This is a genomic window from Candidatus Symbiopectobacterium sp. NZEC135 (assembly GCF_025962695.1).
The window spans coordinates 1-46,161 of the sequence record NZ_JAGFPF010000034.1; the positions used below are offsets into that span (position 1 = coordinate 1).

The following is a 46,161-nucleotide window of genomic DNA, read 5'->3' on the forward strand; positions in this document are numbered from 1 at the left end:
AATCGGTAGACACAAGGGATTTAAAATCCCTCGGCGTACGCGCTGTGCGGGTTCAAGTCCCGCCCCGGGCACCATCACCACCTCAATGGACGTCAACAGACGTCTATTTTTTTATCCAAAATCCACGGTTTTACTGGCTTTCCTTCATTCCTTACTCTCCCGACGTCAACACAATTCAACCTACATCAACTTGCTTGTGAGTATACATCTGAGTATATATGTTGGTTCTATCTTGCTCTGTATACTCACCGTAAGCACCTATGAGGACATTGATAATGGCTCTGACCGATATCAAAGTGCGCTCGGCAAAACCAGAAGAAAAAGAGTATTCACTGACTGACGGTGATGGGATGTTTTTGCTGGTTCATCCCAACGGTTCCAAATACTGGCGGCTGCGTTTTCGTTTTGGCGGCAAGCAACATCTCATGGCGTTAGGCGTTTATCCTGAAGTCTCCCTTTCAGAAGCGCGTCAGAAAAGAGATGAGGCAAGAAAACAGGTTGCTGCGGGGATCGATCCCCGGGAACATAAAAAAGCGGTAAAAGCCAAACAGGAAGAGGATGAAAAAACCTTCGAAGTTGTGGCCCGTGCCTGGCATGCCGACAACAAGAAATGGTCTGGCTCACATGCTGAACGCATCCTGAAAAGCCTGAGCGACAATATTTTCCCCACTATTGGCAGTACACATATCGCAGATCTGAAAACACGCGACTTGCTGGCACCGATCAAAAGCGTTGAGCGATCCGGACGCTTAGAAGTAGCTAAACGCCTAAAACAACGTGTGACCGCCATCATGACCTATGCCGTACAAAACGGCCTGATTGACTATAACCCGGCGCAGGATATGGCAGGAGCGATCATGCCCGGCAAAGTTGAACACCGCCCGGCGTTGGAACTCGAACGTTTGCCTGAACTTCTTGGCCGTATAGATGGCTACAAAGGTCGTGAGTTTACCCAGTGGGTAATAAATCTTTCTCTGCTGATTTTTATCCGCTCCAGTGAATTGCGTTTTGCCCGCTGGCCGGAAATCGACTTCGAGCGTGCCTTGTGGACGATTCCCTCTGAGCGTGAACCTATTCCCGGTGTGAAATTCTCTGAGCGTGGCTCAAAAATGCACACGCCACACCTTGTTCCGCTAAGTCGCCAGGCCGTGGAGATCCTTAAAAAGATTCGAGAGGTGAGTGGACATTGCGAATTGGTTTTCATTGGCGATCATTCGTCAAGAAAACCCGTTAGTGAGGGGACAGTAAACAAAGCATTGCAAACCATGGGTTATGACACTAAAACGGAAGTGTGTGGTCACGGTTTTCGTACTATGGCCTGTAGTTCTTTGATTGAGTCAGGCTTGTGGTCTCGGGATGCGGTAGAAAGGCAGATGAGCCATCAGGAACGTAATGGCGTCCGTGCGGCGTATATCCATAAGGCGGAGCATCTGGACGAACGCAAGCTAATGCTGCAATGGTGGGCTGATTTTCTTGATGCGAACCGGGAGAGTGGGGTTAGTCCGTTTGATTTTGCAAAAAAATAGTTTTGATCATTAACTAACATTTTATAAGGTATGCAGAATTTCATACCTTATTTTTTGTATCTGTCCAAGGCTTACGGTATAAAAGGGTATTAGCCTAGGTTTGCGGCATCTATCCATGTTCCCAAACACCTCGGCTCGACAGCTCTAGTGGGGAATGTGAGATCAATCATGTTTGGAGAACACATGAATAATGAAATAGCGATCGATTTTAACGCTGGTAGAATATGTGAAGCTATTGCCAAAATTGGCTATGAACCACATACTGCAATTATGGATATAATTGATAACTCAGTAACAGCTAGCGCAAAAGATATCAGCGTTAACTTAATTCTTGCTGAGGGGAAAAATCTAAAATCAAGAAATGCGGTGTCAACTTATGTAATTACAGATAACGGTAATGGCATGGACTCGGATGGTATAAAAAACGCATTTTCACTTGGTTCGAATAATAGTAACTACGCACAAAATAGCTTGTCAAAGTATGGGCTAGGTTTGAAGTCAGCGGGGCTTTCTTTAGGGACATCAATTACCATTATCAGCAAAGTCGATGGCTGTATATATGGTCCTTTCACATTTGATAGCAATGCTATAAAAGAGCAAAATAAGCTTTTCATAAATAAAAGAAAGCTTGATGATTTTTTTGGGCTAATACCTGATTTCTTTACTGAAAGCACTTCAGGAACGGTAGTGCTGGTACAAGGGTGTGAAAGTATTAACCAGGCATCGCCTAAGTTAACGACGGAGAAGTTGAAGAAGCGTCTTGGTGTAACGTACTTTTCTTTTTTGAAGAAAGATGATCCTTTGAGAATAACATTAGATATAAAACCATATGGCCAAGTTGGTAATGTAATACCTATTCAGCCAAGGGATATGTTATTTATGGATAGTCCTGATTTTAAAGAACGGTACATTCCAGATGAATATGATTATTATAGCCCAATTCTTGCCATGAAGGATAAATGGGTTCTTCAGGATGTAAAAGGAGATGATCTTCCTGTTATAGAAATAAAAGCTGTCGTTTTTCCACAGGCTAGTATGGCTGAGTCTAAATCGCCACTTCCTCAAAGTTTAAAAGATAAAATATCGACATACGAAATATCTAAAGAAAATAGTGGGTTTTTTATATACAGGAATGGCAGATTAATACGCTGGGGAGATGATTTGGATGGAATAATAACAAAGGACGATTTTAATGTAAGAATAAGGATGGATTTAGAAACTGCTCATGATGATGTTCTGCATGTTGATATTACAAAGCAAAGATTAGAAATTGATGATGAAACCCGAAATAAATTAAAGGCTATAGTTGATAAGGCTTTAGTTACTGCAAAAAATATTCGAGTTGATTGTCAGGATAAATTAAAATCAACTAAAAATGAAGAGGGGTTAGGGTTTACTGCAACTATAGAAAACGTATCGGAGGATGATCCTGATTTAATTACAGGTCAGCTAAACTCTGAGATCATTAAGAGAAGAAATGACAGTGCTATAGATGGCGAAAATGCTAAGCAAGAATTAGACATCAAAATAGATGATGAAGCTCATCATAGTTTCAGGAAGATTGTATATTCAGAAAAAGTCGATTACGGGATGGTGTGGAAAGCGTTTTATGATGCAACGGAGGGGGTTTTTGTAGGTATTAATAAAAATCATCCTTTCTATAAGGAGTTTTTATCTAGGTACCCTGAAAACAGTACGGAACGTATTGTTTCAGAAGCATTAATTTTTTCTGTTGGTCTTGCTGAAAGAAATACACGTGATAACTTTGTAGAGGTTGATGTAGAGATTTTTAATAGAATCTTTAAGAAATTCCACAACAATGTAAATAATTGGTTGGCCGAATGGTCGGGTGAAAATATTAACTTGGCAGAATAATGATTAAGAGTAATGGTGTATTAGTTGGAGCAAGGTATTGCTCCAATATATATTTTATTATTCACAATGGTTATTTATACATTGGTGAGACTGGAGGTCATCCTTCAATCAGATGGGGAGGACACCTAAGCAAGGGAGGAACCCTTAGGGAGAATTTAAGGAGATTTGAGGAAGATGATATTAATGAATGTGAAGAAATCTTTTTCGCTAGTGTTGCAACTAATATCATTGACTATGAAGATGATTTAAATAGAAAAATAGCTAGAAAGGCTGTTGAGTACGAAGTTCAAAGGCACTTTTTTTTAAATCCATATGTTTTTGGTGAAGAACTTCGTGTTGTATCAACAGCCTCTAGCAACCCAGTAAGACATAGCTTTGGTTTTGATCCAGATTCATTTTCACAAGCCATACTAAATATGGCTGTTGAAAAATACAAAAAATGGAAATTAATGCTAGAGTGTGGAGACCTTTAAGAGGGTACTCAAGCCTCGAGATATATGCGTTTTGATAAAGTCATGGATATTCTGATCCGCCATTTCTTTTTTGCTTCTGAACAATACAATTGATTCATAAATCTTGTGCTCGCTACCTGCAAATGTTCTCCAGGTCATTTCAACATTACTATCCGAAGGAATATCTTCCTTCGGTGGTACTGTTGGATCAGCTAATGATTTACAAAGCGCCCAGCGGCACAGAACATTCCAGTTTTCTATACCAGTTTTGCGTTTAAGAGTGATAAGTTGTTGTTTTTGCTTTTCAGATAAGCGAATTATATCAATGTGTTGCATGATTAAAAATACCCTTCTTTAAAGCTGGACGTTTTGCTTTGCTCACTATGACTAATATGGAACTCACGACTTATGTATGGTTTGAGTTGTTGATAATACTCACTGATAATTTCTTCATCGGTAGATAGTAAGATTACTTGCGGACCTGCTTTGGGGAAGTAGTGATTCACCAATTTACTACGGTGCTTACCATCTAATCTACTAAGTGGTGTATCAATAACGGTTGGTAGTTCTTTACCTGAGGCTTCAGCTAAACCCCACAAAATGGCGATTGCTAATAGCTGCCGCTCACCTGCCGAAAGTTTAGCTGTTTCAAGTATATTACCTGTTGCATCATAAAGTGTGATAGCAAAGCTTTCAGGGCAAATTTTTAACTGACTGATAAGCTGTGATTTACGACCTAAAGCATCAAATTTTTGCTTAACTAATGTTTGCAACCGATCGATATTTTCACTTATTAACAGTTCAGCAAAGCTTTGCAAAGTCGTTTTTAGTTTTTTAATGTGGTTGCTTACTTGGATAGTCCGTTTTTGTTCAAAAGTATCTTTGTTTTGCTGTGCTAATAAATTGGTATAGCGCTGTGATAAAATATTATTTTTTGCAGTTGTTTGTTCAAGTAATTGCTGTTTATGCTTGCTCTGTGTCGTGAGGTTTTTAAGAGTTGCCTCACATTCAGCTAATTCAGTAATTAAATGCTGAACCGATTCATAATCAGGTACAGTATCAAGCTGTTGTTGTAGTATGGCTCGTTGCTCAAGCAGTTGTCGTTGTTCTTTTTGCAAATGCTGCCGTTGTTTATCTTCCTGTGTAATTCGTTCTTCTAAGCCATTAAAAATACCCATTTCCGTTTTCAAAAAACACTCGACATTAGCCAGGGCCTGTTGCTCCTGCGCTTGTTCGGCTATAATTTTATTAACGTGAAAGACGGTCTGTTCAGGTGCAGCTGTGGTTTTTAGTACATTGAGGATTTTTCCGTTATAAGCACTAATTGCTTCATCCAGTATTTTTGTCTGTGTTGCCTCAGTTTCTAGACGAATTTGTGCTTTAGTTTGTTCAATCAGGTCTTTCACTAATCCCAGTGGACCGACACCAGCAGCCAATTTAATTTGTTCGGCTTTATTTAGGCTTATTTTAGTTTCGATAGTACCTAGCTCAAACTTGAGTTCATCACGCTTTTCAATCAGATGGGCACCAGCATTACGTACAGCTTGACGAGCTTTGTTAACAGCAATAGTGGTGCTACTGATGTTATGTTCAATTTCAACTAGTTCTTTTTTTAAATCTGAAACTGCAGCATTACACTGACCCATTTCATTTTCGCAGGACTCTACTTTCGCAATGATACTTTGATCAACATTGGCTACAAGGCGTTTTTTATCCACTTGAGAAAGGTCAATTTGCAATTGTGACAGTAAATCCAATCCTAGTAGACTCTCAATACCAGTTCTGACTAGTTCTGATGAGCGTTGTGGATGTGCCAAGTTTTCAATTTTCTCACCATCAAAGAAGAATAAATCTGATAAACTAAGTGGGATAAATTCATTAACAACTTCATCCCAGTACTGGCTTAGATGCTCATTTAGTTCAAGATCAACATACACCTTAATTTTATCTTTTGTATCTAAGCCCTTCACATACCAGCTACGCTCAATATCGTAGCGATTAATTCTATTTTCCGTTTGATGTGTAAAGGTTAAATTTAATTTAACCTCAGCTTCTGGCGGTGAAAAACGATTTTTACAGCTGGCTAAAAATGCACTATAGGCAGTACCTGCACGGTTAGAACATCTCGCATGTTTACCGTACAATACTAACTGTATGGCATCAAGAAAAGTTGTTTTACCCCCACCATTTAATGCACCTAGTAGGATTACCGGTTTATCACGTTCCACTTCAAGGTTAATCGAGTGCTCACCCTGATAAATGCCGAAATTTATAATTTTTAATTTGTTAAATATCATCGCTGACAGCCTCTGTTTCAATCAGCAATGAGCTATATCCACGTTCCTTGACTGAACGAGTAATAATAGCAATCTGCTCATTGATAGATTCTTTTTCTCTTTCTGACAAATTTGGTGAATTGTCATATTGAATTTGTAGCTCGAGCCTTTTACGTTCAAGGGCAAATGTTTTGGCCTCATCTAAAGATGAAAATGCTCCTTTCTCTAAGCTATCTGTTAACTCTGCAGCTAAATTAGCTCGCCGTAACTGACTTTTATGTCTATTGGCAATAACCATAGCAGCTCGTATTTGTTGGTACATGAGGCCTTCGTCATCGTTATTTTCAGCGCAGAAGGTTTTGAGTTTATCTAACACTGTTTTGTTCAGAATAGGATGGTGAGCTCGGCGTGAGCCGGGGTAAGGTTTCCCCATTATTTTTTGGTAAATTGCAGGAAGATTATCTTCTACTTCTAGTTTTTCCTCCAGCCAGATACGACGAATTTCTTCCAATTCTTCTAAAGGTAATAGTTCAAGATTTTTTACTTCTACAGGTCCCATTTCCTGCACTGCTACTTGAGCTATCAATACTTTCTCAAGTAGTTCTTCACGGAAACTCTGTACATATGGCCCTGGAACAAGATCAGCCCCATTTTTTGTTATGTGTACAGTCAACGAGCCATTCATGCGGCGGAAATCACGACGAGATTTATCTCGACGTAGTTTGCTTAATTTCTTACCATGATCTGCGTCGTTCACGTCAATTTCATTGCGCAGAGCTAATAACGGATACATCCATTCTTTTTCTTCGTCATTAGCAATCATCGCTGACATGGATTTATCTTCAGACACCATAGTACAAATATAACAACCAAATCGGCTATCACCACAGCTTTGAGTACTTTTATCGACTACGAGTGGACACTCACCACCTTCAGTTGCTCCTTGGTACATGCCCATTAAATCCTGATTTGGGAAATTCCAAGGATTGGATACTGAGTTCAGATATACCCAAACATCATCATTAGTCCAGTCGGCAATAGGAGGATAGACCCAAACCCTATCTAGGGTACCATTTGCCGTTAGCCCATCAGCTCGACGTGTGTTGGTTTCAATATTTTCATAGTGCTCCATTGTTGCCGCGCGGGTTGTGCTTTCAGCTTTACGCGTACCTAGGACTAAAATCGCCTCGCCTCGTTTATCTACTAATTTATTGATAAAATTATTGGAAGGAGCAATTTTTAGACGATCAGTACACCAACGGAATTTATAGCGTGGAGCAGGGTAGCCTTTGCCAATGAGATTAACCCAAAACCGATCTTTGACATCAGGTGTCAGGCGATGTGGCTTAATAGGAAGATCTTGTTGTTGTTTTGCTTCGAGCATCCGTTCTAATGATTTTTCAACCCACATAGCAACAATAGGATTTTCTACAAGAGTATCTGTGCTAATGACATGCACATCTTTATGACACTGACCTTCTTTTCTGAGCTCTTGCAGAGCAGACCATACAAGCTGTAAAACTGCAGTGGAGTCTTTACCTCCACTATACCCGATGACCCAAGGAATTTGATCTGATAGATATAATTTCTTGATATGGGCAATAGTGGAAGCAACAGTCGCTTTTAGGCCTTGTTTGTTAAATGCGGAGTAAGAAGGACTGTTCACTGGCAAACTCATTTCTTTAATCCTAAAAATTTATCTTCGACTTTTTGTTGCTCAACATTTAATGGTAGCTGTAAATGTTGTTTTAGAGCGTTCAATGTCAGTAAAGCGGAATGTACACTATGATCCATTCGACCTTTATTAAAGCAGCGTTCCATCCATAATTTGTTTGTTCGAGCCCAATTTAAACCCTGGAATTTATTTAGTATTGCTTTCCAATTTTTATGCTCCGCAAGCAGTTCGTTGCCAAACATAGCAAAACTCTTCAGAAGAATCGCACTGAATAGCACATAGTTTGCCCTGTCCGCCGGTTTGATCTGATGATTTTTTGCTTGCTGCCAAAGGGGTAAATTACTTGCTAGCTCGTCCCAATATTCCACAGCTTTTTCTGCTTGTTGCTGCCAATTTTTTTCAGTGATATCAGGACAAAGTTCCATACAGGCCGCATGCACTGAACTATGCATAAAAAATTTAGCTGAACGCTTGCTGATACGACTTGAAAATTCAACCACACCATTAAAAAACTCGCTACCTTCTACTACATGATTAGTCAGATTTTCTTCAGGTGTAGAGCCATACAACACTGCGATGGATCTATTGGCTGGTATAGGGTAAAGGTTCAAATCACGGAAGATTTTTTGGCGTTGTTTAAGATTTTTATCAACGAAGAAAACGACAGATATAGTTTCATCTCCCAGTGCGGGGTCTTCCTCTAACGCTTGTTGAATAGCAGCACTACGGTGTTGGCCATCAGTCAGGTAGAACTCGGCATCTTCATCAACTACAAGATTACCAATCTTATTGCCATGCCCTTCAGCGGCGATAGGCTCAAAGTATGTTTGTCCTTCGATACAAGCTGTGATGGCTGAAAATGTATAATCCATCCTATTACTGTGGATATAGCGTGCAATCTGTGGGATGCGGCTATGATTTAACACTCGTTGTGCCTTGTCACTTTCTGCCAGCATAGACTCATCTAACGTAAAAATTTTTTTAAGTCTTTTGAGAGGACACATCACAATATAGTATTCGTGCCCAGCTTGAATCCCTCGAATCGCGGGGAAACTGATTCCAGATACGATATGGTTCACTATTGGTAGTTCCTCAAAATGTCACTGTACAGATTGTGTTCGAACGAAAACATTGGCTTGTACGTACGAACATGAGCTAGCATAATAGCAAAACCTTTGGATGATGTCTTTAGATTTTTAGGAACAAGCAAATGACCGTTTACCTTGATTACAGTGCAACTACTCCTGTCCTTCCTGAAGTGGCTGATCTTGTCTATAAAATGATGGTTGAAGAGTATGGTAATGCCGGAAGCCGTACACACGAGTATGGGGTTGATGCAAAAAGAGCTGTAGAGTTGGCTCGCCATCAGGTTGCTGCTGTAGTAAAGGCTGATAAAACTGAAGTTATTTTCACTAGCGGTGCGACAGAAAGCAACAATATAGCCATTTTAGGTTTGCGTGAGTTCGCGAAGAATGCTGGCAAGATGCACATTATCACCAGTAAGATCGAACATAAAGCCGTATTGGAGCCTATTTCGCACTTAGAAGCGCAAGGTTTTGAAGTGACTTATCTTGATGTTACATCAGATGGGCAGATTGATACTGCGCAGTTAAAAAGATCATTGCGAGAAGATACGGTGCTCGTATCGATTATGCATATTAATAACGAGACTGGCGTTATTCAGCCTATTGATGAAGTGTGTCAATTGTTGAGTGAGCATGATGCGTATTTACATGTCGATGCGGCACAAAGTTTTGGGAAGTACCCATTCAATCTTGAAAATACACGTATTGATTTCATTAGTGTTAGCGGACATAAGCTTTACGCACCAAAAGGTATTGGCGCATTAATTATGCGACGCCGTGGTTACCTCAAATCACCGTTAAGACCACTTTATTATGGTGGTGGGCAAGAAAAAGGGTTACGTCCAGGTACCTTAGCAACTCCATTAATAGCAGGTTTAGGATTAGCTAGTGAGTTATCAACAAAGAACGCAGATAAATGGATTAAGCATGTTTCTGTGTTAAAAAATGATTTCATTGCTACTGTTACTAAACTTGGTGCTGTGATTAATGGCATCAATACATCACCTTATGTTTTGAATTTTTCTATTCCTGGCATTAATTCAGAGGCTGCTATGGTTCAACTTAAAGAGATCATTGCTGTTTCAAATGGATCGGCTTGTACGTCTAGCAGCTACAGCCCCTCTCATGTGCTAGTGGCTATGGGGTTAGACGTGGAACGGCTCAATGGTGCTATTCGTGTTTCCTTTGGGGCCGATACACAGCAAATACCTTATAATGATATTAAAAAACAGTTAGGGGCGCTGCTCTGATATTTAGATTCTAGGTCATACCACAAAATGAGTGATATTGATGCTATTGTAAGTATCCCGGTAAAGCGAGCCATTCACTTTTAGAGATCTTCCGACATACTGAGTATGTTCCCTGAGGAGATCGTCATGCGTAAAGCCCGATTCACCGAACACCAGATTATCGCCGTCTTGAAGTCTGTCGAAGCTGGACGTACCGTCAAGGATGTCTGTCGCGAAGCGGGGATATCCGAGGCCTCGTACTACAACTGGAAAGCGAAGTTTGGCGGTTTCCCGCTTCTGGTCTGTCGTCAGAACATTCGGCCCAGAGCCATCTGAAGCGCCTCCTTATCCAGCATGGCTTCAGCGAGTAGCTTCTTGAGACGGGTGTTCTCCTCTTCAAGGGACTTGAGTTGTTTTACTTCGGGGACTTCCATACCGCCAAACTTCTTGCGCTAGGTGTAAAAGGTCGCGTCTGAAATAGCATGCTTGCGGCAGAGTTACTGGACAGAAACCCCGGCTTCGGCCTTGCGGAGGATACTGATGATCTGTTCGTCGGAAAAATGCTTCTTCATGGTGACGTCCTCATGTGACTTATGAAGACATTACTAACATCGGTGTGTATTAATCAACGGGGAGTAGGTCAAGGAAACAGCGCCTGATTGTAACCTTCTACAGCATGATTTTCTTTTTTTATTGTTATTTTTGATAATAAATATCATTTATTGCCTTTTTTTTATAGATTATAACTAACGTATTTATTTCGATTATATATTGTTGCATCCTTAAATAGGATAGACTTATTATTCTTAATATGCTAATTATTTCAAATGGTGATTTATGTTTGGTGAAATTATTCTTGATTTGAGTTTACCTGAATACCAAGATGATTTTCTTTCATCTACTAACGATGATAAAGAAAGTGGATTATGGCAGCATCAGGCTAATAGGAAATTAGCCGAGCTATTAGAGAACATGGGAGGAGAAGCTAGAAAATATAAGCTCCAAAGTGAAAAAAATTACGGTTGCTTACAGGGGCGGTTAAATAGCTATCATCATGTTATTTTCATCAGTGGGGCTAGAGGAACAGGTAAAACGGTATTTTTGCGTAATGCAAAAGCCATTTGGGAAATGCAGGGAGAGATAAATGGAAAAAAAACATTACCTAGCTTGCATTTTATGGATGTTATTGACCCAACTCTTCTCAATATAGATGATCGTTTTTCTGAGGTCATTATTGCATCGGTGTATGCTGCAGTTGAAAAGGAATTGACTAAACCGCAAGCTGATCAAGATAATAAAAATAGTTTTTTCAAAGCAATGACTGAACTGGCTGGTGCATTAGGTAAATCTTCAGAATTTGATGAATTACGTGGAATTGATCGTATTCAAAAATATCGTTCGGGTATCCACCTTGAAAAATATTTTCATCAATTTCTAATTGCTAGCGTAAAACTACTTGGTTGTGATGCTATTGTTTTACCTATTGATGATGTAGATATGAAAATAGATAATGCATTTGGTGTATTAGATGATATCCGTTGTCTTTTATCATGTCCATTAATTTTGCCATTAGTAAGTGGTGATGACGATCTTTATCGTCATATTGTCACAATGAAATTCGAGGACGCACTAGCTAAAAAAAAGGAATCTATCAGCTTTGATGAAGGACAAAAAGAAGCGAGCCGTCTATCTAATGCCTATTTGACGAAGGTGTTTCCAAATCATGACCGTTTGCCCTTACAACCTATAGAACAACTATTACCAAAGTTAAAGATTCAGTTTAGTGAAATGGTACAGACGCATGGCAATATAAAGTTTATTTCATATGGTGATTATGTAAAGAAAATTAAAAATTTTTTCTATCCTCATTGCAATGGTCAGGAGCGCAGCACAGACTGGCCGAAGCCAAACAATGCTAGAGAAGTAGTTCAACTAGTAAGGTTATTGCCACCGAGCATGCTTGAAAAAACGACTATTGTTAATAGTGAATCACTGTGGAGAACATTCAAAGTTTGGGCCGAGGGGCAGCAGGATGGCACTGCGCTCACAAATTCTGAATCTTTTTTATATATTTATTCTACACAGCAACCAGAACAATTATCTTTATCTAAAGTAGTAGCATTTAATCCTCTGTTACAAAAATATCGATATCGTTGGGCAAGAAAAGACTTTTATGGACAGCAGTTACGTCGACTTGATGAATTAAATGCATCAGAAATTAACAAAAAAATTCTGAATACTGTTTTTACTAAAGATGGCAACGATAACTATATTCTGCGTAGCATGCCTACTTTGGAATTTATAAAAGAGCCATTTTATTTGACTAAACACATTGCTGAAGAGAAAAATAAAAATCGTACACTTATTGCGTTGTATACTCATCATGATTATTACAGCCAACAATTGAATAGGCGATATCATATTTTTTTCAGTCGCGCTTTTGAACTGTTGTTCTGGTCTATGTTAGCTGTTACGGAAAATTTCCCCTCAGGAATTTCATTTGAGATTGTTTGCAAGAACATATTCCAGAGACCACCTTTCTATTCAATTTTTTCGATGAATCCTACTAAAGTAGTTGATGAGGATGAAGGCGCTCTTTCTGATGGAAAAGAAGAAAACGAACAAGAGGATGAGTATGACAGTGAGGTTTCTAAATTAATTGATGATATTAATATCTGGGTTGGTAAAAATAAGTTATCAGGTTTGAAAGGGGAAAATATGATCCCATTATTTTCCACTTCATTTAATAAGGTTTTTTCTCAGTTAAATGTTCTGAGAGATAATATTTCTTCAAATGAAGGGGATGGCTTTGATGACGAACATCTATCTGACCTTGCAAAGAGGTTTGAATATATATTCATTAACTCAATTGTCTCTTTCACTCGCGATGATAGAGTTATTAATACAAATGTTGCAACTGGAGCCAATTCCTCTTTGGTGAGAAGCCTTTCTGATTTTGTTCAAAAAGATAAAACTTTATCCCGAAATTTAACTGGGATTTTTAAGTTGCCAACTTCAAATGACGAGTCGATAATATTAACGGAGAGTTCTAAATGTATTTTTAAATTGATTGATGTTATGTGGCAGCATCCTGTTTTTACCATTAATAATGGAGTTTTTTATAAACTTAAGAAAATAAAGATAAGCAATGCTGTTTATAGTCGAGATTTTGTAAAAGAATATAAGGAATTATCAGGTAACAAAGCTTGTAATAACAAAACAAAGGGTGAAATTTCAACTTGGTGTATGTTTTCATCAGGGGCTGCAAAACGAATGTTTAAGGATATGGAAAAATCGTATGATGAAAATGAGAATTTTAAAAATATAATAGAGCGTCAAAAAAATTCAGGGCTAAGCGTTTTGTTTAGAACATTAAGAAAATCTGTGGATGGAGATCTTTAGCCATGTATAGCCAAGATCCACGCTGGTTACTTCCCTGTGTCCATTTGGCATCAGATAGACTTTTTTATTTTTATATGCAACAGCATATAGGCGGAAAAGCCTCAATTGAGGCTGGGGTACCTCAACAAAATGATTTATTACTCTTGGCCGCTAAGGATTATCAATTTTATTTTGGAGGTCGTCTTCGAAAGGAAGATATTAAAAATAATATACAATGCTGGAGTTTAATAACACAGCAAAAAAATCACTCATCCATATTGACACAACTGTCAAATGATTTTTTGTTATGGAAAGGGAATTGTTTTGAAGTCCGTAGAGAGCGTTTACAAGATTGGCTTATGCTATGTTCTATTATTGACCCTGCATGGGTGATAGCTAGAGCCTACGTACAGCTAGTAAAACACAATGTATTATCTGAGCACGAATTAATCGATTTGTTGACCGGACGACAGTGTCCATTTGCTTTCCCCGGAGATTACAGTGATACTAGCTATGCAGATAATCATGTTCATTTTAATGGACATGGCTATACTTCGCTTTCGATGCTGACTTTTCTTGATGGTGATTACTCTTTAAAATCAGATATAGCATGGCCTAATCGAGAGGAATATCATCTTTTTGAAAGTGAAATGTTAGATAAACATCTCTTGCCGGATTGGTTTTCGGCATATGTAAATTGCCTGTTCTCAGTTATTTACCCTGATGGAAATAGTGACACGAAACAAAAAAACGTTAGTGGAGTCAATTACACACTATTAGCGAAAGCTGTGGCCCTACCTCTATCTGTTACTGAACGTAGAATGTTGCGGGATTTGACACAGACATATAATATTCATACTGAGCAACAAAAATTATTGTTTGCGGCAGTTCAGAAAAAATATTCAGGACATCAGCGTTGGCTACTGTTTTGTTGCGGTATGATGTTGGATGAACACCAGTCTGATTATCAAAGTGGTTTGTCGAATTTAATACGTATTAGTACGATTTTACGCAACTATATGGTTGTTTCTTCTGTTGGATTAGGACAGTTTATTGAATTCTTTGGTGCAAAAATACGTCGCGCCAATCCTGATTATTCGATTCAACAAGTTGTGCGTTATGATCTGGCTGCTAGCGTGTCAAGAGAATATAGGGTTTCTCCCGACTTTGTTATTGGTAATATCCGCAAGCTGAATATTCATCATCATAAATTAACGGATTTTTTCACTACGCATGAAGAATGGCATGTACCAGAAAAATCTCATCTCGTAATACACTTTACTCGTGGTTTCCCTGATAAAAAACACACGCAAGATAAACGTTTAGTCACATTTAGGTCTAATTTACTTCGTCAAGTCAGGGCATTAGAAAACTTCTCTGCTTCTGTGACATTACAGCGAAAACAATATCAACCAGATATTAGAAATCCACCGTTTTCTATCGATTTACGTCGACTAATTCGTGGCTACGATGTGGCGGGTAATGAAAATGAACTACCAATTGAAGTGTTTGCACCGGTCTTGCGAGTCCTCCGAGCCGCAAGACATCCGGCCGGAACGCCGTTGTCTATACGTTTACCTCAACCATTTATTACTGTCCATGCTGGTGAGGATTATAGTCATTTGCTCAGCGGGTTGAGATCAATAGACGAAGCTGTAGATTTCTGTCAATTGCGTGAAGGCGATAGAATTGGTCATGGCCTTGCTTTGGGAATGGATGTTAATTTATGGGCATGTCGTCAGCGTCGAGCTTATCTTACAGCAGGGCAACATCTGGATAATCTTGTGTGGGCCTATCATCAGGCTGTACAGCTTTCTCAGCATTCAGCTGAGCATATCTCAGTTATGCATGGATTGAGAGACAAAATTCATCATTGGTCACAGCGCTTGTTTAATGACGTTTATACTCCTAACTTACTCCATCGTGCTTGGCTACTTCGACGAAACTGGCCAGAGTATACTGATATTTTACTTGATTCAACTAATCGTAAAGATTGGGTGCCTGATATTGAATTGTTGATGGGAGAACAGCACAGAGAAGATGAGAAGGCAATAAAGATATGGAAGCATTATTTAGATAGCGGATTACCTGAGCATGAAAACGACTGGATAAACCATGTCATTTCTGTTAATTGTTTACCAGAGCAAATCGATACTTTTTCTTCAGCGGCCAGTGATGATGAGGATATTATATCTCCCGGAGAACTGAAATTGTATGAAGCAATTCAGGATTTTTTGATGGAGAAGTATAGTCGTCTGGGTATTGTAATCGAAGCTTGCCCTACATCTAATATTTATATCGGACGTTTTGAAAAATACCAGGAACATCCTTTGTTTCGTTGGAATCCACCTCATCCTGACTGGCTAAAACCGGGGGGAAGAGCTAATCGATATGGGTTACGTTCTGGTCCGTTAGCTGCATGCATAAATACTGATGATTGTGCTTTAATGCCAACTACTATTGCTAATGAACATCGTATTATTCGTGAAACCGCTGTTCAATGTTTTGGTATCGGTACTTGGATGGCGGATTTATGGATTTCATCTATTCGTGAAAAAGGTGTGTCGATTTTTAAGTCTAACCACTTGTTGCAAGAACTGTCTAATGAGTCAAATGATGAGTTTTGTTAAGTATTAGTTTTTTATTTAGTGATGTTCGTCGTTGAATTAAATTGACGAACATTTTTTTTGATTTTTTAGTGTTGTGGCTTTAATTTATAACTTGTTATGAATGAATGTAGGTAGGCTACATAGAAAACTTAGTAACTAGTTTTTAATTGGTGGCTTTAAAAGTATACTTTCCTGTGGGCAATGTGTTGGGGATTATGTATACGTGATATTTTAGCTATCAATAAAAAAGTAAATAAGTCTTTTATTCCATATTTTCTGTAAATTGCATTTCGCATATTGTTAGCCGTTTTGTGCGTAACAGTCATGTTCTCTGCGATGACTTTGATTGATGAGCCTTGTAGCCAGCAATCAAAAAACATTTTTTCTTTTGATGATAATAATACCTCCTGGCCATTTATCTCCTTAAATATCGATATTGTAAAGATGAGTTTTTTAAAAGTCCTTATAGGTGAACGTTTCGATATTAATATTACTTTGTTGGCAATGAGCAGGGGAGAGTGGTTACGATTATTTAAGATGATAACAAATTTTATTTTTTCATCGTTAATGACTCGTTCTAACAGAATAGTATCGATGCCGTGCTCGATATCAATAACACTTATTGATTCATTACCGTAGTTCATGCCTTCAAGATACGAAAATGCTACCTTGGTGAAGAAGCATTTGCTGAATATTTCAATTCTCATGGTGGCTACAGTGGTGTATGAGATATCGGCCAGAAAATCTGGATTCATCCCCGTAATAGACTTAACACGATGTCAGATTGCTGGTTGGCCTGAGTGAGCATCGACATCGACGCCTGTTGCAGAATTTGGGCTTTCATCATTTCGGAGACTTCGAGCGCATAGTCCGCATCCAGAATACGAGAGCGAGCGACTGATGTAGCAATGGTTTCTTGCGACAGCACAGCACTTACCGATTCAAAGCGGTTCATCTGGCTTCCGTATTCACTGCGGTAGCCATTGACTGTTTCTAACGCTTTGTCAAATGTGGCTAATGCAGCGCCTGCCTCATCAGCGGTACTCAGTGTGATATCCGACAGGCCCAGCGACTCGCTATCTGCTGGCGTCGGGTTAAGGGTGACGGTTTGTAAGTCATCGTCAAAATTAGCGCCGACGACGAAGGTTGTTGCTTTACTGACAGGAACTGAAAGTGGTAGTGGCGGTGCAGGCTCTGTAGGGTTGGGAAGCTTATCCCAACGTGCACTGCCGTAAAACACACCGCTGCCCACCACAATAACAATTAAATCCTCCGTCACTTCATCAATGTGGAGCTTTTCCAATCGGTTTGCAGCCACATATCCATCGTTAAATCCCCCGGTGTTAGCATCTTCAAAACGGTCACCGTCACCGCTGTAGGTGATGGTCATGCCCTGATAATTGCTCTGCGTACCTGCGTTAATATTATATTCCCCGGCCTGAGATAGAGCGTCAGCCGAGTAGGTCGCATTGGATAAAAAACCATTGTCTTGCGTAATAACGGATGCATTCATGATGCTTTCATCGGTCACGCCATTGGCTGACCAGACAACATCGGCATCACTCCCTTCTGCGGGGGTTCCCACCAGATGCTTACCATCCCGCGTAAATAATTGGATGTCATCATCGGCACTTAATGAGTCGATGGTAATGGTTATATTTTTTGCTCCGGCAGGAATATAAGCCAGAGAAACCACCCCAGAAGGAAATTGATACTGGGTATTTTCATCTGGGAATTTTTCTGCCAGTGGGAGTGTATTTCCCAGTTTAGCGGGTTGAGGACCAGGCTCAGCAGGAGCCAACGGGTAAAGGCCAAAGATTTGTGTCGAGGAAGCAATTCGGTCTATTTCAGCGCGTATTTGCTGATATTCACCGTCCAGACTGGTGCGATCCGCATCGGACAACGTGCCGTTTGCTGCCTGAACCGCGAATTGTCTACTGCGTTGCAGCAGATTATTGATTTCATTTAGTCCTCCTTCAGCAGTTTGCATCAGGCTGAGGCCATCCTTCATCCCATCAGTGATCACGTTGTTGGCATTCAGGTTGGCGGTCATCCGGTTAGTAATGGCCTGACCGGCGGCATCGTCCTTTGCGCTATTGATACGTAAACCGGATGAAAGGCGTTCAATGGCCTGACTCAAGCGGGAAGCTGATTTACCCTGCTGATTCAATATCGTTAAAGTATGGGCGTTAATCGAGGTCATGGCACATCCATCCTGATGTGATAAAAACAGGGAAATTATCTGTAAGCCATTGTCCAGGGCTGAAAGAAGGAAAGGACAGTCCCTTCCGAACAGCAGGAATAAAAGCAGATAAAACATTAATTTATATTTGTTTTCGACAATAGCTTAGCGGTGATAGCGATCAAAAGATAATCGTTTTCATAGATCGATGCGATCGTATAGATCGGCGCTACCGATCGACGGTGCGGGAAGTTGCAGGTCATTTAACGCTGCGAAAATCAAACAGACCGGTAGTCTGTCCAGTAGCCAAAGCAGGAGATGAAAATATACTCATCAACCAGAGTTCGAGGTTCCGGTTACATGTTGAGGAATGTATTTCCACGATTGAAGAGGACTCTCTGTCTCTCAGCTAATGATAGCGACTCTGAGGTTAACAATCAGTTAACGAATTATAATCAGTGAGACAGCGTTAGTGCTTATTGAATCTATGACCTACTTTGCACCTTTTATGAGAAAGTCTCTTAGTCGTAAGGAACTCGTGATAGATGAGCGCTTGAGCGTTTACTTATTATCGGATTGCGGGAATGCTGTGGTTACTGAATGGGAGCTCTAAACGTAGTACCAAAGGAGACTTTCATAGTCAACAGCAAGTCGCGGAATTGCCTAGTTTAATGTTGTTTTCTATTATTAAGGTACAAGTTGGAATTATATTTTATTACCGCGTGAATGCTCAATGCGTTGCTGCATCCAGGTTTCTACTTCACTTCTCAACCACCTTGAACTACGTCCAAGTTTGATCGGTTGCGGAAATTCCCCATCTTTGATCATTTTGTAGAACCACTTATCCGTCATACCGGTATAAGTCGTGATGAAAACCATATCGATAAGTGGATTGTCTACGGAAAGTAAGGTGGTGGTATTAGTCATGATTTGGTTCTCCCTCTGAGTAGTAAACGACGGGGAAAAATTGGCGTTATCAAAGAGAAATAAGCGCCTATTTTCCCTCAGAGGATGGGCCTTTTCAGTTAAAAATTACTTCGACATCTTGCGTTGATGATTAACAAAAGCTGTCTTGTTATATATAAAGTCTTTAACACTGACTACAGCCGAAATTACGGTCTCCATCATCAGTGACTTTGGTATGGTATTTGGCAAGATACATGGCCCGCTCCAGTCCCTTCTGTAATTGCTCATTATCTCTTCGATCAATCCATAGTGACGGGTTATCTGGAAAATGAACCAGTGCGAAAAATCGCTGCACATTAATATGCAAGGCACTGCACCATGCCTGTTGAATCATCCCTGCTAATGAGTTCGTGTCCAAGAAGTTACCAGCCCCACACCATGCATCACGGTTCAGTAGCAATATAACGTGATAATGCTTTTTCCCATTTATTTCACCATATTCTCGTACCCAGATATAACGCAGGGTAGTGATATGTACTCGCTTTCCTTCGCGCTGCTTACGTTGTTGGCAAGCTTTAATCTTTGCTTTAAGTGATTCGATAAAACGAGATATCACCGCAGCATCAGTTGCAGCTGGAATATTTGGGATTCTTAAGTCCACTCTTAGCATCAGCACTCTACGATAAGCATCTAAAGAACTCAAAAATGTATCGATGATGCGCTGTTGCCAGAAGGGATTGTAAGTGTAATTCATTGAGTTTATCTCCGGTGGATTGTTGTTCATATCCATTACCGGAGTTGTAAAAAAATACTTATTTTTGATGGCAATGCCATGGTGACTGCTAAATGACCTGCAATCAGGATTCATTGATGTTTGACTTGAGTTTTACTCAATAGAGTTTTATCTAAAAACGCCTGTGTGATTTCACGGCCTTCATGATAGGTGTGAACCAAGTATATATTACAAATCAGACAATCAAATCCAGTTTTTTAAATAGTTAATTAGACTCATGCACTGATTGCTAGCGGTTTTTTGTGCATGAATCACTCTGTAATTGAGGTGTGGCACTACACACCATTTTGTTCATTGATTTTACAAGGAAAAAATAAATAACAATCAGTTTTAAGGAACGTTTTTTCCTCAAAAAAACATGTTTTTTTCATGATTATTCTATGAAATCTCTTCATTTTTATATCTTTTAACTATATGATTAAGCACGGCATTTCAAAATGAGTGATGAGCAATTGAATAATGATCATGAAAACGAAATAAAAAGATTAAAGGCTAGGCTTATTCAGCCTTTGATAGGAGAGGATACGATTTCGCTTAGGAAATATATTTTGACATATCCCCTGCTGACAATTCGAAAAGTGTTGTTGTCGCTTAATATTACTAATGCTAATTCTATATTCCCTGATATCGCTAACAATGCTGTTGCAATGTCTGAGTTCATTATATCGGCTATACGGTCCAGAAAAGAATCACCTCCTCTGTTGTACCTTCAGCATCTTATAAATGATTCTAAGGGAGATCTCGCTCCCATAGAGAGTATTGTCTGGCTCAAAAAAGATCCCGAGGCATGTTACTATTTTTGGTCAGTGTTAATTAGTCTTGAATGGATGTCTGTTTTAAAAGAGCTTAAAAAATATAATTTCCATGTTTATAGTCAAACTGTATACAATTATGACCCCAATAATAAATTTGTAGTTGATGTGTTAAAAATTCCAACAGCGATAGCTGGTCACAAAGAACGTTATTCTTCAATCGTTAAAATATTAAATGAATTACCGTTCAGAGGAGCCGAAATCGGACATTTAATCTCCATGGTTTTTTACTCTTATAAATCAGATAAAACAAACTGTAATAAAAAAGCAAATATTGATTTATTAATAAAAAACAAAGAAGTAATTATTTTTTCACTTTCTTATCTACAGAAAAAAGGAATCTCAGTACCATATACTGAACCATTGACAGAAGCTGATAATAAATGCTCACTAGTAACCCAACTTTATCTCTTGAGTAGAAATGATGATTTTAAAGTACTGATTAACGCTATGATTAAAGCGTGGTCACAGAAAAAAATACGTGAAAAAGAAAAGGCTATTAATAAAAAGAAAGTTATAGAGCACTTGAGAGTAAATGAGGAAAGCATGAAAATGCTTAACGAATTATCATCTAAATATAATGAAAGCCAAACAACTCTGGTTAATATGGCAGTTGCTCTGTTGTATAAAGAAATGGTGTAATTCATCTAAAAATTAAATACATATAACCATATTGAGAATGTTCTAGCGGAAACAATAGCCCTCAATACCGCTCCCAGAACGCCCTTGCTATGAATCTGAGAGGCATACAGTTAAGAGAACACTTGATTAAAATTTCACATTGTAGCGTTACCCTCGTAGGGCATGAGTACTAGCCAGTGTTGGTTTCGCTCGATTAAACGTCGAGCAGAAATGTGCTGAGTTATTTAGTATTCTTCTTTTTTGACACATCCTGCCCGTGTTTATATAAATAGAACAAAAAATAAACAAAAATAATGACACATCCTGTCCATATGCATCTTTACAGTAATCGCTCCTAAACGATTATTGAGGATAGATGATGGCAGTTTATCGGCTAGATCCTGATTTGGCTTTGCTAAGCCAATGCAGTAATGAAGACCTTCAACTGCTGGTTGAATTGTTAACCATTGATAGTAAGGACGGTGAAAAACGCTGGTCGGAGACGTTAACCAGCACAAGCGAATATCAACGTTTTTACCCGGATCACAGCAAATACTGGACGTCGATAGGCGCAGAGTTACAAACTTTTGGCGCAAACACGTTAGTCAGTTTGGTGCGCGGTGGACAGGGCGTTCTTTACCGTGAAATTTTGTGCGATGTCTGTGACAAGCTGGATGTTAATTACAATAAAAACAGTACGACGGAGTCGATTGAACTCAATCTGCTCATGAAAGTGCTGGAAAAAAGTCTGGATAAAATGACACCAGATGAACTGGCGATGTTGTCTAAAAATATGCAGCTCGATTTAACCAGCCCAACACCGCAACTCATTCTTATCGCTATACAGGCAGCCATTCGTACCTCTTCTGTTGCCGCCTTGGAACTCGCAACAACGTTGGCAGCCAGCGTTATCACCGCACTCGGAGGGATCGCCACCTGGGGAACCGTGTTCGTTGCGTCTCGCGCCCTTTCAGTTCTCGCTGGACCCGTCGGTTTGGCGCTCAGTTCAGCCTGGATGCTGTCGGATATTGCGGGCCCGGCATACAGAGTCACGATCCCTGCCTGCATCGTTATCGCCTGGCTACGTCAGAAAAACCTTACCCAATATTGATTTATTCCGTATATGCCAAAAGGGATGCACGGAATTTATACAGGAATTAACACCATGCCTGAACAGGGAAAACGTTACGACCGGCTCGCCAGTCGCCTGGCTATTCTAGTCAGCAGGCTCTTCATGGGGGAGTCTCTGTCAGTCAAACAACTGGCTTTAGAATTCAATGTCTCGGAAAGAACGATTCAGAGAGATTTACGACAGCGGTTACAGTATCTGGATACCGAATTAAAAGATGGATACTTGCGGCTTTCTGATGCCAGGGGGCCATTTCGTACCGATCACGATATCATTACGTTTGCGCGTATTACCCATGTGGCACAATTTTTCCCTGCACTGGATAAAAAGTTGCTTTCCGTTTTGCTGGATGCAGGACAGGACTCTCCCTATATCGTCTATAATGCGCCGCCACGAAATGTTCCTTCTTTGTTCGGTGGGTTTTATGCCATCACACAGGCTATAGTTAAAAACCGCTTAATCAACTTTTTACATAATGGCCGCAAACAAATCGCCATTGCCCCCTATCGCCTTATTTACTTTGATGGGGAATGGTATCTGGCGACAGAAAAGCAAAACCACATAAAAGTATTTAATTTGGTGGCAATTACCGATGTAGCTATGACCATTAGTTCATTTAGTAAAAAGGAGGAAATGAGACGAATCTTTCAGGATAAACGATTCATTACAGCGCTACCACACTTTCAATATATCTGTGAACTTATACGTGAATAAATAGGATAAATAATGAGTGTCGTTAAACTCATTCACACTTATTAAATCACCACATTACACAATGAGATACTACACGCATTTTATAAGGAGTTATTGCATGAATCATTCAAAATGGTTATTACCCGCATTATCATTATTCTTCTCCGGAATGGTCATCGGTGCGCAAACACCAGTACCAATAACAATAATGGCATATAACAATGTCCATGTGGCGGGAAATCGCTACGTTGATGTCGTTGTCACTGCTAAAACCGATACTGTTCGTATCAATAATATCAGTGTCAATAGAGGGAATTGCCGTATCGGAAATCTGAAATACTTCGGTACCAGCAATAAGGAAACGATTATCCCGGCCACACTTCGCTATGGTGAATCGGTAAAAGTCCCTTTTTACAATGATTGTGTTGCCTCAGAGGTCCAGGTGGATACAGACAAAGGCGGTTGGACATTCACTTTTGATTGAAGTAATACCTCGTTATCTCACTGAAATATAAGGATACCAAACATGAAGCACTTAAAAGGTGCCGTATTGGCGGCGCTGTTGCTACCCTTGGGTAGTGCTGTTGCGGCTGAGTGGACATACTGGTCATTGCAGGGATATGCAGGCGTTCATCTGAGTAATGACGATAAGCATTATCTTGAAATCAGCTGTGAATTATATTCCTCAAAACCGCCTGTTTTACGTGTGCAGGCCGGGTTTAGCGGTGATTATTCTCAGCTACAGGTTGATGGGCATGAAGTATCACAACCCTTTCACTCATTAGAACGGATAAAAACAGAATGGGAGGCATTACGTCAGGCGAAAGTTATTCGTGTCAGTGATGCGAATGGAAAGTCATACACATTTAATGTTACAGGCAATAAGGACTTCCCCCCCTTTGGTTCTGAGTACTATCCCTGTGATAAGGAATGACTTTCAAATATTATCGATAAAGGTCAGGCATTATGTCATTACTTAAAATGTTAATTGCTGCATTAGGTAAAGTAATTACCTGGTATTCAAGTGCTCAAGCTCAGGATTTTGTAGCTGAGCACTTACGGCAGGCAGGTTATAATGACGAAGAAGTTGAAGCAGCCCGGGAGGCTGCTTTTTTATTGGTGGGTGCAATAACCACTACAATAATGAATTTTATTCTTCGTACTGCTTTTACTGCCTGAAATATGAAATCCATTCTTTCATTAATTATCATTTCAACAAGATGTGCCAGGGTCATTCACTCTGGCACATAAGGAGTTTTTATGCCCAAGTTAGCCTCGCGCTTTGGTACGGTAAATATTATTCGCCGTGACCGTCCATTAACCCGTGACGAACTGGCGCACACGGTTCCCAGTGTATTTAGTGAAGACAAGCATGGCTCGCGTAGCGAACGGTATACTTATATTCCCACCATTACCCTGTTGGATAACTTACAGCGTGAAGGCTTTCAGCCATTTTTTGCCTGCCAAACCCGTGTACGTGATCCGGAGAAACGGGAGCATACCAAGCACATGCTACGCTTGCGCCGGGAAGGTCAAATTTCGGGCAAACAGGTGCCAGAGATTATTTTGCTTAATAGCCATGACGGCTCCAGCAGTTATCAAATGTTACCTGGTCTTTTTAGACAGGTTTGCCACAATGGTTTAATTTGTGGTGAATCCTTGGGTGAAGTCCGTGTTCCCCATAAGGGTGATGTGGTTGGTCGTGTTATTGAGGGGGCTTATGAGGTATTAGATACCTTTGAGCGCATTGATGAAAAACGTGATGCCATGCAGTCATTATTATTACCACCACCGGCACAGACTGCGTTGGCTCAGGCTGCGTTAACCTACCGATTTGGTGAAGAGTATCAGCCAGTGACAGAGGCTCAAATCCTGTCGCCTCGCCGCTGGCAGGACGAAAGCAACGATCTGTGGACCACTTACCAGCGTATTCAGGAAAATTTGATTAAAGGTGGACTATCAGGCCGTACAGTTCAAGGCAAACGAGCCAGAACCCGTGCTGTCAAAGGGATTGATGGTGACGTAAAACTTAACCGCGCCCTGTGGATACTGGCCGAAAATATGCTGGAACTGGCATCCTAATTTCCCTCATTTTGTTTCATTCTCCCTTATTACCTCACTTCAAGGACTTACCATGTCATGTAATCCATTGGCAGGCAGCGTTGCGCCCAGAGAGCAGCGCATCATCCAGATGGCGTTGTGCTTGCTGGAAAAACGGGTACGAAAAAATGCACGACAGTTCAAAACGTCTGAGGACACCAAAAACTGGTTAATGCTGGAACTCAGTAGCCTGGAGCGTGAAGTCTTTATGGTGCTGTATCTGGATAACCAGCATCGTCTGATAGAAAAGGAAATTATTGCGCTGGGTGGTATCAACAGTACCGAAGTGCATCCGCGTGAAATCCTCAAATCGGCACTGCGCCATAATGCCGTTGCCGTGATACTGGCGCATAACCATCCCTCCGGCTGGGCAGAACCCAGTCAGGCCGATCGCCATATTACCGACACACTGAAAAATTCCCTATCACCGCTTGATATCAGAGTACTTGATCACCTGGTTATTGGCGGCGCTGAGGTGGTGTCGTTCGCTGAACGTGGTTGGCTGTGATGACCACACTTAGCATCGCGATCTAATAAGGAAAACACCATGCCATCATCGGATTCCCCGGAGTGGGGACTAAAACGTGCCGTTACTCCGCAATTCGGAGCCAGACTGGTGCAGGAAGGCCACTATCTTCATTATCTGGCAGATCGGGCCAGTGTTGTTGGTGCGTTCAGCAAAACAGAAGCCCATCATCTGGAACAGATCTTTCCTGAGCTGATTAAGCAGTTGGAACAGAAGCTACGCGCGGGGGAACTGAATCCCCGTCAGCAAGGTTGCGTCACGTTGTATTGTAACGAATGGACCTGTGAAGCCGATACGCTGGGCAGTTTTGGCTACGTGTATATTTCTATTTATCCCTCTTCGGCGGCAACACAATAATCCGCAGCTTCTCTCCCCATTCTGAACGTTTCCCTGATTTTATCGACTTAACCTGAAGAGAGTATTCCCATGCAAACAACACCTGCAATCTCGTCACGGGAGGATCAATCCTGCCCGACACCCATAGCAGTTTGGCAGCAACTTCTTACCTATCTGCTGGAAAAGCACTACGGCCTGACGCTGAACGACACACCGTTCTGTGAGGAAAACGTCATTCAGGAGCATATCGATGCTGGCATCACGTTGGTCAATGCCATCAATTTTCTGGTGGAAAAATACGAACTGGTGCGCATTGATCGCAACGGCTTTAACTGGCAGGAGCAATCACCGTTTATCACTACTGTCGATATTCTTCGCGCCAGACGTGCAACAGGCTTACTTAAGGCATAAAGATCCCGAGCTGTTTTCCAGTAACACCACACCAACCCTATTTATCTCTCTCCCCGATGCATAATGCGCCAGCCCTTACCGGCTGGCGCATTTGCTTTTATGTATGGACCACAAACTATGCAAATTGAACCCGAGGTTTTGACCGAACACTCCGAGCTGATTTGCTCGACCAATATCGAACGTATCGTTACCGGACGTGATACCGCGCTGCAACAGATAGAACAGCTCCTCAACCAGCTACGGGCGATCTCAACACTAACTGCGACTATTGGTGGCGGCACCGCTGAAGACTGGGCGTTAAAGCAGGGGCATCGCTATGATTGCTGGCTAACAGAAGTACCCAACAAGGCGATGCCAGCCATCACCCGCACGCTGGATCGCAATATCTGGCGCGACCTGATGCTGAAATCCGGCATGCTTTCGCTGATGGATGCCGAAGCCCGCAGCCAGTGGCATAAAAATCTCGATGAAGGGGAGCTACCGGTCATCAGCGAAGCCAATATACTCAGCACCTTTGAGCAACTTCACCAGAGTAAGCAGGAGGTATTCGAGCGCGGGGTGATCAATGTATTCAAAGGGCTGTCCTGGGATTACAAAACCAATCACCCTTGCTACTTTGGCAAGAAAATCATCATCAGTAATCTGGTGACCTACAACCGTTGGGGCTTTGGCCTGAACTGGGGCTGGCGACGCGATCAACTGGCCGACCTAGAGCGTATGCTCTATCTGCTGGATGGTAAACCGATCCCCGACAATCGGGGTGATGTCACCATCCGGCTGATGGACCATATCCGCGATAATCCTCACGAGCAGGAATACGAGGATGAGTTCTTTAGTGTGCGTTACTTTCAGAAAGGCACCGGGCATATCACCTTTAAACGCCCCGACTTGATCGATCAGATGAACGACATTATTGTCAAACATTATCCAGGGATGTTGGCGGCAAGGTGATTATCGACAGGCTAGGGGGAAGGATGGAGGTTGTCCATCGCACCGCATCTGGTAATGTAAAAGGGGTGTAGGTCACGTATCGTTTGGCGGGAGAAGGGCGATGATGAGAAAAGGGAATAGCAGTATCTTAAAAACAGCTGCATTAACCGGTGATGTGAAAGACGCAGATACGACTGCGATCGATCACTCGCGTATCACTACGTCATCGGGGGAGGGCTGGAATAGTTGGTTTGCTACCGAGGATGTCACTTCTGATTTTATGGAGGACAGGGAGCAACCTAAAGCATCTCAGACCTGATGATGTCTGCGAACCGATTGTCAGATATGCACTCGCCATCTTGATAACGATTTTGCTATCTACATTAAACCGCGATAGCATCTAACCGCTGAATGAAGTTGTACCGATGTTATTTATACATCAGATTTTGCATCGCAACATTTTTACCATCACTGTTGAATTGTGTGGCGAGTAGTCGGTGGTGTGAAGGGAAAAAGACTGAGTATACAAATGAGGATATATCGACTATGTTGGCTTGTGATGTGTCTTTATTTTCAATAAGATGGGTGTGTTTTTCAAGTCCCGCCCCGGCACCATCGTTTAAGTTAATAAAAACAATTAGTTATAAATATTATTACGCCACCGCAAGGTGGTTTTTTTGTGTGAAAATCACCATTTCATAATATCTCTTCATAATATTTTGCTGCCATTACTGACCATCAACAACTGGCACAACAGCAATTTTTCGGTCATATCTTGCAGTTTGTTCAACATTCTTATGGCCTGAGATGGCCTGTCTATCATAGAGATTACCTTTCAAATCTGAAATCCCTTTGGCTTTCAGGTCGTGAAAAGTGAAATCAAAATTCAGTGTGGGAAATCGTTCTTTCGCTTCCAGCTTTGCTTTGCGCCAGCGGCTGTTAAAACCGTCGCGTGTGTATTTCGCCCCTGATGACTGGTGGATGATGTATAAACTGACCATTCCAACGTTTAGATCTAACGATTTGGCAATCCCTATGGCGGCTTTAAGTCTGGGGCTCCACGCTTTAATTTGCGCCACGGCTGTTTTGCTTTGCTTGATCAAAATCCCTTCACTCAGTAACTGGCTCTTCTTCATTTCAAGAACATCGTTTTGCCGGGCGCAACAAAGATACGCCAACTCCATTGCAACCTTCACCACATCGGGTGCTACTGAGTAAAGCGCTTGATATTCTTCATGTGTAATGTAGCGATCGCGGCTAACTTCTTTGTATTGTCTCACCCCTTTTGTCGGATTACCTTTCACCAGCCCGCGCTCATAGGCCCAACGATAAACCCGAGACATGAATGCTTTTTCTTGATGTGAATCGGGATGTAAGCATACCCGTTTTAGTTCCACACACTTTTTGAGATTTCCGGTTTCTCAGCCATCAGCCGGTATTCTTCCGGCGTCAGGTTATTCAGCGATTCATGGGGTCGTTCGCTGTTGTATTCCGTCAGCCAGCGCTCCGTGATTTCCCGTGCTTCATTCAGCGTTCTGAACAGATAAAAATCCAGGATTTCGGTCCGGTACGTCCGGTTAAATCGTTCGATAAAGGCGTTCTGCGTTGGCTTACCCGGCCTGATAAATTCCAGCATCACACCGTGGTTTTCAGCCCACTGTGCCAGAGCCAGAGATATCAGTTCCGGTCCGTTATCCATCCGCATCTTCAGCGGATATCCAGACAGGCCGGGCTTAGTTCATCTACATTGGCTAATGTCCTTTCCTGGCCATGGCCGAAAGGTGAATTCCTGCTCGCAGGAGCATTGGGGATTCATCCTTCGGAGATCTGGCCAAGCCGCTACTTTGATGCAGCGGGCAACCTTATTGATCGCCAAAAGCAGATCAGGCGAAAGCTTGAGTAACGATTCTTTGGTGCCTGTAGATGTAAATTAGGTGTGCGGGGATCCGATCTTTTTAAGATCGGGTTCCCCCTTCTGATGCGTTGACTGACTAATGATGCAATTCGACCTAGGGGCATAAGTAAGCCGAAGAAAATGACTTTGCGGTTCTACCATAAGCCAACTGAGATAAACCCGTAAACGAAATCAAATACCTTTAAACACCTGCCCACGATGCCACTTAACAAACTGCTCCAGCGGATAGTATTCCCGCTTTTTAGGCAGTAATAGCGGTTTTCCCTCAAAATCCCAGAACAGGCGTTCGACGATTTTGCTGCCGTTAGCCCCTTCAGAAACCATCAGTTTCATGCCGTCATCAATGCCAATAACACCGATATCAAATGCCGAATGGTGCACCGAGCATAATGCCAGCCCGTTGGTCACAGTGCAGGGTCCACCGTATTGCTTCCATTTGATGTGCGCGGCTTCCAGGCCGACCGGCGTCGTATCGTGGCGTAAATCATAGCCACAGACCGCGCAGCGGTATTGGTAGGCACGCAACACGGTTTGGCGGAAATGCGGATCGCGAGACTTGCGTACATCGTCTAGAGCCAATTCCAGCCGGTTGGCAATCACGTCCTGCACGCTTTCAGGAAAGTGCTCACTTAAAATCTGCTGAGCCAGTTTATCGATGAGTTGCGGCTGTTTGCATAACAGCTGATAGCTGGCTTCGTCAAATCCCCCCATAACGTCATGCTGGATCAGCTCGCGGTTTGGTGGCTCTTTACTCCCTTTCCGGGGGGAACAGCGCTCATCATTCTGCAACTGCCAAAAACCATCCCCTCTCAACCGCCAAAATGGCATCTGTGGAACATGAGCGCGCCGCTGTGGCCCAAAGCTATGTAAAAGGGCCAGTAAATGTGTGCGGATTTCATCGCCATAGTGAAATAAACGGGGGTGACCCTGCTGATAGGCCGAGAGTACATACAGCAGCAACAAGGGCTTATGGGGCGCACGCTGGTCGCCTTTACGCCAGATTGACAGGTTACTGATGGCGGTTTGAAGTTCCTGAACTGATGATATATCCGGTACAGGTTGAAAGAGATATATAACGATAATGCTCGTAAAATCAGTGAGATTCAAGATGTACTGCGATCGGCGGCCCAGTTTGATCGGTTTCGGAAACTCGCCGTCCTTAATCAATTTATAGAACCACTTGTCGGTCATGCTGATATATCCACTCACACAAAGAAGGAGGCGAGCCGAAACCTGCACTTCATAATAAAAAGCGAAAAAACATTTTTTATCGAATAGATTCGGCGGTTGTCGCGTTTACCCATTATTAAGACACTGATGAAGTTCGTTTATGACTGAGACTACGCAACCTGTAACCCGGAGTTCACCATGAACCGTTTTTCGCTTTTATCTTCCGCTGTCCTGAGACATTTTCTGTTTCCTCTGGCGTTTGTTCTGCTCCCTGTCACTTCGGTTTTTGCCGCAGGTGACGATAATACAAACAGCAAGACGCCAGATTGTCCCACCGGGCAGGTTTACGACAGCACGACAAAGCGGTGCGTGCCGGAGAAAACCAGTCGACTCAGCGACGAGGACAAAACTCACTATGCTTACCATCTGGCAAAAAAAGGGGAATATCAGGCAGCCCTGAACCTGCTCGACACCCTAAAAAATGGCAATACAGCTGAGGCATGGAATTATCGCGGGTATGCGACACGTAAGCTGGGCCGTACTGATGAAGGGATTGGCTATTATCAGCGCGCATTAGCACTCGATCCGGGTTATGCCAAAGTACGCGAATACCTGGGGGAAGCCTGGCTGGTGAAAGGACGTCCAGACCTGGCAAAAGAACAATTGAAAGCCATCGCCTCACTTTGCGGCCATGGCTGTGAGGAGTTCAGGGATCTGCAGGCTGCCATTAATGGCCATCCCGAATCCTGAATAATGGTATGAGGATAAAAAAATCACTACCAGTGACGTTCGTCAGCACCTTGCTGAACATCTGACACGCCTTTGGCGTTATGGATTGGTTCTGTCACGTAACCGAGAGGTTGCTGAAGAACTGGTCCAGTCAACCTGTGTTCGCGCGCTTGAAAAAAGCGCGCAGTTCACCCCCGGCACGCGCATCGACAGTTGGTTATTCGCAATCCTGCACTCCATCTGGGTTTCTGATGTACGCGCCCGTCAGGTGCGACTTGGTCAGGGGTTTGTTGAAAGCGATGAATTACCGGCACCTGATACCAGAGAGCTGGATGATACCCGCCTTCACTATGCGAAAGTCATGCAGCACGTGAGTGCTCTGCCTGAAGCACAACGCAATGCCGTTTTTTTGGTTTATGTTGAAGGCTTCACCTATCAGGAGGCATCAGAAACATTGTCCGTACCAATTGGAACGATCATGAGTCGGCTGGCGACTGCGCGGGCGAAAATAGCCCAGATGGTTAACACACCGCCTTCTGTACAGGAGAAACGTTTTTGAAATCCACCAGATTCACAGCACCGTATGGTGATGAGGCGATAACCGCCTGGCTGGATGGCGAGATGCAGGCAAATGATGCTCAGCGATTTGAGGCCGCTCTTGAGCAGGATGTACAACTGTCTCAACGAACTGAATTGCTGCGTCTCAACCAGGATGACTTTGCCAGTGCTTTTGCGCCTCTTCTTAACGCGGCGCCCCAGTCGCGCATGGAGGAACAGCTGGCTAACCTGCTCTCCCAACAACCCGCAACCACCGACAAGGCAACGGGGGTCAGCCGCCGCTCGCTGATTGCAGCCTCGCTAAGTTTTCTGGTTATCGGTTCTGGGCTGGGCTATTTCGCACGCCCCACAGCCCGCTCTCTGAGTGAAAGTGAAAAAATTCGTGACCTTGAGGCTCAGTACATGTCGCTGTATAGCGCAGAAACATTGCTCGATGCAGACAATTCCGCATCTGCGTTGCAGCGGGGACTGGTACGTACGGCGCAGGACATTGGTTTGCAAGCCAATGAGCGGCAACTTGCCCTGCCGGGAGCTGAGCTGAAAATGGTGCGCATGCTACGCTACGACAGCACGTCGATTGCGCAAATTGCCTGGATGCATGCCGACTTCGGCCCGATGGCGCTGTGTATTTCTCCGGACCGTCATCCTGCCAGCTCCGAACTTAATCATGAGCAGCGTCATTCAATGAACCTTGTCTGGTGGCATTCCGGGCGCTATCAGTTTGTGTTAATTGGCCGTAACCCGGCTTCTCAGTTAAGACAAAGCGCGCTGACATTGCAGGCGGAGCTTGCTTAGAATCGAGGACGCTCCGGCAGTCCGAAGGGGCTGGCTGCCGGGATGGTTTGTGCAACCGGATGTGGACTGGCCTGAATATCAATATTGATTATTACTGTGTCATCCACCAGTGCAGCAAAACTGTCCATATTGAATGCTGAACGCGAAATCGCTGTCGAGGCATGCAGAGAAATGCTTTCAGCGGCGAAAAATTCCCCGTTTTTCCCCTTCAGTAAGGCATCCAGAATGACCGGGCGCAAAATGTTCTTCACGGCCAGAGTGCCAAAAACACGAAAATGCCCCTCTCCCAGCGCCACCACACGATTGCTGGTGAAAGTGATATTCGGGTAACGTCCGGCATCGAAAAAAAAGCCGCTTTTCATCTGATAAATGAGCAGACTATTGGATGCCTCCAGCGTTGCTACCGGAATGGTCACATCAATGCGGTCTTTCTCTGCGTTCCCGGCATCCAGCGTAATGTCTCCCGTGACTCTTCCCAGGCTGGCTTCTGAGGTTTCCCCAAATGCACGCCATGAGAGTGCAATTGTCGTTTTCTGCGTGTTGATGCTGTAGCTGGCCGGGCTGGCGTATAGCAAAGGCGAGTTGATTAAAAAACCGAGAGCGATGATGGGCACGATGCGAGTCATAATGGTAATCCTTAATGTGATTACGATGTAAACGCGCCAACCGTGCTTTCTATTCGATTACACTATCGCTCGGTGACCTCGGCACGTGATGCGCTGACGAGCTGGAACCGTCATCCAGAGAAATTTCTCAAATTTAGCAATGTGTTGATTTCAAAATGGGTTATCACGACGACGCGAGTATTGAAGTCGCGAAGCGGAAAGCCAGTGAATCGCTACGGGTAAGCTAGACACTTTCGAACCGTTGATAATACTGCTGTTTATATTCGTTCGGCTAACTCTGGTTAAGTGCTTCCTACGTCGCCAACGGAGCCGGATTGCGCACCGACAGACGTTGCTTTCCCTTACGGTGAAAGAATGCCCATCAGAGCCCCGCCGCCCGGTTTTTTATTGAACGGGTTATAAAAGTATCCACTCAATTATAAATGTGAAATGAGCAGGCGTTTATTCAACTTTCTCAACAACGCCGGGTATGATTAAGCAGGAAAAAGCCCCCGGGGCAGCGGGCACTCGCATGCCTGCCGGGGGAAAACTGAAAATGATTAAAGGTGCAGTCCCGACAAATCAGGAACCTTATAAGGAAGACAAGCAAGTGGCAGAGGGTAGCCGCGACCAGCAGGCGGTACCTGCCGGTCACTCATCCGTTATTTCAGATGTTCTTTCAACTGCCCTGCTGCCTGACCTATGGCTGCCCGTACAGCAGGAACATCACTCAGCGCATTCAGCAAACCAAAATCATGGATCAAGCCGTTATAGCGGGTCACCGTCACATCCACACCAGCTGCATCGAGTTTACGCCCGAAGGCTTCTCCCTCATCACGAAGTACGTCGAACTCGGCAGTCTGGATCAGTGTGGGTGGCAATCCCAGCAGTTGCTCACGCGTTGCGCGCAGTGGTGAGGCGAGAATATTATTACGTTCATTCTCTTTAGTCGTATAGGCATCCCAGAACCACTTCATCATGTTTCGTGACAGGAAATAGCCGTTTTGATAGTGATTATAAGAACCTGTATCGAAATTCGCGTCAGTGACAGGCCACAGCATGACATTGTAGCGAATGGCAGGGGATTTATGTTGTTTTGCCTGAAGCGCTACGGCGGCAACCATGTTTCCACCCACGCTGTTACCCACCAGCGCTAAACGTGTCCCATCAACGCCAATTTCGCTGCCGTGCTCGGCGACCCAGCGGGTAGCGGCATAAGCCTGATTGATAGCCACTGGGAAGTGTGCTTCTGGCGACGGTGTGTAGTTGACATAGACCGCTGCCGCACCGGACTGACTGACCAGGTCACGGATGAGTCGCTCATGCGTCTGGAAATCGCCCAGAATCCAGCCGCCACCGTGGAAGAACATGAAAACAGGCAGGGTTCCCTGTGCGTTATGAGGCTTAACAATTTTCAGTGTAATATTCTGGCCGTCAACGCTGATCGTTTTTTCGCTGACGTTCGCCGCCGGCAGCGTGGCTCCTTTCTGCGCATCGATCAACACCTGACGTGCGGCCTGTGGAGACAATTGTTCAATGGGTTTTCCCCCGCCGCTGTTTAATGCATCTAAGAATTGCTGGACGTGGCGTTCTGGTGTGGATGCATCAGCAAAACAGTTGACTGAAACGGCTGCCATTGTGGCAGACAGTAATGCAGATTTGATATTCATTGTGTCACCTTATTAAAATTGTTTGCGATTATATAGTGCGCTACTTATATGGATAAAAAACAAGATTTTCCTGCCTTCTCTCATGTGAATGCCATTCCGCCTGAATGGGGAAATCCTGCATCACATCACTGAAACGTGCGCCCGGCCAGGGGAGTAGTCAGGCGCCCATTACGAGACATGCAGAGAGTTAAAGGCCCAAATCAGATAAACTCGGATGGTCATCTGGACGACGCCCCAGAGGCCAGTGGAACTTGCGTTCGCTTTCTTTAATTGGTATGTCATTGATACATGCGTAGCGATGATGCATCAAGCCATCTTCGCCAAATTCCCAGTTTTCATTGCCGTAAGAACGGAACCAGTTACCGGCATCATCGCGCCATTCATAGGCGTAACGAACGGCAATGCGGTTGTCAGTGAATGCCCATAGTTCTTTTATCAGACGATACTCAAGTTCTTTATTCCATTTGCGTGTGAGAAAGCCTTCAGCTTCTTCACGATTGGTTGCGAACTCGGCGCGGTTACGCCATTTGGTGTCCAGTGAGTACGCCTGCGATACCTTATGAGCATCACGACTGTTCCAGCCATCTTCAGCGAGACGCACTTTCTCAATCGCTGATTCGCGGGTGAAAGGAGGCAGCGGCGGACGAATTTCTGTATGAGACATGTTCAAGACCCCTTTGTATTTGGATGCACCCGTAAAACCGGGTTCTGGATACTCAGACTTCAGATTTCACCCACTGCCCCACAACGTCCATTACGCTAAGGTCGGAGCGGCATTCGCCTGTCTTATTCGACCCGGCGATAGTGCTTCCCACTGCGTTAACAACCGTCTGACCAGAGGTGTAGCTCTGTGTCCATGCGCTAATGGTAGAACGATCGTTCTACCTTCGTCAAGAGGCTTGCTAAAAAGATGATAAAAAAATCAGAATGCAGTTTGTTTGAGCAAGAGGAAGGGCTTGCCGGGTAACTAAATAACGGGATGATTGAATTCACCCCCTCTGCGTGAGTACAGAGAGGGTCTTTGATAAATCAGACGGAAATGATTTTTTATATCGCAGGAGACTGCACAATCAGCAGTAATGATGCATTTTTAAAATGCACACCTGGGCGTTTATTGCGATACCTGTTCCAGTAACAGTTTAGCAATATCCCTGGCGTCGTCAGCGGCGTTGTAATCGCCCATTACACATGACATGGTGATCGCGCCTTCTACCAGTATCAGCAACTTTCTTGCCAAGGGGAGAGACGGCTCGATATCCAACTGCCCGACAAGTTCAAGCGTGTAATCCAGTAATTTCTGTTTATGTCGTTTGGCTATCAGGCGAACAGGATTGGCACTGTCGCCCACTTCACCCGCCGTATTGATAAACGCACATCCGCGATATCCCTCGGACTCAAACCAGCCTTTGAGCACGGTGAAAATGTTCAGGATACGCTCCTGCGGGGTATCCGCTTTGTCGCATTCCGTCCTGAACCATTCCATCCAGCGTATATCGCGCGCATTCAGCGCGGCAGCTGCCACTTCGTCTTTATTGGCGAAATAACGATAAATACTTTTTCGGGCAACGCCTGACGTCTTCACCAGAAGATCCATACCAGTGGCATGAATGCCGTTCTGATAGATAAGTTGTTCGGCGGTCGCGAGGATTTTTTCTCGTGTGTTAGTCGTATTTTTGTTCATAGCATAAGGGTAGAACTAACGTTCTCCTTGGTCAAGTGTCAGACAACACGTGTTTTGAATATAAGGTGTGCGCATCGACAACATCAAATTTGCCTTAATCGCGACATAAGAAGAGCGGCCAAAATCACTACGATTTCGTCCTGTTTCTGAAGGCCGCCACTTTCATTCGATTGCCACAGGTCGCCATACTGCACCAGCGGCGGCGATGTGATTTGCTCAGATCGTGGAACAGTAAGATGCAGTCGTGTGCTTCACACTGGCGCACGAATTCAAATTTATTGCCAGTAACCAGTTTCACCAGTGCATCGGCAATGGGCCAGAGAAGACTTTCGGGGCTATTGCCGACGGGATGAGCATCAACATGATAGCACTGCGCGTCCTGATCCCATTGCAATCTCGTCAGGGGATGTCCTTGCTCAAGAATCCGGTTAATCACATCCAAATCAACCTCAACGGCGTTCATTGCTGCATGCACAACCGCTCTGGAGGCATCACGGAGTTGGCGAGCTTCAGCTAATAATCCACCTGGTGGCTCTGTCCCCATTGAAACAAGGCCCACCGTTGTAAGCCAGTCTATAACGCTGAGATCGCCTTCAAAACAATCATGTCTGTCGTCTCCTGTTCCGCATTCAGTGTTAATGAAATCCAGCGCGAGGTTATCCATAATGCACGCTGAGGCGGTATTACCCACCGATGGCCCTCTGTTTCGACCAGCATTACGCCCTTGGTAGCAAATAATAGTTGCCCTTCGATGTGGTGATGCGGAGGGTCTGATTCTCCCCGCTCATAGCGTATGGCGGTGCCAGACCAACCTGTTAACTCATCATGTCTTGGCGCTTTATCTATACTACCTGGCATTTCAGATTTAGCTCCTGCAAGTATGATAGCGAAATCGGAACCACCCGGGTATGACCAACCGGGTGGGGGATGCATTCAACATCAGGATTATCATCAGTTTTACAGGAGCCTATCCTAATGCGAGTTCACTTTATCGTACATGAAAGTTTTGAAGCCCCAGGTGCGTATGAAACATGGGCAAGGTCACGTGGGCATGAGGTCACTTTTTCACGTGTTTATGCAGGTGAAAAGCTGCCAGAGGATGTGAAGGAGGTCGATTTCTTGATTATTATGGGCGGACCGCAGGACCCGGCCGTCACCCTTGAAGCGTGTCCTCATTTTGACTCTCGCCGTGAGCAGGCCGTAATCGCCAGTGCAATACATGCTGGTAAAGCTGTCATCGGTATTTGTTTAGGCTCGCAGCTCATCGGTGAAGCACTGGGTGCCCCATTTGCCCACAGTCCGGAAAAGGAGATCGGTAAGTTCCCGATTGCCCTGACAGAATCAGGAAAGGAACATGACATGTTCTCTCATTTCGGTAAGGGGCTTGAAGTGGGTCACTGGCACAGCGATATGCCGGGCCTTACATCTGATGCAGAAATCATCGCGTACAGTGAAGGTTGTCCGCGCCAGATAGTGGCTTACTCTGACCTGGTTTATGGGTTCCAGTGTCATATGGAGTTAACGTCAGATGTAGTCGAGGGGCTTATTGCCCATTCAGAAAACGATTTGAGCCGGGCTGCGGAATTTCGCTTTGTTAACACCCGCGAAGCGCTTCGGGCGCATGACTACAGTGAAATGAACAATGTGTTGTTCGCTTTTCTGGACAAACTACAGGTTTGCTACAACTCATCTATACTAGGACGATCTTTTAAGAACATGTCACTTGAAAAGTCTGCCTTTGGCATGAAATAGCCTGCCTATAGCTGTTACCTCGTGTGAGGAAACGGATACCATGACTGTTCATGTTAAATTTTAAAGATATCTCATCCTGCTAGCTCGTTCATTGATTAAAGATTTAAACGAGGGCTGAAGCATTTTTCCACAGGAGATCATTAATAATGTCAGTGACTACGGGTGTGCACCATATTGGTTTAGCCGTATCAAATCTTGAAGAAAGCGCTGAATTTTTCACTAAATTATTGGGCTGGGAGGAAGTTAAACGACGCGAAGATTATCCAGCCATTTTTGTAAAAGATGATGCACTCATGATAACGCTTTGGAAAACGCAAGCAGATGAACCCACTAAATTTGATCGTAAAATGAATGTAGGACTCCATCACTTAGCTTTGCGGGTGAAAAGTAAAGAGGTCCTGTTTCAGATTCTGGATGTGTTGAAGGCGAATAATATTGAAATCGAATTCGAACCAACCTTTATCAGAGAAGGGCCGTCAATGCACATGATGTGTTATGACCCCAGTGGTATAAGAATTGAATTCCATTATTCTGAGTAGATAATTTCAGGCGGAAGGGACTAACCTGATTGGCGATAGCGCAGGGGAGGTGACGTCATTATTTGACGAATGGTACGATAGGCTGAAAATTTCCTGTAATTAATATGAAGGTTTTATGGTTATTACCACTACGCCGCGACTCGTCATTCGTTCATTTGCTGGCAAAGATGCGGCGGCGCTGTTCGATTATTTATCTTCGCCGCGTGCCCCCTGTTTTTATGATGAGAAGCTCCGTTCTCTCGATGAGGCAAAAAAAGAGGCGGACAAGCGCGCCCATGATGTCAGTCAGTTCGCTGTATGTCTTAAAGAAACCGACGAACTTATCGGCCACTTGTTTGCGGATAATCGTGAAGAGTCAGACCAGAATACCTGGTGCGTGGGCTGGCATTTCAACTCGCGTTATGAAGGTCAGGGCTTTGCCACTGAATCCGTCGCTGCACTGTTTGATTATTTGTTTACTGAAAAAGCAGCCAGCCGCCTGTATGCCTATGTTGAAGACTATAATCTGGCGTCTCAGCGGCTTTGTATGCGCCTTCGTATGCGTCAAGAAGGCTGCTTCAGGGAATTCGTCTCTTTTGTCAGGGAAGATGGCAGGCAAAAATATGACAACACCTTCGTTTATGCGCTTCTTAAAAAAGAGTGGCAGGCCACGGTATAGTCTTTAGAGAGAAATTCTAATCCGCCTTCGCATTGACGTTAATGCCAACGCTTCGCTCGAGGCGAGCATAAAAATATCACGATGCATCCACATTAATTAGCGTGAATGGGTCACGGCGTCACTGTTTTTCGTTCGGCAAAATAATGTGCGGGAGTGCTGCCCATCGTTTTTCTGAACATGGTGATGAAGGCGTTAACCGATTCATACCCTAATGCAGTGGCCACATTTTGCACTGATACGCCGCTGGCAAGCTCTCGCAACGCAATGATCAGGTAAAGCTGCTGGCGCCAGCGCCCAAAGGTCAGTCCCGTTTCGCGCAGCATTAGCCGTGCAAGCGATCGTTCACTCAGTGCCAGTTTCTTTGCCCATTCTTTGAAGGTGCTACGGTCTTCTGGATGATCTACCAGCGCATCAGCCATTGCGCGTATTTTGGGATGAGTAGAGACCGGCAGGCTTAATTTCTGTTGCGGCATAGCGACTAATTCATCAAGGGTAACGCGGGTGAGCCTGGCGATGTGGCTGTCCGGTAGGTAATCAACGTCTTCGTGAGTTAAACGGTTGACCAGTTCTTTTATCAGTTGGGAAATGGCCAGAGCGCAACATTTATCTGGCAGTGCAGCGGCTCCGGGTTCAATGAATAAATAGTTGAGATGCGCGTTCCAAGTCGCTTTGATGCTGTGAGGCATTCCGCCAGGGATCCATACAGCACAGTGAGGAGGAACGATCCATATGTCATTCTCCGCGCGACAGATAACAGCGCCATAAAGCGCAATAATCAATTGTCCCTTACGGTGTGTATGAACGGGCACTTCTGCTTCGTAATCAACGAAATCAATATGCCGTGCGACTGCCGGGCACTGTGTTGAATCGGGGTCAAAGAGTGTGGTGGCGTACCGTGGTTGCATATCATTGGCTATATTTAGGTATTTTTTGACAGAATATAGTATTTAATGAAGTGTGCAACCCGGTAATAATTATCGGCATGAGCAAAACAGACTTCTTCCTCCTCCGCTTATTGCGGAATAAATATGTCGTACTGCGCCGTGCCAGAAGGTATTTGTTCTCACCCACGTTGGTGGGTGATGCCAATGCCTTGCTGTATTCCGCCAAGAGTTTTGCGGCAGCGATGCTGGCTTATTACATCGCCTTATCGATAGGGTTGGATAAACCGTCTTGGGCAATCATCACTGTCTATATTGTTTCGCAAACCTCGGTTGGCGCTTCCCTAAGTCGAAGCGTTTATCGTTTGGCGGGAACGATAATTGGGGCGGGGGCGACCGTTTTAATCGTACCTGCTTTTGTCAATATGCCGATTGTTTGCAGTGTGGTGCTCGCCAGTTGGATTGCCTTTTGCCTTTACTTATCGCTGCTTGACCGTACGCCTCGCGCTTATGCCTTTGTATTAGCCGGTTACACCGCGAGCCTGATTGGGTTTCCCGCTGTATCTGATCCCGGCGCGATGTTTGACATCGCGATTACCCGGGTGCAGGAAATCGTGATAGGTATCTTCTGCGCAGTTTTGGTCCATAGGTATATTTTGCCAAAACGGGTATTAGGGCTGTTTAATAGCAAGATATCGGAAACATTGTACTTAGCACGACAGAGGGTCGCAGACGCGTTAACAGGTAAAACCAACGAGGCCTCGGAAAACCTAAGGTTGGCACTGGCGTTACAATTCCTACAGGGCGTAAATCACCATATACCCTACGACGTTGCCCTCTCAGTACCTGTCCGTCATGCCCGAAAAGTTATCCATGACCGGCTGGCGAGGTTGCTCGTGGTCAGTTGTGAATTACGCGATCGTCTGCAGATGATAGATACGTTACCTATCGATCTACAGATGTTGTTGGCCGATACCCGGAACTGGCTTACCTGCGAGGATGCAGAACAGCGAAAAAGAGTGGGAGAAGCGCTAAAAGCACGCAGCGAGACGCTAGCATCGTTATTCGCCGCAGGTGTGCTGACGTTTGAAGACGCGTTGCGGGTGAGCTTAATTCATTATTTGCAGCAGGCAATTATCCTACTGCAGCAGTGCGAGCACCTTGCTGATGTTATCCATCGCGCGCAACCCGCGAAAATGAAGCCGGAGGACAAGGTGGTTAAGGGGTATGTTTTCCACCGTGACAGCCTTACTGCGGCACGTACTGCGTGTGGTGCTTTCGTGATAATACTGAGTGGTTGTCTGATATGGATTTACTCTGCCTGGACTGATGGTGGCACGGCGGTTTCTATACTGGGTGTTTGCTGCACATTGTTTGGCAGTTTCGATACTCCGGCCCCGCACATTGTTAAATACATTGTTGGTTCCGTGTATGGCGTAATGATCAGTCTGGTCTACAGTTTTGTCCTTCTCCCACAGATCGCCGATTTCAATGTGCTGGTTGCGGTGCTTGCCCCCGCATATTTGCTGGCCGGATCGTTACAGGCGCGTCCTCCCACCACGTTTATGGCCATGGGGATCACGCTGACACTGCCTATTTTATGTGAGTTAGGCGCCCATTATCGGGGGGATTTTGCCGTAGCGGTGAATACCGCCATCGCCTTATTTGCTGCGACAGGATTTGCTGTGGTCAGTATGCGTTTGCTGCAAACCGTGCAGGCAGACTCTGCCATAAATCGTTTGCTACGACTTTGCAGGCGTGACGTCAGGCGCAGCGTGAAGGGCGCTTTTTCTCCAGATGAGGTGCACTGGACGAATCTGATGATAGACCGAACAGCATTGTTATTACCGCGTTTACCACGAAGCAGTCACTCATCGGAGCAGGCCCTAAACACGCTGTTGCACTACCTGCGTATGGGCCTCTCCGTCATGCACTTGCGGCGTTTACGTCTGAATGCTGGGCGTGAAGTGGTTGGGAGAATCAATGAGATGCTTCACTTACTGGATCATGAGACAGACACCGATATCTTACGCCAGCGTATTGCGTCAATGGTGGGGATTTATTCTCCGACGGTACATGAACCATCGCGCCAGTTCATCTACAAACTGGTTGATCTTCACTGTGCATTGAAAGAACAGAACAGGAATCAAGCTGATGATGAGTGACGTTAATCTCTGCGGCGTCTTTTTGCCGGGTTTGTTAGTTATCGCACTCGTTACCTTATTCTGCACGTTGTTGCTGATTCCGCTTTTCTCGTTCAGCACGTTTTATCGCAGTTTGCCTTGCCGTCCACTGGTCGGTTTTTCGACGTATATTTTTGCCTTTTTCCTGCTGATGCAGGGTGCGCATGCGCTGAGGTTATTAGCATGAAATCACTTTTATCGCTGTTAGGCCGTTATGCGCTTACGTTAAGTGCTGTCGTAGCGGCATCCGTTCTGGCTTTTGTGATGTGGAAACACTATGCACAAACGCCATGGACTCGAGATGGCCGGGTGCGAGCTGACGTAGTACAGATTGCCCCTGATGTTTCTGGACCCGTGAACCGTGTTGCTGTGAGAGATAATCAGTGGGTCAATCGTGGTGATGTTATTTATACGATAGACCCACAGTGGTTGACGCTGGTCGTGAGCAGCGCACAGGCGGATGTTGACGCCAAACGTCATGAGATGTTGATGCGTCAGGATGCTGTGAGAAGACGTTCCCAGATCAAAGGGGTTATTTCCCGAGAGGATTTACAACAAACAGACAGTGCGGCAAACGTGGCAGTGGCGAATTATCATGGCGCGCTGGCTGCGCTGGAGTTAGCACAGCTCAATCTATCACATGCCACCGTTCGGTCACCGGTATCGGGTTATGTTACGCATCTCAGGCTTCTTCCCGGAGACTATGCAACCGCTGGCGTGACAAAGGTTTCAATCATCGATGCTAACAGTTTCTGGGTGGTTGGCTATTTTGAGGAAACGAAGCTGCGTCATATTCGCGTGGGGAACACCGCACAAATCGCGCTTATGGGATTTGAACCTGTGATGGCCGGTCATGTTGAGAGCATTGGACATGGAATAGGTGACAGCAATGACGATACGGGCGGGCTTGGCTTGCCAGACGTCAACCCTACCTTTAACTGGGTGCGACTTGCGCAGAGAATTCCCGTGCGCATTCATATAGATAAGTTACCCAGTGGGATTGAATTAGTGGCAGGATTGTCTGCGAGTGTCTCGATCACGCCTTAAGTGTGAATAATGACGCTGTTATAGAGTGGCCAGATGCTAGAGTGAATAGCAAACAGTAACAGAGAGCCTATCCCAATAGGGCTAGTCAATGGCTGCACCAATGCCGCTTACCAGGATAGGTTCTTAGCGGGAGACGTTTATAGGGTTACTCCATGCCGCAATATTAGGTTATCTGTTTCTCGGCGTGAGGTTAGCACTGAGAAATATGCTGGCATGTACGGCGATTGTCGCCAGCACGCTAATGATAGATTAATCAAATCAGGAGAGTATAAGATGTCCGATCAGCCCTCGATTGCTCTTGTTGGCCCCGGTGCTATTGGTACGACGATCGCCGCTGTGCTTCATCAGGTTGGTCGTACGCCCGTCCTTTGTGGGCGCACCGCGCATCCCCAGTTAATTTTGCGTCACGAGGGCGGTGAGGTTGTCGTACCAGGTCCGGTATTAAACCATTCGGGGGAAATCCGCCAGCCCTTCGATCTGGTGTTTGTGGCAGTGAAAACTACCCAGTTAGCTGACAGCGCCCATTGGCTGGCTGCGCTGTGTGATAAAAACACCGTAGTATGCGCACTGCAAAATGGCGTCGAACAGGAAACGCAACTGACACCCTACGTTAACGGCGCAAGAGTGCTGCCTTCGGTCGTGTGGTTTCCGGCACAGCGTGAGCCGGATGCCTCAGTCTGGTTACGTGCCAAACCACGCCTGACACTGCCGCATGTGCCGCAGGCACAACGGGTCGTTGATGCGCTTGCTGGCACATGCTGTGCGGTTGAGCTGTCAGACGATTTTGTCTCCATCGCTTGGCGCAAGCTGTTGCAGAACGCGGTCGCGGGTCTGATGGTCCTTGCTAATCGCCGCGCCGGAATGTTTTCACGCGAAGATATCACTGAACTGGCACTGGCCTATCTGCATGAGTGCCTGACGGTAGCGCGTGCTGAAGGTGCGATACTGAACGATGACGTACCCAAGGCGATCCTGGATGGTTTTCATCATGCGCCTGCGGATCTTGGCACGTCTATTCTCGCTGACCGTCAGGCCAATCGCCCACTGGAGTGGGATATCCGCAACGGCGTGGTGCAACGTTATGGTCGCTCTCAGGGGATTCCTACACCTATCAGCGATGTGCTGGTCCCGCTGTTGGCTGCAGGGAGTGAAGGTCCGGGGTGATGCCATGTACACGATGTGCTGGTGTATCCGTCCAAACCTCATCCTTATTTCTGACTGGTATTAGCACCCGCACAAATAATGGGTGCTATGCCATCCGACGATTACAAACATCCCATTGCTTTCGCTAGCGTCCCTTTGCGGGATTTGAGTTTAGCGGCCACGTCCTTTGGTAAAGAAGGCCAGATATTCAGATGTGGTTTGGTTTTCGCCTCTATCTCGTGAATAGTGACCTGATAGTGACAGATGTTAGCCGCTCGGGGCGTATCTTGATCCATAATAAATGCAGCAAACTCGCCTGTTTCTGGATGGTTGCCGGTGAAGATAACCTTCCAGTAACCGCTGGGAATCTCGACGTCAGGGGCTGCTGGCAGCGTGGCTATCTTACGCGTAAATAAAGGGCCAGTAACCACGTAAACGGGGGCGGAATCTGGGCGGTTTGCCAGCAAGCGCTCTTGCAATTCCAAACGGGCCCAAGGCCCTTGGTTTAAGGCTGAGCGCTGTGGCGTGATATTCGACAAATAGTTTAGCGATTGCCAATCGGATGAACCAGCAAGCCCCGCGAGCGGTGCCTGATGTCCGCGATCGACAGATAAAGCAGCATTTGCACCGGTGTAGGCGGCTGGGGCAAGCGAGTCCGAATCTGGTAGCACGGGGTCGCGCCTCCAGTTTCTGGTGCCACCACTGGCAATACTGTCATGTGTGATTTTATAGGCCACCCAATTGGCAAACCGGGTATTGCGATTATTGTTTAATGTGTAGGCTTCGCGTATCACGGTTTGTTGGCTTCCCCCCACAGGACATCCCACCGCACAGTTATCAATATCTGGCTCATCGACGGGTACGCTCATCGGTGAGAATATGTCTGATGCTATCGGCTCAGGTTGTTTTGTGGTGGTGCATGCGGCAAGAAACATGACTGGAAGCAGTCGTAAAAACGTATATTTCATAGCTTCATCCAAGTGCTGACAACATCGGGATAGAGGGATAAATGCGAACCAATTACACTTCGCATAAAAGACAAAGTGACATGTGTTTTTTAAACGGTAGTTTAATATCAATCAATGCAATAAAAATAAATGATGATCTTGAGAGGGCGGTTCCAGATGGAAATATTTTTTTGCAGCGATGCTCTGATATGCCATCGCCGAAAGGGCACTTTAATATTGAGGGACTTTCTGAGTTTGCTGATCGATTAATCGTTGGGGGGGATGCGGAACCCCTTCAACGAAATAACAAACATCCCTGCTTTCTTGCTGATCTTTGCACC

The 46,161-nt window shown here is 44.3% G+C and carries 46 protein-coding genes and 5 pseudogenes; 31 read left to right on the forward strand and 20 right to left on the reverse strand.

Annotated features, from left to right (window positions below; all coding sequences use genetic code 11):
* Positions 1 to 275: 275 nt before the first annotated feature.
* The 3 genes from J5224_RS15935 to J5224_RS15945 all read left to right on the forward strand — a co-directional run bounded on the left by J5224_RS15935 (position 276) and on the right by J5224_RS15945 (position 3,874).
* Complete coding sequence (locus tag J5224_RS15935) at positions 276 to 1,526, forward strand: tyrosine-type recombinase/integrase (RefSeq protein WP_264626310.1); 1,251 nt, start codon at positions 276 to 278, stop codon at positions 1,524 to 1,526.
* 183 nt (positions 1,527 to 1,709) lie between these two features.
* Positions 1,710 to 3,401: an ATP-binding protein gene (locus tag J5224_RS15940; RefSeq protein WP_264626311.1), complete on the forward strand. Its 1,692-nt coding sequence runs from the start codon at positions 1,710 to 1,712 to the stop codon at positions 3,399 to 3,401.
* Positions 3,401 to 3,874, forward strand: a complete 474-nt coding sequence (locus J5224_RS15945; RefSeq protein WP_264626312.1) for a hypothetical protein — start codon at positions 3,401 to 3,403, stop codon at positions 3,872 to 3,874. The genes J5224_RS15940 and J5224_RS15945 overlap by 1 nt, the downstream gene beginning before the upstream one ends.
* Here the strand turns inward: J5224_RS15945 and dndE are convergent.
* Genes dndE through dndB form a run of 4 tightly spaced genes read right to left on the reverse strand, consistent with a single transcriptional unit; the run spans position 3,854 to position 8,883 of the window.
* Positions 3,854 to 4,189, reverse strand: coding sequence for a DNA sulfur modification protein DndE (dndE, locus tag J5224_RS15950; RefSeq protein WP_264626313.1), 336 nt, complete (start codon positions 4,187 to 4,189; stop codon positions 3,854 to 3,856). The two genes, J5224_RS15945 and dndE, sit on opposite strands and share 21 nt — an antisense overlap.
* Before the next feature lie 2 nt (positions 4,190 to 4,191).
* Positions 4,192 to 6,150 (reverse strand): DNA sulfur modification protein DndD, encoded by a 1,959-nt coding sequence (dndD, locus tag J5224_RS15955; RefSeq protein WP_264626314.1) that lies wholly within the window; start codon positions 6,148 to 6,150, stop codon positions 4,192 to 4,194.
* Positions 6,140 to 7,807: a DNA phosphorothioation system sulfurtransferase DndC gene (gene dndC / locus J5224_RS15960; protein ID WP_264626315.1), complete on the reverse strand. Its 1,668-nt coding sequence runs from the start codon at positions 7,805 to 7,807 to the stop codon at positions 6,140 to 6,142. Before dndC ends, dndD begins: the two co-directional genes overlap by 11 nt.
* A complete protein-coding gene (gene dndB, locus J5224_RS15965; RefSeq protein ID WP_264626316.1) occupies positions 7,804 to 8,883 on the reverse strand; it encodes a DNA sulfur modification protein DndB in 1,080 nt (359 codons plus the stop codon). Before dndB ends, dndC begins: the two co-directional genes overlap by 4 nt.
* A 131-nt stretch (positions 8,884 to 9,014) precedes the next feature.
* On the opposite strand from dndB, the gene dndA reads away from it, so the two are divergent.
* Positions 9,015 to 10,139: a cysteine desulfurase DndA gene (dndA, locus tag J5224_RS15970; RefSeq protein WP_264626317.1), complete on the forward strand. Its 1,125-nt coding sequence runs from the start codon at positions 9,015 to 9,017 to the stop codon at positions 10,137 to 10,139.
* A 126-nt stretch (positions 10,140 to 10,265) separates the two neighbouring features.
* Positions 10,266 to 10,406 (forward strand): annotated as a pseudogene (locus tag J5224_RS15975) (transposase); the annotation flags it as partial.
* On the opposite strand, the pseudogene J5224_RS15980 reads toward J5224_RS15975, so the two are convergent.
* Positions 10,395 to 10,690 (reverse strand): annotated as a pseudogene (locus J5224_RS15980) (transposase); the annotation flags it as partial. The pseudogenes J5224_RS15975 and J5224_RS15980 sit on opposite strands and share 12 nt — an antisense overlap.
* A gap of 265 nt (positions 10,691 to 10,955) precedes the next feature.
* On the opposite strand from J5224_RS15980, the gene rdrA reads away from it, so the two are divergent.
* Together rdrA and rdrB are read left to right on the forward strand one after the other, a co-directional pair.
* Positions 10,956 to 13,520, forward strand: a complete 2,565-nt coding sequence (rdrA, locus tag J5224_RS15985; RefSeq protein ID WP_264626318.1) for an antiviral RADAR system adenosine triphosphatase RdrA — start codon at positions 10,956 to 10,958, stop codon at positions 13,518 to 13,520.
* 2 nt (positions 13,521 to 13,522) lie between these two features.
* Positions 13,523 to 16,129, forward strand: a complete 2,607-nt coding sequence (rdrB, locus tag J5224_RS15990; protein ID WP_264626319.1) for an antiviral RADAR system adenosine deaminase RdrB — start codon at positions 13,523 to 13,525, stop codon at positions 16,127 to 16,129.
* A gap of 155 nt (positions 16,130 to 16,284) precedes the next feature.
* Here the strand turns inward: rdrB and J5224_RS15995 are convergent, their stop codons facing one another.
* The 4 genes from J5224_RS15995 to J5224_RS16010 form a co-directional block, all read right to left on the reverse strand.
* Positions 16,285 to 16,863, reverse strand: coding sequence for a LuxR C-terminal-related transcriptional regulator (locus J5224_RS15995; protein WP_264626320.1), 579 nt, complete (start codon positions 16,861 to 16,863; stop codon positions 16,285 to 16,287).
* Positions 16,860 to 18,311, reverse strand: a complete 1,452-nt coding sequence (locus tag J5224_RS16000; protein WP_264626321.1) for a flagellin — start codon at positions 18,309 to 18,311, stop codon at positions 16,860 to 16,862. The genes J5224_RS15995 and J5224_RS16000 overlap by 4 nt, the downstream gene beginning before the upstream one ends.
* Positions 18,312 to 18,995: 684 nt before the next feature.
* Positions 18,996 to 19,217 carry a helix-turn-helix transcriptional regulator gene (locus J5224_RS16005; protein WP_264626322.1) on the reverse strand — a complete coding sequence of 74 codons (222 nt, stop codon included), beginning with the start codon at positions 19,215 to 19,217 and terminating at the stop codon, positions 18,996 to 18,998.
* A gap of 163 nt (positions 19,218 to 19,380) precedes the next feature.
* Positions 19,381 to 19,950: an inovirus Gp2 family protein gene (locus J5224_RS16010; protein ID WP_264626349.1), complete on the reverse strand. Its 570-nt coding sequence runs from the start codon at positions 19,948 to 19,950 to the stop codon at positions 19,381 to 19,383.
* Between the two features lie 476 nt (positions 19,951 to 20,426).
* On the opposite strand from J5224_RS16010, the gene J5224_RS16015 reads away from it, so the two are divergent.
* From J5224_RS16015 to J5224_RS16070, 12 genes are all read left to right on the forward strand, one after another.
* Positions 20,427 to 21,443, forward strand: coding sequence for a hypothetical protein (locus tag J5224_RS16015; protein WP_264626323.1), 1,017 nt, complete (start codon positions 20,427 to 20,429; stop codon positions 21,441 to 21,443).
* Positions 21,444 to 21,801: 358 nt separating this feature from the next.
* Positions 21,802 to 22,533 (forward strand): DUF3944 domain-containing protein, encoded by a 732-nt coding sequence (locus tag J5224_RS16020; protein ID WP_192459501.1) that lies wholly within the window; start codon positions 21,802 to 21,804, stop codon positions 22,531 to 22,533.
* Positions 22,534 to 22,587: 54 nt separating this feature from the next.
* On the forward strand, positions 22,588 to 23,265 hold the full coding sequence (locus J5224_RS16025) for a WYL domain-containing protein (protein WP_192459499.1): 678 nt from the start codon (positions 22,588 to 22,590) through the stop codon (positions 23,263 to 23,265).
* 97 nt (positions 23,266 to 23,362) lie between these two features.
* Complete coding sequence (locus tag J5224_RS16030; RefSeq protein ID WP_264626324.1) at positions 23,363 to 23,728, forward strand: hypothetical protein; 366 nt, start codon at positions 23,363 to 23,365, stop codon at positions 23,726 to 23,728.
* Between the two features lie 42 nt (positions 23,729 to 23,770).
* The gene (locus J5224_RS16035; RefSeq protein WP_264626325.1) at positions 23,771 to 24,178 is read left to right on the forward strand and encodes a hypothetical protein; all 408 of its coding nucleotides are present in this window, start codon (positions 23,771 to 23,773) and stop codon (positions 24,176 to 24,178) included.
* Between the two features lie 32 nt (positions 24,179 to 24,210).
* The gene (locus J5224_RS16040; protein ID WP_264626326.1) at positions 24,211 to 24,423 is read left to right on the forward strand and encodes a hypothetical protein; all 213 of its coding nucleotides are present in this window, start codon (positions 24,211 to 24,213) and stop codon (positions 24,421 to 24,423) included.
* A gap of 81 nt (positions 24,424 to 24,504) precedes the next feature.
* On the forward strand, positions 24,505 to 25,326 hold the full coding sequence (locus J5224_RS16045; protein WP_192459497.1) for a DUF932 domain-containing protein: 822 nt from the start codon (positions 24,505 to 24,507) through the stop codon (positions 25,324 to 25,326).
* A gap of 52 nt (positions 25,327 to 25,378) precedes the next feature.
* The gene (radC, locus tag J5224_RS16050; RefSeq protein ID WP_264626327.1) at positions 25,379 to 25,852 is read left to right on the forward strand and encodes a RadC family protein; all 474 of its coding nucleotides are present in this window, start codon (positions 25,379 to 25,381) and stop codon (positions 25,850 to 25,852) included.
* Between the two features lie 39 nt (positions 25,853 to 25,891).
* Positions 25,892 to 26,227 (forward strand): type IV toxin-antitoxin system YeeU family antitoxin, encoded by a 336-nt coding sequence (locus tag J5224_RS16055; protein ID WP_264626328.1) that lies wholly within the window; start codon positions 25,892 to 25,894, stop codon positions 26,225 to 26,227.
* A 69-nt stretch (positions 26,228 to 26,296) separates the two neighbouring features.
* Positions 26,297 to 26,617, forward strand: a complete 321-nt coding sequence (locus J5224_RS16060) for a toxin (RefSeq protein WP_264626329.1) — start codon at positions 26,297 to 26,299, stop codon at positions 26,615 to 26,617.
* A gap of 117 nt (positions 26,618 to 26,734) precedes the next feature.
* The gene (locus tag J5224_RS16065; RefSeq protein WP_264626330.1) at positions 26,735 to 27,568 is read left to right on the forward strand and encodes a DUF4942 domain-containing protein; all 834 of its coding nucleotides are present in this window, start codon (positions 26,735 to 26,737) and stop codon (positions 27,566 to 27,568) included.
* Between the two features lie 100 nt (positions 27,569 to 27,668).
* On the forward strand, positions 27,669 to 27,866 hold the full coding sequence (locus J5224_RS16070; protein WP_264626331.1) for an AbrB/MazE/SpoVT family DNA-binding domain-containing protein: 198 nt from the start codon (positions 27,669 to 27,671) through the stop codon (positions 27,864 to 27,866).
* A 409-nt stretch (positions 27,867 to 28,275) separates the two neighbouring features.
* Here J5224_RS16070 and J5224_RS16075 read toward each other — a convergent pair.
* Together J5224_RS16075 and J5224_RS16080 are read right to left on the reverse strand one after the other, a co-directional pair.
* Positions 28,276 to 28,905, reverse strand: a pseudogene (locus J5224_RS16075) (tyrosine-type recombinase/integrase); the annotation flags it as partial.
* A gap of 29 nt (positions 28,906 to 28,934) precedes the next feature.
* Positions 28,935 to 29,267, reverse strand: a pseudogene (locus tag J5224_RS16080) (integrase core domain-containing protein); the annotation flags it as partial.
* On the opposite strand from J5224_RS16080, the gene J5224_RS16085 reads away from it, so the two are divergent.
* Positions 29,205 to 29,450, forward strand: a complete 246-nt coding sequence (locus tag J5224_RS16085) for a helix-turn-helix domain-containing protein (protein WP_413544685.1) — start codon at positions 29,205 to 29,207, stop codon at positions 29,448 to 29,450. The pseudogene J5224_RS16080 and the gene J5224_RS16085 overlap by 63 nt on opposite strands.
* Positions 29,451 to 29,633: 183 nt before the next feature.
* On the opposite strand, the gene J5224_RS16090 is transcribed toward J5224_RS16085, so the two are convergent.
* Positions 29,634 to 30,653 carry a phosphorothioated DNA-binding restriction endonuclease gene (locus tag J5224_RS16090; RefSeq protein WP_413544684.1) on the reverse strand — a complete coding sequence of 340 codons (1,020 nt, stop codon included), beginning with the start codon at positions 30,651 to 30,653 and terminating at the stop codon, positions 29,634 to 29,636.
* A gap of 177 nt (positions 30,654 to 30,830) precedes the next feature.
* Here J5224_RS16090 and J5224_RS16095 point away from each other — a divergent pair, with 177 nt between their 5' ends.
* The 3 genes from J5224_RS16095 to J5224_RS16105 are packed head-to-tail and all read left to right on the forward strand — an operon-like array spanning position 30,831 to position 32,714.
* Positions 30,831 to 31,382 carry a tetratricopeptide repeat protein gene (locus tag J5224_RS16095; RefSeq protein WP_264626332.1) on the forward strand — a complete coding sequence of 184 codons (552 nt, stop codon included), beginning with the start codon at positions 30,831 to 30,833 and terminating at the stop codon, positions 31,380 to 31,382.
* 22 nt (positions 31,383 to 31,404) lie between these two features.
* Complete coding sequence (locus J5224_RS16100) at positions 31,405 to 31,920, forward strand: sigma-70 family RNA polymerase sigma factor (protein WP_264626351.1); 516 nt, start codon at positions 31,405 to 31,407, stop codon at positions 31,918 to 31,920.
* On the forward strand, positions 31,917 to 32,714 hold the full coding sequence (locus J5224_RS16105; RefSeq protein ID WP_264626333.1) for an anti-sigma factor family protein: 798 nt from the start codon (positions 31,917 to 31,919) through the stop codon (positions 32,712 to 32,714). Before J5224_RS16100 ends, J5224_RS16105 begins: the two co-directional genes overlap by 4 nt.
* Here J5224_RS16105 and J5224_RS16110 read toward each other — a convergent pair.
* The 6 genes and pseudogenes from J5224_RS16110 to J5224_RS16135 form a co-directional block, all read right to left on the reverse strand.
* Entirely contained in the window at positions 32,711 to 33,340 is a 630-nt protein-coding gene (locus tag J5224_RS16110; RefSeq protein WP_264626334.1) for a YceI family protein, read from the reverse strand. The genes J5224_RS16105 and J5224_RS16110 overlap by 4 nt on opposite strands.
* A gap of 641 nt (positions 33,341 to 33,981) precedes the next feature.
* Positions 33,982 to 34,989: an alpha/beta hydrolase gene (locus J5224_RS16115; RefSeq protein WP_264626335.1), complete on the reverse strand. Its 1,008-nt coding sequence runs from the start codon at positions 34,987 to 34,989 to the stop codon at positions 33,982 to 33,984.
* Between the two features lie 187 nt (positions 34,990 to 35,176).
* A complete protein-coding gene (locus tag J5224_RS16120; RefSeq protein ID WP_264626336.1) occupies positions 35,177 to 35,653 on the reverse strand; it encodes a nuclear transport factor 2 family protein in 477 nt (158 codons plus the stop codon).
* 447 nt (positions 35,654 to 36,100) lie between these two features.
* On the reverse strand, positions 36,101 to 36,670 hold the full coding sequence (locus J5224_RS16125; protein WP_264626337.1) for a TetR/AcrR family transcriptional regulator: 570 nt from the start codon (positions 36,668 to 36,670) through the stop codon (positions 36,101 to 36,103).
* A gap of 127 nt (positions 36,671 to 36,797) precedes the next feature.
* Positions 36,798 to 37,334: a CGNR zinc finger domain-containing protein gene (locus tag J5224_RS16130; protein WP_264626338.1), complete on the reverse strand. Its 537-nt coding sequence runs from the start codon at positions 37,332 to 37,334 to the stop codon at positions 36,798 to 36,800.
* A pseudogene (locus tag J5224_RS16135) lies at positions 37,328 to 37,528 on the reverse strand (AraC family transcriptional regulator); the annotation flags it as partial. The pseudogene J5224_RS16135 and the gene J5224_RS16130, both read right to left, overlap by 7 nt.
* A 117-nt stretch (positions 37,529 to 37,645) precedes the next feature.
* Between J5224_RS16135 and J5224_RS16140 the strand changes: the two are divergent.
* The 3 genes from J5224_RS16140 (at position 37,646) to J5224_RS16150 (ending at position 39,619) form a co-directional block, all read left to right on the forward strand.
* A complete protein-coding gene (locus J5224_RS16140; RefSeq protein ID WP_264626339.1) occupies positions 37,646 to 38,422 on the forward strand; it encodes a type 1 glutamine amidotransferase in 777 nt (258 codons plus the stop codon).
* 146 nt (positions 38,423 to 38,568) lie between these two features.
* Positions 38,569 to 38,961, forward strand: coding sequence for a VOC family protein (locus J5224_RS16145; RefSeq protein WP_264626340.1), 393 nt, complete (start codon positions 38,569 to 38,571; stop codon positions 38,959 to 38,961).
* Between the two features lie 115 nt (positions 38,962 to 39,076).
* Positions 39,077 to 39,619 (forward strand): GNAT family N-acetyltransferase, encoded by a 543-nt coding sequence (locus J5224_RS16150; RefSeq protein WP_264626341.1) that lies wholly within the window; start codon positions 39,077 to 39,079, stop codon positions 39,617 to 39,619.
* 110 nt (positions 39,620 to 39,729) lie between these two features.
* Here the strand turns inward: J5224_RS16150 and J5224_RS16155 are convergent, their stop codons facing one another.
* On the reverse strand, positions 39,730 to 40,524 hold the full coding sequence (locus J5224_RS16155) for an AraC family transcriptional regulator (protein ID WP_264626342.1): 795 nt from the start codon (positions 40,522 to 40,524) through the stop codon (positions 39,730 to 39,732).
* A gap of 77 nt (positions 40,525 to 40,601) precedes the next feature.
* Between J5224_RS16155 and J5224_RS16160 the strand changes: the two genes are divergently transcribed.
* The 4 genes from J5224_RS16160 (at position 40,602) to J5224_RS16175 (ending at position 44,894) form a co-directional block, all read left to right on the forward strand.
* Entirely contained in the window at positions 40,602 to 42,665 is a 2,064-nt protein-coding gene (locus tag J5224_RS16160; RefSeq protein WP_264626343.1) for an FUSC family protein, read from the forward strand.
* Positions 42,655 to 42,870, forward strand: coding sequence for a DUF1656 domain-containing protein (locus J5224_RS16165; RefSeq protein ID WP_264626344.1), 216 nt, complete (start codon positions 42,655 to 42,657; stop codon positions 42,868 to 42,870). Before J5224_RS16160 ends, J5224_RS16165 begins: the two co-directional genes overlap by 11 nt.
* Positions 42,867 to 43,730, forward strand: coding sequence for an HlyD family secretion protein (locus J5224_RS16170; RefSeq protein ID WP_264626345.1), 864 nt, complete (start codon positions 42,867 to 42,869; stop codon positions 43,728 to 43,730). Before J5224_RS16165 ends, J5224_RS16170 begins: the two co-directional genes overlap by 4 nt.
* A 273-nt stretch (positions 43,731 to 44,003) precedes the next feature.
* Positions 44,004 to 44,894 (forward strand): oxidoreductase, encoded by an 891-nt coding sequence (locus J5224_RS16175; protein ID WP_264626346.1) that lies wholly within the window; start codon positions 44,004 to 44,006, stop codon positions 44,892 to 44,894.
* A 101-nt stretch (positions 44,895 to 44,995) separates the two neighbouring features.
* Here J5224_RS16175 and J5224_RS16180 read toward each other — a convergent pair whose 3' ends face one another.
* Positions 44,996 to 45,841: a DNA/RNA non-specific endonuclease gene (locus J5224_RS16180; RefSeq protein ID WP_264626347.1), complete on the reverse strand. Its 846-nt coding sequence runs from the start codon at positions 45,839 to 45,841 to the stop codon at positions 44,996 to 44,998.
* A gap of 41 nt (positions 45,842 to 45,882) precedes the next feature.
* Here J5224_RS16180 and J5224_RS16185 point away from each other — a divergent pair.
* A partial coding sequence (locus J5224_RS16185; RefSeq protein WP_264626348.1) for a hypothetical protein occupies positions 45,883 to 46,161 on the forward strand: 279 nt, incomplete at its 3' end.

Excerpts from the sequence above, each read along its gene's own strand:
- J5224_RS16115 (WP_264626335.1), bottom strand. The coding sequence starts at position 34,989 with ATGAATATCAAATCTGCATTACTGTCTGCCACAATGGCAGCCGTTTCA.
- J5224_RS16030 (WP_264626324.1), top strand. The coding sequence starts at position 23,363 with ATGAATCATTCAAAATGGTTATTACCCGCATTATCATTATTCTTCTCC.
- J5224_RS16060 (WP_264626329.1), top strand. The coding sequence starts at position 26,297 with ATGCAAACAACACCTGCAATCTCGTCACGGGAGGATCAATCCTGCCCG.
- J5224_RS16155 (WP_264626342.1), bottom strand. The coding sequence starts at position 40,524 with ATGCAACCACGGTACGCCACCACACTCTTTGACCCCGATTCAACACAG.
- J5224_RS16140 (WP_264626339.1), top strand. The coding sequence starts at position 37,646 with ATGCGAGTTCACTTTATCGTACATGAAAGTTTTGAAGCCCCAGGTGCG.
- J5224_RS16005 (WP_264626322.1), bottom strand. The coding sequence starts at position 19,217 with ATGACTAATACCACCACCTTACTTTCCGTAGACAATCCACTTATCGAT.
- J5224_RS16045 (WP_192459497.1), top strand. The coding sequence starts at position 24,505 with ATGCCCAAGTTAGCCTCGCGCTTTGGTACGGTAAATATTATTCGCCGT.
- J5224_RS16095 (WP_264626332.1), top strand. The coding sequence starts at position 30,831 with ATGAACCGTTTTTCGCTTTTATCTTCCGCTGTCCTGAGACATTTTCTG.
- J5224_RS16065 (WP_264626330.1), top strand. The coding sequence starts at position 26,735 with ATGCAAATTGAACCCGAGGTTTTGACCGAACACTCCGAGCTGATTTGC.
- J5224_RS16120 (WP_264626336.1), bottom strand. The coding sequence starts at position 35,653 with ATGTCTCATACAGAAATTCGTCCGCCGCTGCCTCCTTTCACCCGCGAA.
- J5224_RS16000 (WP_264626321.1), bottom strand. The coding sequence starts at position 18,311 with ATGACCTCGATTAACGCCCATACTTTAACGATATTGAATCAGCAGGGT.
- J5224_RS15995 (WP_264626320.1), bottom strand. The coding sequence starts at position 16,863 with ATGAATCCAGATTTTCTGGCCGATATCTCATACACCACTGTAGCCACC.
- dndD (WP_264626314.1), bottom strand. The coding sequence starts at position 6,150 with ATGATATTTAACAAATTAAAAATTATAAATTTCGGCATTTATCAGGGT.
- dndC (WP_264626315.1), bottom strand. The coding sequence starts at position 7,807 with ATGAGTTTGCCAGTGAACAGTCCTTCTTACTCCGCATTTAACAAACAA.
- J5224_RS16040 (WP_264626326.1), top strand. The coding sequence starts at position 24,211 with ATGTCATTACTTAAAATGTTAATTGCTGCATTAGGTAAAGTAATTACC.
- J5224_RS16125 (WP_264626337.1), bottom strand. The coding sequence starts at position 36,670 with ATGAACAAAAATACGACTAACACACGAGAAAAAATCCTCGCGACCGCC.
- J5224_RS16025 (WP_192459499.1), top strand. The coding sequence starts at position 22,588 with ATGCCTGAACAGGGAAAACGTTACGACCGGCTCGCCAGTCGCCTGGCT.
- J5224_RS16145 (WP_264626340.1), top strand. The coding sequence starts at position 38,569 with ATGTCAGTGACTACGGGTGTGCACCATATTGGTTTAGCCGTATCAAAT.
- rdrB (WP_264626319.1), top strand. The coding sequence starts at position 13,523 with ATGTATAGCCAAGATCCACGCTGGTTACTTCCCTGTGTCCATTTGGCA.
- J5224_RS16160 (WP_264626343.1), top strand. The coding sequence starts at position 40,602 with ATGAGCAAAACAGACTTCTTCCTCCTCCGCTTATTGCGGAATAAATAT.
- J5224_RS16010 (WP_264626349.1), bottom strand. The coding sequence starts at position 19,950 with ATGAATTACACTTACAATCCCTTCTGGCAACAGCGCATCATCGATACA.
- J5224_RS16150 (WP_264626341.1), top strand. The coding sequence starts at position 39,077 with ATGGTTATTACCACTACGCCGCGACTCGTCATTCGTTCATTTGCTGGC.
- J5224_RS15935 (WP_264626310.1), top strand. The coding sequence starts at position 276 with ATGGCTCTGACCGATATCAAAGTGCGCTCGGCAAAACCAGAAGAAAAA.
- J5224_RS16015 (WP_264626323.1), top strand. The coding sequence starts at position 20,427 with ATGAGTGATGAGCAATTGAATAATGATCATGAAAACGAAATAAAAAGA.
- J5224_RS16110 (WP_264626334.1), bottom strand. The coding sequence starts at position 33,340 with ATGACTCGCATCGTGCCCATCATCGCTCTCGGTTTTTTAATCAACTCG.
- J5224_RS16170 (WP_264626345.1), top strand. The coding sequence starts at position 42,867 with ATGAAATCACTTTTATCGCTGTTAGGCCGTTATGCGCTTACGTTAAGT.
- dndE (WP_264626313.1), bottom strand. The coding sequence starts at position 4,189 with ATGCAACACATTGATATAATTCGCTTATCTGAAAAGCAAAAACAACAA.
- J5224_RS16175 (WP_264626346.1), top strand. The coding sequence starts at position 44,004 with ATGTCCGATCAGCCCTCGATTGCTCTTGTTGGCCCCGGTGCTATTGGT.
- dndA (WP_264626317.1), top strand. The coding sequence starts at position 9,015 with ATGACCGTTTACCTTGATTACAGTGCAACTACTCCTGTCCTTCCTGAA.
- J5224_RS16130 (WP_264626338.1), bottom strand. The coding sequence starts at position 37,334 with ATGGATAACCTCGCGCTGGATTTCATTAACACTGAATGCGGAACAGGA.
- radC (WP_264626327.1), top strand. The coding sequence starts at position 25,379 with ATGTCATGTAATCCATTGGCAGGCAGCGTTGCGCCCAGAGAGCAGCGC.
- J5224_RS16020 (WP_192459501.1), top strand. The coding sequence starts at position 21,802 with ATGGCAGTTTATCGGCTAGATCCTGATTTGGCTTTGCTAAGCCAATGC.
- J5224_RS16180 (WP_264626347.1), bottom strand. The coding sequence starts at position 45,841 with ATGAAATATACGTTTTTACGACTGCTTCCAGTCATGTTTCTTGCCGCA.
- J5224_RS15945 (WP_264626312.1), top strand. The coding sequence starts at position 3,401 with ATGATTAAGAGTAATGGTGTATTAGTTGGAGCAAGGTATTGCTCCAAT.
- J5224_RS16090 (WP_413544684.1), bottom strand. The coding sequence starts at position 30,653 with ATGACCGACAAGTGGTTCTATAAATTGATTAAGGACGGCGAGTTTCCG.
- J5224_RS15940 (WP_264626311.1), top strand. The coding sequence starts at position 1,710 with ATGAATAATGAAATAGCGATCGATTTTAACGCTGGTAGAATATGTGAA.
- J5224_RS16035 (WP_264626325.1), top strand. The coding sequence starts at position 23,771 with ATGAAGCACTTAAAAGGTGCCGTATTGGCGGCGCTGTTGCTACCCTTG.
- J5224_RS16165 (WP_264626344.1), top strand. The coding sequence starts at position 42,655 with ATGATGAGTGACGTTAATCTCTGCGGCGTCTTTTTGCCGGGTTTGTTA.
- rdrA (WP_264626318.1), top strand. The coding sequence starts at position 10,956 with ATGTTTGGTGAAATTATTCTTGATTTGAGTTTACCTGAATACCAAGAT.
- J5224_RS16070 (WP_264626331.1), top strand. The coding sequence starts at position 27,669 with ATGATGAGAAAAGGGAATAGCAGTATCTTAAAAACAGCTGCATTAACC.
- J5224_RS16055 (WP_264626328.1), top strand. The coding sequence starts at position 25,892 with ATGCCATCATCGGATTCCCCGGAGTGGGGACTAAAACGTGCCGTTACT.